Origin of the sequence: Streptomyces sp. MBT53, from assembly GCF_016654115.1 — a bacterium.
Lineage (GTDB): Bacteria > Actinomycetota > Actinomycetes > Streptomycetales > Streptomycetaceae > Streptomyces.
On record NZ_JAEQAZ010000029.1, the window covers coordinates 1 to 56,791 of the forward strand.

Below are 56,791 nucleotides of genomic sequence, written 5' to 3' on the forward strand. Positions count from 1 at the left end.
AGAGCTACCCGGCGAACTGCTGGAAGACCGGCCAGGTCGTCACCGACGAGGGCTACACCAGCGACAAGTGGATCGAACTGCCCCTGAACGCGGGCGGTGTCGGCTACGTCAGCGGCATCTACCTCAAGGGCGACGCGACCGGCGGCGTGACCCGCCAGTGCGGCACCTGAGCCGACCCGCCCCGGCCGTCACCCCGTAACGTGCCGGAGTCCCTTCAACGCCCTTGTGCGGCAGCGTCGTTGCCGCACACCGAGGCGAGGAGAGGACGAGAACCATGAGGTTGAGGCCGACGGGAAGAGCGGGCTGGGCGGCGGCGCTGCTGATGACGGCGGGACTGTGCGCGAGCGCACCGGCCGCGTCGGCGGCGCCCACCGCCCGCCCCGACTTCCGGCTGCCGTTCCCCTGCGGACAGACCTGGCAGCTGCAGACGTATCTGGGCCACGACCCCGACGACAAGAAACTCGACATGTACCACGTCGACGGCCCGACCCTGGGCGCCACCGTCACCGCGTCCGCCGCCGGCACGGTCACCGAGTTCTTCGAGCCCGGCGGCATCGAGATCAACCACGGCGGCGGCTGGTTCAGCGTCTACCTCCACATGGACCGCATCGACGTCCACCTCGGCCAGCAGGTCGCGTCGGGGGACCCGGTCGGACGGCTGGGACTGGTCGGCACGGAGGAGGCCCATCTGCACTACGAGCAGCTCTACGACACCAACGGCGACAACGACGGCGAGACGGACGAGATGGTCCACCCGGTGCTCCAGGGCACCGAGTACCGGCTCACGCCCGACGGCCCGTTCCCCCGCGTCACCAGCACCAACGCCTGCGACGGCGGGGGAGGGCAGCCGACCCGCTACTGGGTCGACACCCTCGCCGACGCCACCGGCTATCCCGACGTCGACTGCACGCACGACAGCACATCGCGCTGCACCGCCCAGGGCACCCTGCGCAGGGGCACCAACTACGTCCTGTGCAGGAAGTGGGGCGACGAGGTGCGGGTCGGCACGGCGTACAACCACTGGTGGCTGCTGACCGACCTCGACGAGGTGACACCGGGTGGCCGGGGACGGGCGTACGTCTCCGCCTACTACCTCGACCGATGGGGCAACGACGAGGCGAAGGACAACGACGGCCGGGACATCCCCGCGTGCGCCTGATCCGGCCGGATCAGGCGCACGGCCTCATCGGCAGGTGGGCAGGGCGGGCCGGTCCTTCGTGCGCACGGCGGGGAACCACGCGGTGGCGCCGGCCGCGCCGCCCGGCAACCGGACCTTGTACCACTCGGTGGAACGGGTACCGAACTCGTCGGTCACCGGCAGCCCTTGGGGCAACCGGCACTGCGCCGTGAGGACGTCCCCGTGCCACACACGGGTGGCCACCACATTGGCGACGGTGTACGGCTTCAGCGGATCGATCGCCAGACCGAGGCTGCACTGCTGATCACGGTCGGCGGCATGGGCCCGGCAGGTCGGCTCCACGTTGTACACCGTGATGGGGGCGGGGCCGGCGGTGTCGGAGACGTTCTCGGCATGGACGGGGTCGTTCCGCGTCGCACTGTTGTCGTCGGCGACGTAGACCCATCCGGCGACCGTCGCCGCGCACAGGGCGGTGGCCGCCGCGGCGCCGAGGACGACCCGTCGTCGGCGCCGATGCCCGTTGGCACGTGCTGCACCTGTGCCGCCGCCTTGGGGTTCTGCACCGATGCGGGCCAGCAGGGCTCCCGCGGTGCACGCGGCGCGTGCCTCATGGGTGGGGGCGAGGCAGTCGGTGGCCAGATCGCGCCAGAACGGCGGTACGGCGGGATCGAGCCGCAGGGGCGCCCGTCCACCGGCGTACTCCTGCGCCGCGGCTCCCCGTGCGGCCGGGGTCGCGCCGGGGAAGGGAGAGATGCCGCCGGTGAACATCTGGTGGACCATGATGCCGAGCGCCCAGATGTCGGCGCTCGGCCGCGCCTGCACGCCGCGTTCGCCCAGCGGGGCCTTCCAGCGCTCGGGCGGCAGATAGTCGGGCGTGCCCAGAGGTGGCATCCACGCATGCGTGCCGTGGGTGCCGTCGAGTTCCGAGGCCAGCCCGAAATCCGACAGGCGAACCGATCCGTCCGCCATCAGGAGAACGTTGTCGGGCTTGAGATCGCCGTGCACCCAGCCCAGGTCGTGCAGATGGGCCAGGCCCTCGCAGATCTGCGTCAGAATCCGCTCGGCCTGCCCGTCCGCCAACCCCGCCTCGCCACCGAGGAGTTGACGCAGACTGCGCTCGGCACGCTCCATCACCAGCACGATGGCGCCGTCGAGTTCGGGATGGTCCGGCTCGTTCAGCACGAGTGAGTCGAGCACCCGGATCAGCCGGGGATGCCGTGCCCGGCGCCCGAACTCGCGCTCACGGTGGGCACATTCCAGCAGCCCGCGCGCCTGTTGAGGGGCGAGTCCGGACGTGGGCAGGAACTTCAACGCGACGACGGCCGGGTGGTCGTCCGACCCACGCACGCTCCGACCCTCGTAGACCCATCCCCAGCCCCCGTCCGCGATCGGCGCCCCCACCTCCCAGTCCCCGACCCGGTAACCGGCCGGAACGCGCTCGGCCTCGGCCCCACGGTTCACCGGCCCACCGCCTGGGCTTGGGCGCCGCCGGAGGCCGCCGAACGGGACGGAAGGAGCCCGAGATGGGACTCGCCGACCACCCCGAACCGCAGGGCGATGCCGACCAGTGCCTCACGCTTGCCGTTGCGGCGGGCACCCCGGCCCGCGTCACGCGACTCCGGCAGGACGATGCGGAGCTTCTCCTCGGCGAGGTAGTCGATGTGCGCACTCACCCCGCGAGCGGTCAGGCGCGCGCACTGCGGCAACTGCCGCAGACGTTCGACGATCTCGGGCGTGGTCGGAACGGCCAGCGCGGACTCGTCGCGCAGTCGCGGCTCGCACAGGGCGACCAGGACCAGGAAGTACGTCGCGGTCTCGTCCAGCGAGTACGCGGTCAGGGTCTGCGTGCCCAGCCGGCCGCCGACCGCCCCCTGCGGGTCCAGGTACACATGGTCGGGGGCGAACACCTGGAAACTCACCACCCGGTCCCGGGTGGGCAGGACCACGCGCGCGAACTCGAAGGGAATGGGCGCCCCGAGACGGCGCGGCGGCACCCGCAGATACTCGCCCGCGCCCTCCGGGTTCTCCACCAGATAGCTCTGGGTGGCGCTGAGGTTGCTCAGCAGCCAGTGGTCCTCGCTCACCCGGATCTCCCCGGCCAGCCGCGACACCGCCGGATCGTCGAGCCGCAACTCCACGGCGACCGTGTCCGAGCCGCGCCCGAAGCGGGCGACCTCACCCGCGCCGAGCCGTAGCGTCAGCGGCGGTTCCTGTGGCACATGGATCAGTACGCCGCTCATCGTCCCCCGATTCCGGCAGAGTGTGCCTTTCGGGTTGTTTCTCTTCCGCTTGTTTCTCTTCCGCACAAGGCAGGCACACGAGCGCTGGTCAACGCGCACACCCCGTTTTACCTCGATTCCTTCCGCTCTTTCGCACGCAGGCCGAAGGAGCACACGAGCCCCGTTCGTCAACACCGCTGACGGGGCGCGGCGGTTGCATGCGCGAGGACTCTTGCACAAAGCACTTCGAGCTGAGTGTCGGAGGCTAGGGCTTTGGCCGATATCCGCCACTGCCTCGCCTGGTTCCAGCACTGGCTGTGCGGGTACGGTGCCCCACTCGCCGCCTGGAGCCGGCGGGATGTCGACACCTGGCCGATCGCAGGAACCGTGCTGCGGTTCAAGGTCCGAGGCTTCGTCCGGTGGCCAGTTCGCGACACCTGCATCCGACGCCGGTCGCGCCCTCGGCCCGCGCCCGGTTGCCGTACCCCCGCCGCTGGACGTCAAAGTCGATGGCGGCTCGAGAGTCACCTGGGTAAGTTGGCGATCTTCGGACGGCGGCGGCTTCCGGAGTCCCTGAAGGCGAACGCCATGATGAACCCCGACCAGCCCTCCGCACGACCTGGCCTCACCGCCGCGCTCGACGGCCTGGCCGCCGTCTTCGGCGGGATGACGGCCCACCCCGACGAGCACAACTGCGAGTGCCACTGGGGCAGCGCCGAAGAACTCGCACAGCTCAAGGTTCCCGACACGGAGCTGGACCTCGACCTCCTGGACCGCACCTGGCGGGCCCCCGACTGGAGCGACCACGCGTCCGTACTACGCCGGATCCTGCCCCAGTTGGCCACGGCCCTCGTCAAAGGCTCCATCGAGACGCACTTCGGTTCGGCGGAGGTCGGCCGCTCGTTTGCCCGCGGTCATTGGCAGCAGTGGCCCACCGCGCAGGCCGAAGCCGTCAGGGCCTTCCTCCACGCATGGTGGGCCGACACGCTCACCGATCCCGATCCCGCGGTACCCGCGTACGAGGTTCTGGCACTGATCACCGAGGCATCTGCCACGCTCACCCCGTGGCTCACCACATGGGAAACGCTGACCGGCCGTCCGGCCGACGACCACCTGGCCGAGGCGGCGACAAAGTGGGAGTACGACCTGCTCGGCGACCAACTCCCCTGGGACTCTTGGGAGAACGAGGAAGAGACACGCGCTGAGCTGACCACCTGGCTGGTCCGCACTGCCCCTGCCCGACTCCGGACCCACGGCGCATCAGAGGAACTGCTCCACCGAATACGGCTGCTGGGCCTCACCGGCGACGACCGTTGGGAGGAGTTGAACGGGACGCCTGTCTCGTGAGTGGCACCTTCCGCCCGACTACCCGCGCTGGAACACCGTGTACTACTCAGTCGTCCGTGTGTGTGTCGGACCCGGTGTATTCGTAGATCCAGCCGACGGAAGCGTCGGGGGCTCGGACGGCTGTGTAGGTATGGCGGGCGCCAGGGTTCCAAGGGCCTTGTCCCCGGCCACCGCGAGCGCGGAGGCGCGGGGGTGGAAGTCCCTCTTGACCGAGCTGGACGATTTTCGTCTGTCCGTTGAACGGTCCGCCGGTCAGCTTGATGCCGACGGTGTTGTTGACCACCTCGCCGGCGAGCCAGCGGTGGATGAGAAGCATGTGTTCGGATTCCTCGGCCGCCATCTCCGAAGCTGATCACGCGTCTGTCCGGAGGACAAGGAGGTCTCAAGTCGCTGAGGTGGGCCGGGACTTGTAGAAGGTTCCGTCGCGGAGCATCGCGAAGAGGATGCCGATGTCGCCGGTGTCGATCACGTGCGGGGCGAACACATCGTCGTGGTCGCCCCGCACTCACTCGCCAGCGGTGGGGCTCCGTGGTCAGCTGCCGACGAGCATCTGCCAGGTCTGCGGTCCTACTTGGCCGTCCACGCCGAGGCTGTGCGCGGACTGGAACGCCCGGGCGGCGCTGTTGGTGCCGGAGCCGAAGTCGCCGTCGACAGTGAGGCCGTAGCCGAACTTGTTCAGTTCCACCTGGGCGGCTCGGACGGCGTCGCCGGTGGAGCCCTGCTGGACCTGGACGATCAGTGCGGACCAGGTCTGGGGGCCGATCTGGCCGTCCACGCTCAGGCCGTGCGCGGACTGGAAGCTCTTGGTCGCGGCGAGGGTGGCGGGCCCGAACTGGCCGTCGGCGGTGATCGACGCACCGTGGTAGAGCAGCAGGTACTGCGCGGCCAGGACATTGTTCCCGGTGTCGCCGTCGATGACATTCGGCCAGGGCGGTGCGACGGTGCCACCGCCCGTGGCGCCGGTCCCGGTCCCCACGAGCATCTGCCAGGTCTGCGGTCCCACCTGGCCGTCCACACCCAAGCTGTGCGCGGACTGGAACGCCCGGGCGGCGCTGACGGTGCCGGAGCCGAAGCTGCCGTCCACGGTGAGGCCGTAGCCGAAGCGGTTCAGTTCCACCTGGGCGGCTCGGACGGCGTCGCCGGTGGAGCCGTCCTGGACCTGGACGATCAGTGCGGACCAGGTCTGGGGGCCGATCTGGCCGTCCACGCTCAGGCCGTGCGCGGACTGGAAGCTCTTGGTCGCGGCGAGCGTGCCCGCCCCGAACTGGCCGTCGGCCGTGATCGAAGCACCGTGATAGCGCAGCAGATACTGCGCCGCCTGCACGCTGGGCCCCGTCATGCCGTCGGTGATGTTCGGCCAGGACGGCAGGATGACGCCGGTACCGCCGCCGCCCGAGCCGCCCCACTGCCCGTAGTCGGCGGCCATCGCCTGGTCGAGGTCCGCGTCGTGCCCGGCGACCGAGATGCCGTTCTGGACCTGCCGCAGCTGCGCGCGGCTGTCCCAGTTCCCGCTGGACCACGCGTACGTCTGCCAACCCCAGGTTATTTTCCCGTTGTCGAAGAGTTCCTTGATCACGTGGTAGCCGCCGTACGCACCGGTCCGGGACCGGCCGATCACCGAGGCGACGCCGTCGAAGTAGGAGTTGAGCGCGGAGTACATCGAGGACTGGAGGTCGAAGTCGACGCTGAAATAGATCGGCCGTGACGACGGCATCCCGTTGGCCAGCGCCTGCCGCTGCGCCTCGGTGGCGTGCCCCGCCCCCTGGGAGTAGGGGTCGGAGGGGACGCCGCTCTGCCAGTCCTGCAGCCCGTCGGACTCCCAGTTGGAGACGATGCCCAGATCCGCGGCGGTCAGAGCCTGAGCCTCGGACAGGGTGAGGACCTTCGAGTTCGGCAGCCAACTCAGGTAACGGCACACGAAGCCGTAGCCCGCCGCGGCGACCGAACCGGCGGTGAGCGACGCGTCGGAGTAGTCGATCCCGTAGCCGGTCGCCGCGGACGCCGACTGGGCGAATCCGATGCCGGTCGCGGTGGCCACCGCGGCGCCGCCGGCGAGGGTCAGCAGCCTGCGGCGGGACAATACACGGCTGGAGTCAAACAGGTTCATGACATGTTCCAATCCTTGTGTCTGGTTGCGGTGAGCAACGCGGGAGCCGCTGGGCGACGCGGTATTCGAGTCCTGCCGGAGCCAACTGTCCAGCGCCTGGGCGGTGTCAGTCGGAAGCAGCGCTGCAGGTGATCTTTGGGCTCCGGCCCGGCCCGCGTCCACAGCGAGTCGGGATCTGGTGGGATCGCGGGACGACACCCGCGCTGACCTGCGGGGATCCGCAGCGGCGTGACGGTTGAGCGGGACAGCCGTAAGACGTCCGGCCGCCGAACAGGGCGGCTGGGCGAGGATGAAGGGCTCGACGGTGCCCGGCCCCGCGATCTGCCGTACGGCGAGAGCGAGTTGGCGTTGCGCCCGCACAAGTGCCGCTGGTGGTGCGGTGATCCGCTGTCGCTGATCGTCGGGGTGGCTTCCGCGTCCATGTCGACGGACGGACACAACGCGTCGACGGGAAAGGCCCCGTAGCCTCCAACCTGCTGTTATTCGGCGCGGTGCCGCAGTGGCGCAGGTCGCCGCGACACAGTCGTGCCGCTTGGAGGCGGGCACGGGCGAGCCGCTAGCATCGGGCCGAGGCACCGCACCCGGGGGGCGTGCCGGGAGGAAAGAACGGGGGTAGGACATGGGGCGCTGGAAGGCGCTGCCTTCAGGGCTCGACCCCACGGTCGTGGAGTTCGTGGCGCAGTTACGCCGGTTCAAGGACGCGAGCGGGTTGAACCTGCGGGAGCTGGCCGCCCGTACCGGCTACAGCGCCTCGTCGTGGAATCGCTACCTCGGCGGCCGGTCGCTGCCTCCGCGCGAAGCGGTCGAAGCACTGGCCGCGACGGTGGGGGCCGACCCGACACGATTGCTGGCACGGTACGAGACGGCGCAGGGGGCCTGGGGCTTCGAACAGGCTGTCGGTGCAGCCGTTTTGGCCGAGGAGGACAGCCCGTCGGGTGAGGTGGAACGGGACGGTGCGCCAGGCGTGCCGGAGACCAAGGGTGGTCGGCCTGCCGATGGAGGGTTCTCGATATTCGGCTCGGTGCGTGCCGCACGTCTCAGGTCACGCCTTCGACTGCTCCTCACTGTCGGAGTCTCGGCCGCGGCGGGTGCGGCGATCACTTTGCTGGCCGTCGAGTTGGAACATCCCCAACCCTCCGGAACGGCCACACGTCCAGCGGCGGTCGCCCGTCCCGTCGCGTACACCTGCGACTACGTCCGCAAGGGCGGTCAGTGGTACGCCGGTAACAGCACCACGCGCAAGGATCACCTCGAAGTCGACATGTCGGGACCAGAAGTGGCCGAGCTGCAGTGCCTGCTGCAGCGTGCGGGGATCTCGCCGGGCGGTGTCGACGGCAATTTCGGACCGCTCACCGAGTCTGCCGTGATCAAGGCGCAGAGGACGTACCGCCTCGGCATCGACGGCCAGGTCGGACCGCAGACCTGGACGGCACTGCGACGGTGACCGAGATACCACGGGAGTGCGTCCGCCTCGCCGCCGAACTGCGCACGCTCCGCGACCGGCACAGGCTGACCCTGTCCGTGCTCGCTGCCGAGACGACGTACAGCAAGTCGTCCTGGCAGCGCTATCTCACGGGTCGTTCACTGGCGCCATGGCCGGCTGTCCGCACGCTGTGTCGGCTTGCGAACGAGCCGGAACCGCGCCTGCGTGCCCTGTGGGAACTCGCCGAATCCTCCTGGAACCGGCGTGGCGCGGTCGCGCCGGCCCCTCCCCGAGCGCCGCTGCCCGCACCCGTCGAGGCGCGCTCTCCACGTGCAGGGACGTCGGACGGTCAGGCCGTCACCCCACCCGACGCTGCAACGACCGAACCGGCCCAGCGCCGCCGCACGAGGTGGCGGACCGGAGCAGCGGTGAGCGCGGCCGCGACATTGCTCATGGTGCTGATCACGCTCGCGGCCGATGGATAGGGGTCGTCCGGCCGGACCGCAGCGAGCATGGCCTCCTCAACTCGCGGGTTCCATGTCGGCTGTTCGGGAGTCACGTGCGATGGGCGCGACCCGGGACAAGAGCTGTGCGGGGTGGAGCCACAGACGCTTCTGCATGTCCAGACCCCGGCCGGGGTGGGTTTGGAGATCCGTTACAACCCGTTGTGCCACGCAGCCTGGGCCAGGGTGTGGAACGCCGCCGACGGCGACAGGCTCACGCTGGCGACGCCCGGCCACCCGACCCAGAGCGTCACCGTCCCCGACCTTGGCAAGCGCGACCCGTTCATCTACACGGACCTGATTGCCGCGAACGGCAGGGCAACGCGGTTGCACGCCTGCTTGACGAGCCCCGGGCCGGACGATCCGGCCCAGTGCTATTCAGTGCCGCCTCCCTGACGTACGCACGTACGTGATTGCGGCCGTGGTGGCGTCTGCCCGGGCTGTCACAGGGGGAACCTCTCGGGGCGGAAGTCCGCAAGCAACTCGTCTCTCTTTCCGCCGAGGATCTCTGAAGCCAGCAGGCGGCCGATCACCGGCCCGAGCGTGATCCCGCTGTGAGAAACGGCCTCGTAGTAACCCGGCACGGACGGCACCGCTCCCACCGAAGGGAATCCATCGGCGGGGATGGGCCGCTCGACCACCCGTGTCTGTGTGATCCGGGCGTCGCCGAGTTCGGGGACGGCGTGGCGCGCCAATTCGTGGAGCAGGCGCGCGAGTTGGCCTGGGGCTTCGCCGGTGTCGATGAGCGCGTCGACCTCGCGGCTGTGGAGAACCACAGACCCGCCTCCGTCAGGGCGGATCTCGATGTGAGGCGCGTGCATGACCCGGTGAACGGGGACCCGGGCACAGTCGACGCGGGTGATGACGCCGGGTTCGCGGCGCATCGGCAGGCGCCGTGCGACAAGCCCTGCGACGTGGGATGCGTTGGGGCCCGCCGCGTTCACGACGATGTCGACGTCGATACGGCTTCCGTCGGACAGAGCGACTGTCCGGATGGTGCCGTCGGCGCCGGTCCCGATGGCGTGCACCGCGTTGCCGGATCGGATCTCGGCGCCCGACGCGACGGCCTGGTCGACCAGGCGGCGTACGAGGTGACGTCCGTGCACCCAGGCTTCGTCGGGATAGAACACGACTGGAGTCTCGTCGGGCATCGTGAGGGAGGGTTCGAGGCGGCTGCGGACCTCGGCGCCCGTGTACGTCTCGACCCGATAGTCCCAGGCGGCCAGCAGTTCGGCCGTTTCCAGGAACTTCGCCTGTGCTGCGGGGGTGTCCGCCCAGCGCAGGTGGCCGCTCGGATACCACCACGAGTCCGGCCCGATGATCCCGGCAAGTTCACGGTGGGCAGCCATGCCCGCGACGTTCAGGTCGAAGTAGGACCTGCGCACGGTCTTGTTGCTGGCGTTGACCCACGAGAAGGACCAGTTGGTGACGCCTTCGCCCGGCTGTCCCGCGTCGATGAAGACCACCTCGGCGCCGTGCCGGGACAGGTTCCATCCCACACTCGCTCCGACGATGCCCACTCCGATGACGGCAATACGTGCCGGCCGCTGCACGGACTCGCTCCTCACGAACGCCCCCTTTTGCAGATCACGGGCGGACTCCCGTCCTTTCCGGACGCGCCTCGGCTATACCCCCGCGAGGTCCACGGAATCGTGCCCCTCGCCGTAGGGAGCGGTCGACTCGGCGATGCCCGGGCCGCGCAGGACAGCGGAGTCCGAAGACCGGTTGATCAGTGTGGGCGGAGTCCGTCGAGGATGAGCGCGAGCATGTGGGGTGCCCGGTCCTCGGGGGTGGACGCGGCGCGCCACAGGGCGCCGGTGAGCTGGAGGAAGTCTCCCGGGTCGGCGTCCGGGCGGATGGTTCCGTCCTTCTTGCCGGCGTCGAGGAGTTGTGTGATCGCGGCGATGACCGGCCCGTAGCTCTGCTCGCTGATCGCCTGGTGTGCGCCGGGGCCCAGGGCGTCGCCGAGGCCGTGCTTTCTGCGCATGCCCTCGACGAGGTCGATCGTCCAGCGGCGGAGCGCTTCCAGTGGAGGCATGCGGGCCAGCAGGTCCGGCACGGTGTCGACGATGCGTGCCACCTCGTCCTGGTAGACGGCCAGGACCAGCGACTCGCGGGTGGGGAAGTTGCGGTACAGGGTGCCCGCGCCGACTCCCGCGCGCTGGGAGATCTGGTTCATCGACGTACTGCCGTCCTCCGCGAGCGCTTCGCGTGCGACGGCGAGGATGCGTGCCCTGTTCTCACGGGCGTCCGAGCGGACCACGAGACCTCACCTTGATAAGCGGAGAGTTCTCCACTACGTTATGCGGAGACCTCTCCACATACTTTAAGGAGCGTCATGCATTACATCAAGCTCGGCACGACCGGCCTCGACGTGTCCCCGATCGCGATCGGCGCGATGACCTACGGCGAACCCGACCGCGGGCACCCCGTCTGGTCGAAGGGCGAACAGGACGCGCGACCGCTCATCAAGCACGCGCTGGAGTCGGGGATCAACTTCTTCGACACCGCGAACATGTACTCCAACGGCTCCAGCGAGGAGATCCTCGGCCGCGCGCTCAAGGACTTCGCCGACCGCGACGCCGTTGTCATCGCCACCAAGCTGCGCCATCCCATGCGGCTGGGACCCAACGGACGGGGCCTGTCACGCAAGGCGATCATGACCGAGGTCGACCACTCGCTGCGCCGCCTCGGCACCGACCACATCGACCTCTACCAGATCCACCGCAACGACCACTCCACCCCCTGGGAGGAAACCCTCGAAGCACTCGGTGACCTCGTGAAGGCCGGCAAGGTCCGCTACCTGGGTGCCTCGTCCATGCACGCGTGGGAGTTCGCCAAGGCGCTGCGCCTGCAGAAGGAGAACGGCTGGGCGCGGTTCGTGTCCATGCAGGACCACTACAACCTCCTCGCCCGTGAGGAGGAGCGCGAGATGATCCCGCTGTGCCTGGACGAGGGCGTGGGCACGATCATCTGGTCACCGCTCGCCCGAGGCCGCCTCACCCGCGCATGGGACGACGCCCGCTCGACGGTGCGCTCCGAGACGGACGGCGCCTACGCGGACACGCTCTACGCGCCCGCGGAGGAGGCGTCCAACCGCGCGATCATCGACGCGGTCGGACAGGTCGCGGACGCCCACGGCGTCAGCCGCGCACAGATCGCGCTCGCCTGGCTGCGAGGCCGTCCGGTCGTCACCGCGCCACTGGTCGGCGCCGGTTCTATCCGGCAGATCGACGAGGCGGTGGCATCCCTCGACATCGAGCTCACCGACAACCAAGTGCGCGCCCTGGAGGCCCCGTACACCCCCAGGTACGACTGGCAGGGCGTCTCGGACGAGGCCGAGTTGGAAGCCATCCGCAAGCGCGTCCCCGGCATGGCCCTTGCGTGAAACCCATCCTTCGCACCCGCCGGCCCCCGTCACCGCACGGGTCCAGAACTGAGGAGAGAGACAGATGACACGCGTACTGGTCACCGGAGGAACAGGATTCATCGGGAGCTGGTGCATCCAGGCCCTGCTCGACGCCGGGTACACCGTCCGCACCACCGTCCGCGACCTGCGGCGCGAACCGGCACTGCGGGCCTGGCTGCACACGGCCACACCGTTCGACGACGACCGTCTCACGGTCGTACGCGCCGACCTCGCACAGCCCGACGGCTGGGACGCCGCGGTCGCCGACTGCGACTTCGTCCTCCACGTCGCCTCGCCGACCCTGCGTCATACGCCCGCGAACGACGACGACCTGGTGGTCCCGGCACGCGAGGGCGTCCTACGGGTGCTGCGCGCGGCCCGCGACGCCCGCGTGCGCCGGGTCGTCCTGACAAGTGCCTTCGGCGCCATCGGGATCGGGCACTCGCCGCGCTCGACCCCGTTCACCGAGGAGGACTGGACGGACGTCGACAGCGACATCCCGCCCTATCAGCGCTCCAAGACCCTCGCCGAACGTGCCGCCTGGCAGTTCGTCCAGGACGAAGGCGGCGGGCTGGAACTGGCGGCGGTCCATCCCGTGGGGGTCCTCGGACCCCTGCTCGGCCCGGACGACCCGCCGTCCCTGCGGCTGGTCCGCAGAATGCTCGAAGGACGGGTTCCCGCGTGCCCTCCCTTCGGGATGGGCTTCGTCGATGTACGCGACGTCGCGGACCTGCACCTGCGTGCGATGACCGATCCGGCGGCGGCCGGCGAACGCTTCCTGGCGGTCGCCGGGCACAGCCTGCGTGTCCTCGACATCGCACGCATTCTGCGCGACCGCCTGGGCGACCGGGCCGCGAGGGCCCCCACCCGTGAACTGCCCGTGTGGCTCGCACGCGCCCTGGGCACCGTGAACCCGGAACTGTGCCTGCTCAGGCACCAGCTCGGCCGGGATCTCGACGCCACGAGCGCAAAGGCGGAGAAGGTTCTCGGGTGGCGAGCGCGTCCCATCGAGGACACCGTCGCGGAGACCGCCGAGAGCCTCCTCGCCCACGGCATCGGGACGAAGGCCGGCTCGTAACCGACCGACCCGGAGTTGAAGGGCAAGTCCGTCCGCCACCACCTGCGGCCCCCGCCAGAGACGGGAATCAGGCCGCGACCAGCTCCTGCTCACGCTCCGGCGTCTTGACCTGGGTCTTCTTGTTCGGCAGGGAGAGCCGGAAGACCTTGTGCCACGCCGAGAACACCTGCTTGGGCAGCGGCCCGGTGACGTACTCCAGCTCGTACTTCTCGAACAGCGCGCGCACCTTCACCGCGACCTCGGCGTACCGGTTGCTCGGCAGGTCCGGGAACAGGTGGTGCTCGATCTGGTGGGAGAGGTTGCCGCTCATGAAGTGCATGGCCTTGCTGCCGCTGATGTTCGCCGAGCCCATCATCTGGCGCAGGTACCACTGGCCGCGCGTCTCACCCTTGATCGACCGGCGTTCGAAGACCTGCACGCCCTCGGGGAAGTGCCCGCACATGATCACCGAGTGGGTCCAGAGGTTGCGGACCAGGTTCGCGGTGAACGTGGCGGCGAGCGTGGGGAGGAACGACGGGCCCGAGAGCAGCGGGTGGATCACGTAGTCCTTGAGCACCTGCTTGCGGATCTTGCGGCCCACGGCCCTGGCGCGCTCGCGGAACTCCGGGTTCTTGCGGCGGCGCTTCTGCAGGTTCTTGCCGAGCTCCAGGTCGTACGCCGCGATGCCGTACTCGAAGAAGCAGGCGTTGAGGAAGTTCCACAGCGGCTGCCCGAGATGGAAGGGGTGCCACTTCTGGTCCTCGTCGACGCGCATGATGCCGTAGCCGAGGTCGTTGTCCTTGCCGATCACGTTGGTGTACGTGTGGTGCAGCTCGTTGTGCGAGTGCTTCCACTGCTCGGACGGCGAGACGTGATCCCACTCCCACGTGGTGGAGTGGATCTTCGGGTCGCGCATCCAGTCCCACTGGCCGTGCAGGATGTTGTGCCCGATCTCCATGTTGTCCATGATCTTCGCCACGGAGAGACCGGCGGTGCCGATCACCCACGCGGGCGGGAAGAGCGAGAACAACAGCACGCCCCTGCTGGCCAGTTCGAGCTTGCGCTGCGCCGAGATGACCTTGCGGATGTAGGCGGCGTCCTTCTCTCCGCGACTCGCGATCACCTCGTCACGGATCGCGTCCAGCTCGCGGCCGAGCTCCTCGATCTGCTCCGCGGTCAGGTGGGCGGTGGGGTCGATGGCGGTCAAGGTGCTCCTACCGTTCGATGTCGCAGGGGCCCGCCGCGGCGGACACACAGGTCTGGATGAGGACGCCCGGCTCGGCCTCGGTGATCTCGCCGGTGCGCAGGTCGCGGACGGCGCCCGCCTTGAGCGGTGTGACACAGCCGAAGCAGATGCCCATACGGCAACCGGAGGGCATCAGCACACCGGCCTCCTCGCCGACGTCCAGCAACGGCGTGCCGCCGTCCGCGTCGACGGTCCTGCCGGTGGCGCTGAACGTGACCTCGCCGCCGTCGCCGGTGACGACGACGCCGGGGCGGAAGCGTTCGGTGTGCAGGCGCTCCTGGACGCCGTGCTCGGCCCAGTGCTCCTCGGCGGCGTCGAGCAGGCCCGCGGGCCCGCAGGCCCAGGTCTCGCGCTCGGCCCAGTCGGGCACGAGTTCGCCGAGACGGGCGACGTCGAGCTTGCCGTCCGTGTCGGTGTGCACCTCGGTGAGCCGCAGCTTCTTCTCCGCGACCAGGTCGTGCAGTTCGTCGCGGAAGATCACGTCCTGCGGCCGCGGCGCGCAGTGGACCATGACGACGTCGTCGAACCCGGTGTCGCGCAGCATGCCCATCACGGGCGTGATGCCGCTGCCGGCCGTCAGGTAGAGCACCTTGGCGGGCCTGGCCCGCGGCAGCACGAAGTCACCGGTCGCCTGGTCGAGTTGGATCAGCGTGCCCGGTTTCGCCCTGCGGACCAGGTGGTTGCTGACCTTGCCGTCCGGGATCGCCTTCACGGTGATCGTGACGCGGCCGTCCCGGCGGTCGGTCGGCGAGGTGAGGGAGTAGGCACGCCACAGGCGCACCCCGTCGACGTCGACCCCGATCCGCACGTACTGACCGGCCGTGTGCCCGCGCCAGCCCCGTCCCGGTCTGATCACGACGGTCGCGGCGTCACCCGTCTCGGGGTGCACGGCCTCGATGCGCCCCCGCAGGTCGGCGCCCGCACGCAGCGGGCTGACCAGGTCGAGGTAGTCCGACGGCAGCAGCGGCGTCGTGACCATCTCCAGCAGTTTCCACGCCCTGCTGCGAAGGGCTGTACTCGTCATGGCTCCAGCCTGCTGCGCCCGAAGGCGTAAAGTCCTGTCCGTAGGGCGTGAATCTGATCGGCAGAATTGTTCGCAGGGAACAAAAACGTGAGCCATGCAATCCAGAGGGCCGGTGAACTGGCCCTGGACGAGACGACGGTCACAGTGCTTCGGGCCGCGCTGACGAGCACCGCCGACGAGGTCGTCCAGGCGATCATCGACGAGGTGCCTCCCTACGCCAACGCCCTTTCGGGCCCGATGGGCGGCACGATCCGACGGGCCGTCCGCACCGCCCTGGGGCACTATCTGGACCTCGCGAGCGGCAACGCGACGGGCGGCGACGGCGGTGACGCGGCCTACGACCTGGGCCGCGGCGAGGTCCGCGACGGCCGGTCGATGGACGCCCTGCTCAGCGCCTACCGCGTCGGCGCCCGCGTGGCCTGGCGATGCCTGGCGGCGGGTGCCGTACCGGCAGGCCTGCCCGCCGCCGAGGTCGCCAAGTTCGCCGAGCTGACCTTCGCCTACATCGACGAGCTCTCCGCCGCGAGCGCCGCGGGCCACGCCGACGAACTGGCCGCCCGGGGCCGGGCCCACGAGCGCCACCTGGAACACCTGGCCCGCGACCTCCTCGCCGGCGCCAGCCCGGACGTACTGCTCGCCTCCGCTCAACGGGCCGGGTGGCAGCCGCCGGTCTCCCTGACCGCGGTCCTGCTGCCCGCCGCCCAGGCCCGGCCCGCCTACCGCACGCTCGACCCGAGCACCCTCGTCCTCGACGATCTGCCGGACGCCACCGGTGTGTTGCTCGTCCCCGACGCCGACCGACCGCATCTCCTGCGGCAGTTGACCGACCGCACCGCCGTGGTCGGTCCGGCCCGGCCATGGATCCGGGCGTCGGCGTCGTACGCACGAGCCGTACGCGCGCGCTCCCTCTCCTCCGACATCCGTGACACCGAGGAGCACCTGCCCGAACTGGTGCTGAGCGCCGACTCGGACGCGTTCGCGGACCTGCGGGCCCGAGCCCTCGCACCGCTGCGGACCCTGCCCGCCGCGACCGCACAGCGGCTGGAGGAGACCTTGCGGGAATGGCTGCTGCACCAGGGCAGACGGGACGAGGTGGCGGCGGCGTTGTTCGTCCATCCCCAGACGGTCCGGTACCGGATGGCGCAGCTGCGGGAGCTGTTCCCGGATCTCGCATCGCCACAGCGGGTCCTCGAACTGACGCTGGCGGTCGGTCTGCGGGCCGACTGAGAAGCGGGACCGTGCAGGCCTGCCACAACGCGCGCGGGATGATGGGGACGGTATGACGGAACGTGAGGTCAGGAGCTTCCATGGCGCAGAGGGTTCACCGACCCCGTGAGGACGCGGAGTTCGATTTCATCCTCGGGATGAGCGGAGTCCCCGTCCTCGCGTACTTCACCGGGACATGGCCCAAGGCGATCGAACCCTGCCGGGTGATGGACCTCGTCGTGGGTGGCATCGCCGACGACTACGCAGGCCGCCTGACGGCCGTCCGCGCCGACATCACACGGTGTCCGGCCGCGACCGAGCGATACGGGATCACCGGAGCCCCGTCCTGCGTCCTGCTGAAGGAGGGAGAGGCGGTCGCGCACGGCACGGGGCCCATGACCACCGCCGAGGTACGGAAGCTCCTGGAAGGCCACTTCTGAGTGCCCGGGGTCGGTGGGACCCGGCCTGTAGTCTTGATCCACTCTGCGACGCATGTCGTCGAGGCTCGGTCGATCACCGACGGGGCCATGACCGGGAAGCGACATTGAACAAGACCGGAACGACGCGCGAGACCGAGCGCCACGGACCCGGCACGGGTCTCGGTTCGGCGCGAGCCCTGGCCCGCCTCGCCCTGCTGTGCGTCGCGGGAGCGGTGGCGGCAGTGGTGGCCGGCACCAGCCATGTGTTCATCCTGCTGCTGGGTCTGGCGGGCCTCGGACTGGCCGGCGCGGGCCTGTGGTGGGCGCTGGCGCACCGCGGATTCGCCCGGCTCCTCGGTGCCCTGCTGGCGATCGCCGCACCCGTCGGCGTCCTGGTGCTGTACGCCGTGTCGGGCCTGTGGTTGGTCGCGGTGGTCGCCCTCGCGGCATGGACGGCCGCGCTCGGCTGCGCGCGCGGCGCCCTGCGCCGGCTGCGCAAGCCGCACGGCATGCACACCCGCACGGTGCGCCCGCCCCGCCGGGCCGTGCTGATCATGAATCCGAAGTCCGGTGGCGGGAAGGTCGGGCGGTACGGACTCGTGGAGCGGGCCGAGGCCCTGGGCGCGCGGGTGATCCTGCTCGACCTCGACACCGATCCGGATCCCGTGGCACTGGCCCGGCAGGCCGTCGCCGAGGGAGCGGACCTGCTCGGTGTGGCCGGCGGCGACGGCACCCAGGCCCTTGTGGCGGGAGTGGCCGCCGAACACGGTCTGCCGTTCATGGTCGTCACGGCCGGCACCCGCAACCACTTCGCCATGGACCTCGGCCTGGACCGGGACGATCCGGTGAGCAGCCTGGAGGCGCTCTCGGACGGTGTGGAACTCCGCGTCGACCTCGGGGACATCTCCGGCCGGCCGTTCGTCAACACCGCCTCGTTCGGTACGTACGCGCACATCGTGCAGAACCCCGACTACCGCGACGCCAAGGCGGTCACCGCGCTCGACCAGCTGCCGGACCTGCTGGCCGGCGAGGCGGGCGCCGCACTCAGTGCCCGGACCGACGAGGAGCGGTTGGAGGCTCCACAGGCGGTGCTGGTCAGCAACAACCCCTACGCACGGGCCGACCCCTTGGCCGGTGGCCGCAGGGAACGGCTCGACACGGGCACGTTCGGCGTGATCGCGGTCCGGGTGGAGGGCGCGGTACAAGCCGCCGAACTGGCGCTGCTGGGGGAGCGGGCCAGCGGCATCACGACCCTGACGTCCCGCAGCGTCGTCGTGGAGTCCGACGAGGAGACCATCCCGGTGGCCGTGGACGGCGAGGCGCTCGTCCTGCCCCCGCCCGTCGTGTGCACGATACGGCCAGGCGCCCTGCGGGTGCGCGTGCCACGGGAACGTCCCGGGGCGCCGTACGTCGCACCGACCGTCGACTGGTACCGCATCCTGCGCCTCGCCTTCGACCGGTCGCCCCACGAACCCGAGAGCCACGACCCCGCAGCCCCCTCACGCGACAAGAACCAGGAGCAGAGCGATGATTGAGCGTCGCCCTCGGCAACAGCGAGTACCGCAGGGTCTGTTGCGCGATCTCGCCCGCCTCGACCAGGCGCTCTACGAAGCGGTGACGGTCACCAGCACACCGGCCCTGGACTCGGCGCTGCGCCGACTGTCCGCGGCGGCCGACCACTCCAAGATCTCTCTCCTGATCGCCGCCGCCCTGGCTCTGCGCCCAGGCCGCTCCCGGCGCGCCGCGGTGCTCGGCGTAGCGGCGATCGGCGTCGCCTCCACCACGGCCAACCTGCTCGGCAAGCGTCTTGTACGGCGGCCACGCCCGCACCGCGCCGAGGACTCGCCGTTCCCCGGTCGGCACGTCCCCATGCCGGCCTCCGCCTCGTTCCCCTCCGGCCACACCGCCTCCGCCGTGGCCTTCGCGGCGGCGGTCGGACCCGCGTTCCCGGCCGTCACGGTCCCTCTCGGCCTGCTGGCCTCAGCCGTGGGCTACTCGCGCGTCCACACCGGAGTGCACTATCCGGGCGACGTCGTCGCCGGCGCCGTACTCGGAACGGGTGCGGCGGCCGCCGTCCTCGCGGCGGCCGCACACTGGGACGGCTCCGGCGGCGGCAGCGTCGGGCGGCCGACCTGCGGCCACTAGACGTGGTGTCCGGGGTGCTGTTGAACGCGATGGCCGCAGTGGGCGCGTGCCGCCGAATCAGGTACCCGATGCGGATCAAGCCCGATGACGAGGACGCGCGGTGCAGCAGTGATGTCCATGTTCGGGCTGTACGCGTCGGTCGTCACGGACATGCTTGCCGTCCTGCCGCCCGGGAATGCACAGCGGGGCAATGTGGTTGGAAGGATCGTGGGAGTGGAGGGCACAGTGTCCCCGGGCCTCACCTATTGCCTGCGGGGACGATCGTCCGGCTGAAGCCCCGCAGAGCGTATCGCCGCGTAGGCGACCGCCCTCCATTCCCGCAACGCGCAGAGCGGCCCCGAGTGCTTCGATCGCCTCGGGGCCGCGGTATGTCCTCTCCTGCGCTCTCCTCTTCCGCTTCCGCGACGGACTGACCTCTCCAACTGACCGTCGGTGCAAGGGCGTTGCATCCACCAGTTGGTGTCACAGGGGTTGACGGGCGCATTGGTCTAGGCCTTAATGGCTTCAGCCTGTTCACATGAACGGAAAGTGTTCATGCACATGAACAGGTGGTGGTTTCCTCTACCCCCCACCAGCGCACCGGGTGCGCTGCGTCTTGGAGGACTCATGCGTCGAAACAGCAGCTACACACTGGCCGTTGCCGTGACCGCCGGTGCGGCGGTGGCAGCCGTCGTCGCCCCCTCGGCATCCGCCGCCCCGACCGCGGCGAACCCCGGGCCCGGCTTCCCCGCCCGGTACTCGGCACCGTACGCCGAGACCTGGAACTCCCCGTCCGCCCTCGCCAACGCACGCAACGCCACCGGCCAGAAGTACTTCACCCTCGCCTTCGTCATCGCCGGAAGCGGCTGCAACGCGACCTTCAACGGCGACACGTCCATCACCGACTCCTCCTGGACCGCCGCCATCAACTCCACGAGGGCGGCCGGCGGCGACGTCATCGCCTCCTTCGGCGGCGCCTCCGGCACCGAACTGGGCGTCGCCTGTACCTCGGTGTCGTCCCTCAAGGCCCAGTACAAGCGGGTCATCGACAGCCTCAACCTCACCCGCGTCGACCTCGACATCGAGGGCTCGACCCTCAACAACACGGCTGCCAACGACCGGCGCAACAAGGCCCTGGCGCAGTTGCAGAGCGAGTACGCGACCGCGGGGCGCCGACTCGACGTCCAGTACACCCTCCCGGTCAACCCGACCGGCCTGGAACAGAACTCCATCAACCTGCTGAACAACGCCAAGAGCAACGCCCTGACGGTCAACCTGGTCAACATCATGACCATGGACTACGGCCCGGCCATGGACATGGGCAAGGCGGCCACCGGCGCGGCGACCGCCCTGCACGACCAACTGGGCCGGATCTGGACGACCAAGAGTTCCGCACAGCTGTGGGCCATGGAGGGGAACACGCCCATGATCGGCGTGAACGACTCCACAGCCGAGGTGTTCAGCACCGCCAACGCCACCACGCTCGCCAACTTCGCCGCGAGCAAGGGCATCCAGGAACTGTCCTTCTGGTCGCTGGGCCGCGACAAGGCCTGCGCGACCAATGGTCAGCTGTCCGACACCTGCAGCGGCACGTCGCAGAGCGCGTACCAGTTCACCCGCACGCTCCGCTGACCCGGCTCGGGCGATCCCCGGGGCCAGCGGAGTGCGGCGCACATGGTCGTGCGACGCGGAGTTCCCTCGCGGGGTCAGCCCGTGTAGGTCGCGAACAGTTTGGAGAACTGGTACGGGGTCTGCGGGATGTTCGTGCACTTGCTCAAGGCACCGGTGCAGGCGTTCCCGTCGCGGGTGACGTCCCAGAAGCCCAGCTCGCCCAGGTGGTTCTGCTTGGCGAAGGTGAGCACCTGTTGTGCGTCGGCGGCGGTGAACACCTCGCTGGCGGTGTCGTTCTGGCCGAGCATCGGGGTGAGTCCCACCATCGCCCAGGTCTGGGCGGTGGTGAGGTTCGGCCACACCGAGGCGATCTGGGCGCGGGTCGAGGTCGCGGCCTGGATGGCGTAACTGCCCATCTTCCCGGCCGGGCTGGGCGCGGCGCTGTCGCCGTAGTCCATGGCCATCAGGTTGACGGTGTCGACGTTCAGGTTGTGCGACTTGGCGGAGTCGAGGATGTAGACGCCGTCGGCGGTGAGGCCGCTGGGCAGGACCGGGAGTGTGAGGGTGACCTTGAGGTCGCGGCCCTTGGCGCGCTGCGCGGCCTGGACGGCGGCCACGGCCGTCGAGCGCCGGTCGATCGAGGCGTGGTCGACCGCCGCGGCGCCTTCGATGTCGAAGTCCACGCGGTCCAGGGCGTAGGAGTCCACGACCTTCTGGTACTGCGCCTGGAGCGCGGTCGTGCTGGTGCAGGCGAGGGCCAGTTCGGTGCCCGACGCGCCGCCGAAGGACGGCCGTACGTCACCGCCCATCGCGCGCAGGGAGTCGAAATCCGCCCGGTCCCAAGCCGTGCCCGGGTCATAGGAGTTGAACCAGCTGGCCGAGCAGCCGGTCGACCCGGCGGTGATGAAGCCGAGCGAGAACTGCCGCAGCCCGGTGTTCGTGGCGATCTGCGTGAGGTTCGGCGTCGGGTAGGCGCCGAGGTCGACAAAGGGGGCCGCCACGCCGGGAGTTGTGCCGCTGCCCGCGGTCGCGGTGAGTGTCGCGGAGTGCGCCGACTGGTTGTTGGAGTCGTCGAGCGCGGTCACCGAGAAGCTGTGACTGCTGCCGGCGAGCAGGCCGATCACCGTGAACGTGGTGCCGGTGCCGGAGGTGGTGGCGATGACGTCGCTGCCCTCGTAGACCCGGTAGCCGACCACCCCGACGTTGTCGGTCGAGGCGTTCCAGCCCAGCGTGACGCTGCCGGGGCCGGTGGCCCGGACGGCGAGCCCGCTGGGGGTCGAGGGTGCGGAGGTGTCGGCGGGGACGCCGGCGCAGGGGCCGTTGTTGATCAGGCAGGCGCTGGGCTGGACGACCGCGCCGGTGTAGCTGAAGTCCATGCCGACGACGGGCGCGGAGTCACCGGGCGCGAGCGGGGCCTCCCAGGAGGGGGAGGTGATCGTGTACTGCGTCCCGCTGTGGGTGACCGTGCCGTTCCATGAACTGGTGACGGCCTCGGTGGCGGGCAATGTGAAGGTGATGGTCCATGAACTGACCGTGTGGGTGGACCTGTTGGTGACCGTGTAGCCGCCCTCGAATCCGGCACCCCAGGTGGAGGTGATGCCGAAGGAGGCGATCAGACCGGTGTTGTCGGCCGCGTGGGCGGCCGGGGCGGCGGTCGTGGCCAGGCCGCCGGCCATCAGGGCGGCGGTCAATGCGGCGCGCAGCGACGCACGTCTCATGCGGTTGCTCCTCCGTGGGGCGAGGCCGCGCACGGCGTCGCGCCGATACGCGGATTGCGGTGCCCTGCAGGCCCGTCGCACGGTGCGGAGGTGTGGGTGGGGAGGAGCCGTGCGACGTGATCAGGGCGGGGTGAGGCAGGGGAAATCCGTCGAACGGCGAGTCGTGAAGTTAATCGGAAACTTTCCTTACATCTGCCTGCGGTACGAAGCGTGGCCGTCCGCGTCGGCCTGCGTCAAGAGATCTGGGAAAGATTCGGCTAGACCAATTCCGGTCTCGGGGGCGCGAGTTGCCGCGGGTTGTCACCGCAGTCCGCCGTAGGCAGCCATGATCATCTCCATGCCGCGGCTGTCCTCCTGCTGCTCCCGGTCGAGCATCTGGTTCATCACGTAGGCCACCGTCATCCGAGCGTCGGGGTCGCTCGCGACGAGCGAGCCGCCCCATCCGCCCCAACCGAACATCGTGCCGAACTTGCCGAAGCCCACCGTCCAGGACATCGGGGTCCGCAGCACCCGGTCCTCGCCGCGGAACACCTCCTGCCACGCGGGCTCGCAGCCCTGGGGCGACAGCAGCCGCACGCCACCGACGGCACCCCGGTTCGCCAGCACCGACTGGACGAGGGCGACGGACCGGGCGTTGCCGAAGCCGTTCACCGCGGGGATCTGCGCGCGGCGCCAGGCAACGGAGTTGGCATCCCTGACCCGGACCGCGACACCGTCGTGCTCCCGACGTGTGCCGTCCGGCCCGGTCGGTGCGGCGGCGGTGTACTCGTCGGTCAGCGACGGCGGCGGGACGAGCGGTGCGACGCGGCGGTCGTCGGCGGCGGAGAGCCCGATGTGGAAGTCCGCGCCCAGCGGCTTGGCCACTTCCTCCGCGAAGAAATCGCCGAGGGAGCGGCCGGTGACGCGGCGGACGATCTCACCGATCAGGTACCCGAAGGTGAGCCCGTGGTACCCGGCGGCGGTTCCCGGCTCCCACTCGGGGGCCTGCGCGGCCAGCCCCGCCGTCACGCTCTGCCAGTCGTAGAGATCCTCGACCGCCGTCGGCCCGGACAGGTCCGGCAGCCCCGCGGTATGGGACAGCACATGGCGGACCAGCAGACGCTCCTTGCCCGCTACGGCGAACTCGGGCCAGTAGGTGGCGACCGGCGCGGACAGATCGAGCCGGCCCCGGTCGGCCAGGACCAGCGCGCACAAGGCGGTCATGTTCTTGGTCGTCGAGTTCACGCCCGTGAGGGTGTCGCGCTCCCAGCCCACGGTGCGGTCCGCGTCGGCGTACCCGCCCCACAGGTCGACCACCGGTTCGCCGTCGAGGTAGACGGCGACCGAGGCGCCCACATCGTCCTTGTCGAGCGAGGCCGCGAGGGCCGCCTCGACTGCGGCGAACCGCGGTTCGCACAGCCCTTTAACATCAGTCATGTGCGCCAGCCTCAGGCAACGCCGAGGCCACCCGCCCGACAGTTCCCGCACGGCTTCTGTCGGGCGGGGCGCGAAGAAGTCGCCTACACCTGAAGACGGCCCGGTCGTATCGGCAGGAAGGGTACGGACACACGTGCTGGAGCGGCTGAATCAGGCGCTGGACCACCTGGAGGCCCGCCTCGACCGGGAGGTCGACGTGGCCGAGGCGGCCCGGATCGCCGCGGTGTCGGAGTACCACTTCCGGCGGTTGTTCTCCGCCCTCGCCGGGATGCCGCTCCCGGTCTACGTGCGGCGCCGCAGGATGACTCTTGCCGCGGCCGAGGTGCTGGCCGGGGAACGCACGCTGCTCGATGTCGCGGTGCGGTACGGCTACGGCTCGGGCGAGGCGTTCGCCCGGGCGTTCCGGTCGGTGCACGGCATCGGTCCCGGCGAGGCCCGGCGCACGGGCGCACTGCTCACGGCGCAGCCGCGCATGTCCTTCCGCGTCGTCGTCGAAGGGAGTACGGCGATGCGCTACCGGATCGTGGAGAAGGAGGCGTTCCGGATCGTCGGCAGGAAGGCGCGGGTCCCGCTGGTGCACGAGGGGCTCAACGCGGTCGCCGTGGCGCACCTGGAGAGCCTGGACGAGCGGACGATCATACGGATGAAGGAGCTGGCCGACCGGGAACCGGAGGGGATCCTGTCGGCAGCGGTGTATCTGACCGACAGCCGGGAGGAGGGGGCCGAGGCGGACTACTGGATCGGGGTGGCCACCGGCCCGGAGTCGGACATCGAGGAACTCGACGCCCTCGACGTACCGGCCGGGACCTGGGCGGTGTTCGACGACGACGGGCCCTATCCGAGCGCGCTCCAGGCACTGTGGCGGGACGTGTTCACACAGTGGTTCCCCTCCAACCCGTACACGAGCCGGCCAGGTCCGGAACTCCTGCGGACGCGACCCGTGGAGATCGACGCGGAGACCCACTCCCAACTGTGGATCCCGATCGAACGGTCCTGACCTGACCTCACGGCTGGGCGAGCGGCGCCCGGAGCCCTCGTAGACTCTTCCTGCCCCCCAGGGGCGCATCGGGCAACGGCGACCGAGGCGACAGGTTACAGAAACAGGGCGAACCGGACGCATCACGGTCCTGCCCTCTTCCCCCCGCATCCGCACGCAGACCGCAGCCCGTGAAAGGTACTCGCGCCCCATGCCACTGGCCCTGCTGGCCCTCGCCCTCGTCGCGTTCGGTATCGGAACGACCGAGTTCGCCACCATGGGGCTGCTGCCCCAGATCGCCGACGGCGTCGGAGTGTCCGTGCCGCACGCCGGCAACCTCGTCTCCGCCTACGCGCTCGGTGTCGTCGTCGGGGCGCCCGTCCTGACCGGCATCGGCGCACGCATCGCCCACAAACGGCTCCTGCTCCTGCTGTCCGCGATGTTCGTGATCGGCAACGTCGCCTCCGCTCTCGCCCCGAACTTCGGCCTGCTGTTCGCCGCACGGTTCCTGGCGGGCCTGCCCCATGGCGCGCTGTTCGGTGTGGGCGCCGTCGTGGCCTCCCGGCTGGTCGCCCCCGAACGAGCCGGGCGGGCCGTGTCGAGGATGTTCCTCGGGCTCACCATCGCCAACATCGTCGGCGTCCCGGCCGGCACCGCCCTCGGCCAGCACCTCGGCTGGCGGTACGCCTACTGCGGCGTCGCCGTCATCGGCCTGCTCGCGCTGGCAGCGCTGGCCGCCTTCGTCCCCCATCAGCCCCGCGGCAACCAGTCCGGCATCCGGCACGAACTGAAGGCGATGGGCAACCGGCAGGTCGCCCTCGGCCTGGCCACCGCCGTCGTGGGATTCGGCGGATTCTTCGCCGTCTACAGCTATCTGGTGCCGATCCTGACCCATGTGACCGGCCTCGCCGACTCCTCCACCACCTGGGTCCTCGCCCTCTACGGCATCGGCATGACGCTGGGCACACTGATCGCGGGTCCGCTCAGCGACCGGGCCCTGCGCCCGACGTTGTACGGGGGTCTCCTCCTGCTCGGTTCGACGCTGGTGGCGTTCTACTTCACCGTGCACAGCACCGTCCCCGCTCTGGTGACCCTCGTGTTCATGGGCGCGATGGGCGCGCTGGTCACCACGCCCGTGCAGATGCTGCTCATGGCCAAGGCGAAGAATGCCCCGACGATGGCCGCGGCCTCCAACCACTCCGCCTTCAACCTGGCCAACGCGGGTGGCGCCTGGCTCGGCGGCCTGGCCATCTCCGCAGGCTGGGGCTGGGCATCACCGGCCCTGGTCGGAGCGACGCTCGCCGCAGCCGGCCTTGCTCTCGCCCTCCTCGCGGGTCTCACGGACCGTGACACCGGCAGCTCCACACTGATCACCGCCTCCCCGACCCCGGACCCGACCCCGGCAGAGCCCGTGTCGTCGACGTCTCGGACGCGGACCGCCGGCGACGCCTGAGACACACCCCCCTCACCGGCCCGAGCGGAGGCAGGAGGCGGTGGGACCGGCAGGCGGGGGGCGACATCGCTCCCGTTGCTCGGGGCCCCGAACACCGTTCCCGCGGTTCATGGCTTCAGCGCGATCCGGCCGAACACCGTGCCCGCGTCCAACGTGTGGTGGGCCCCTGCTGCCTGGTCCAGCGACAGCCGCAGGGGCCCGGCAACGCCCGAGAGGGCGCCGTGGCGGCAGGTTACGCGGGTGGGGGTGCGAACAGATCCAGAAGCGCCTCCGTGCCGCCTTCGGCGAGCGCGGCACGCTGCCTTGCGGCTCCCGTGCCCTGCTCGAGCAGCCGCTGCACGCCGGCGGACACCCGGTCGACGTCCCCGAGTTCCTTGAGCGCGGGTGTGAGGCGATCGAGCATGGCGCCCACCACCGCGGCTGCCGGGGAGGACGTGCCGGTACGGGGGTCGACCAGATCCCCGCTCAAGCCGTAGCGTGCCGCGTGCCATCCGGAGGCCTGCAGGATTTCGGACGAGGGATCCAGAACCGGCAGATCGCGACGGTCCTCGCTCAGCGCGGTCACCACCAGTGCGCGGGTGAGCCCGGCGAGGGTGACCGCACTGTCGACCTCCAACTGGACATCCGGTGCGCGTACCTCCAGCGTCGGGTAATTGTCGGACAGCCGGGCATGCCAGTACAACTGGCCACGGTCGGATACGACGCCGGTGGCCAGCAGAGCGGTCACCTGCTCCTCGTAGTGCGCGGCGCCGGTGAAGAAGGGCGGCGAGCCGCTGATCGGCCAGCGGCCGAAGACCACGGTGCGCCAGCTCGCGAAACCGGTGTCCCGCCCTTCCCAGAACGGGGAGTTGGCGCCCAGGGCCACCAGTGTCGGCAGCCAGGGTCTCAGCCGGCCCAGCGCGGCGGCACCGGCCTGGCGGTCCGGCACGGCGACATGGACGTGCATGCCGCAGATCAGCTGCTCGTCGACCAGCCGCGCGGCCTCGGCCCGCATGGCCTGGTAGCGCTGCTGCGCGGTGACAGGCACCGTCGAGGCACCGGCCAGCGGCGCGCCGCCGGTCGCCGCGAGCCGGCAGTTCGCGCTGCGAGCGGCGCCGCCCACCGCGCGCCGGAACCGGGTGAGGTGCGCGGCGACCTCCGCGAGGTCGGAACACACCGGCGTGGCGACCTCCACCTGCGCCTGGAGCAGTTCGGTGTCGATGTCCTCCCTCCGCACCCCGGGCTCGCGCCCCGCTGCGGCACGGACATCGCCGACGCGCGGCGCGGGCAGCCCCGTCTCACGATCGAGCAGCAGGAACTCTTCTTCGACGCCGAGCGTCACACCTGTCGTCATAGTGGTGGAGTGCCCCCGATCTGCGCTTCCACGACAGAATCGTGTTTCTGGTGGCCCTGGCGCCGCCGGCCGGCCCGCCGGTCGGTGCGCATCGGCATCGCGAAAACATCTCCACAGCTCTGGCGGGAACTGCCGGTGCGCTTCGTCTGACATCGTTGTCGCATGTCATCCGCGCGATGACAGGCAAGTGGTCATCTGAACGATGACCCTCGGGGAGTCGAAGTTGCAGGCGACCTGATTCGAGTGCGGGGCCGACGCGCCACACCGGCCCCTCCGGGGAGCCGCGGTCAGCGCCGCCCGCCCAGGATGATCTTCCAGACGCGTGTTGCCACCTGCAGATTGAGCCGGGTGTCCACATCCGCCAGGTCGCGGTCGCTGATCTCACGGATGCGCTGCAGCCGGTAGCGCAGGGTGCTGCGGTGGACCGTCAGGGCGGCGGCCGCGTCGTCGTAGTTGCCTCCGCAGTCGAAGTAGCGCGAGAGCGTCTCCACCAACTCCGTGTCGTGTCCCGCGTCGTAGTCGATCAGCCGGCCGAGCCACTCCCGCACGAAGCCTTCGAGCTCCCGGAGAGAGTTGCCGGGCCCCAGGATCCGGTACAGCCCGAGCTCGTCGAAGAATGTCGTCCCGCTGCGCTGACGGGAGTTCTGCCGTACCTCCAGAGCCCGCAGTGCCTCCTGATGGCAGCGGGGAACGGCGCTCGGGGAGTCGCAGGGGGTGCTCACCCCGATCGCCCCGTCGGGCGTCCCCAGCTCCTGGGCCAGGGCCGCGTGCACGGCACTGTCGTCGGGCCTCGCTTCGGTCAGCAGGATCACGCGGTCGCCGCGACGGGTGATCAGCGGGCGGGTCGCCGGGGCGGCCGTGTTCTGCTCGACGGCACGGGTGAAGGAGTCGTCCGGGGCATCGCCCGGCCACTGCACCACGACCACGTAATGGGTACGGTGCAGGTCGTGGCCGACGGCTTCGGCCCGGGCGTAGGCACTCTTCTCGTCAGTGCCCTCCAACAGGTCGTCGATCAGCCGGCGGCGAAGCCGTTGTCCGACCTCGGTGAGTTCGCGTGTATGCATGAGCTCCTGGGCGAGCAACTGCTGGGCGTGATCCAGGGCGAACACGGTGTGCTCGTCGGCCGTCGCCCCGGGGTCCTCGAGGGCGAGTACGCCGAGGAGTTCGCCGCGCGGCCGCGCCAGGGCGATCAGCCGGCCCTTGACCTTGACGGGACCCGCCTCGTGCGCGATCTGCCGCAGCATCTCGTCCTGGTGGCTCGAGGAGCGCACCGGATAGGGGTCGGGCCGGTCGGGACCGGCCCAGGACCTCAGGTTGCCGAACCGGTCCTCGATGAGTGCCGACAGCCCGGTGAGTTCGTACAGCGCTTCGGTGATGGCGTCCTCGCCGCCACCTCGGGCAGCGACACGGGCGAGCGTCTCGTGCACGGTCTCGTGCAGGTGCAGCTCGGAGCGCATCGTGTCCAACTGCCTCAGCGCGGTGTCCCGTTCCGCGCGGAGCCGACTCGGTTCGCCGTCGTTGTCATGGTGCGCGGGGCGCGTGGCCGCCATCGACAGTGCCGCCGAGGTGAGACCCGCGAGGGTCGAGAGGAGGAAGTGCCCCTGCTCGTCGGGCTCCGAGGCGGAGGAGACCACGAGGTAGCCGAGCAGACCGCCGGCCCCGCGCAGGCCGAACGCCCAGTTCCAGGACCGCTCCGGAAGGGATACGGAGCCGTCGGCCGCGCCCAGCTCCTGCATCCGTGCGTCGTCGACCGTCGACGCTCCCGCGTCGGGGCCGGGGACGCGCGACAGACCGTCGCCCGTCGCGAGGTATCCGGCCTCGGCGTGGTAGGGACCAAGGGCACTGACGTGCCGCATCGCCGACCGCACGATCTCACCCTGCTCCGCGCAGGAGAACAGGGCGTGGGACAGCACCAGCAGCCCGTGCGGATCCAGCGCCGCGAGTGGACGGGGGTCGTGGCGTCCGGTGCCCGCGGTGTCGCTCGGGTGGTGGGTCACTTCCTGGGCGGAGGAGTGGGAGGACAGCCTTCGTGCCGGGTGGCGGTCCATTGATCACTCCGTTCTCCTCCGGCAGTCGGAGGCGATCGAGTAAATCGTGGAATCCGTACATGGGCGAGGCCCGAGTACCCAGCTCGGGCAAGGACACCGGACTCCTCCGAATTCGGTCTTGTTCTCGTGGACCGATCGACCGCGTCGAATTCCGACCTGCCGGGGTCAGGCGGGGCGGGCTCCTCACTTGCCACTGTGGGCTTGTCAGGGATCGTCGGGCGCACTGGTGGCTGCGGCACAGAGGGCCGGCTGATGAACGAACGGGCCCGAAGGAGCACCGTCCGGGACCGGTCGAGCAGGTGACCGGCCGCATGAGACGTGGCAGGGCCACGCTGAACGGCGGGACCGGCACCGGCACACACAGCGCGGCTTTCAACAGCAGCCGCCCGCGGAGCGGTCGCGCGGCCACCTGGGCCAGTGCGGAAGATCAGGCGCTGCTCCGAGGGCCGAGGGGGCCGCCCGTCGCGGAAGGAGTTCCTCATGGCCAAGGCAGTAGGCATCGACCTGGGCACCACGAACTCGGTGATCGCCGTCTGGGAGGGCGGCGAGCCGACGGTCGTCCCCAACAGCGAGGGCAACCGCACGACGCCGTCCGTGGTGGCCTTCACCGACACCGGCGAGCGCCTGGTGGGCCAGCTGGCCCGCCGGCAGGCGATCCTCAACCCCAAGGGCACCATCTACTCGGCCAAGCGGTTCATCGGCCGGCACTTCGACGAGATCTCCGAAGAGGCCAAGGCCGTCACGTACGACGTGGTCGAGGGGGACGGCGGCGCCGCCCGCTTCAAAGTGCGCGACAAGCTCTACGCTCCCGAGGAGATCAGCGCGCAGGTGCTGCGCAAGCTCGCCGACGACGCCTCCAAGCAACTGGGCGAGCGGGTCACGGAGGCGGTCATCACCGTGCCCGCCTACTTCAACGACGCCCAGCGCACCGCCACCAAGGACGCCGGACGGATCGCCGGCCTGGAAGTGCTGCGGATCATCAACGAGCCGACCGCGGCCGCTCTCGCCTACGGCATGGAGAAGAAGGAGCACGAGACCGTGCTCGTCTTCGACCTGGGCGGCGGCACCTTCGACGTCAGCGTCCTCGACGTCGGCGACGGCGTGGTGGAGGTGCGGTCCACAGCCGGCGACACCCATCTGGGCGGCGACGACTTCGACCGCCGGCTGGTCGACCAGCTCGCCGACGGCTTCCAGAAGGAGAACGGCATCGACCTGCGCAAGGACCCGCAGGCGCTGCAACGGCTGTTCGAGGCCTCCGAGAAGGCCAAGACGGAGCTCAGCTCGGTGACCCAGACGCAGGTCAGCCTGCCGTTCATCACCGCCGACGCCTCCGGGCCCAAGCACCTGACCACGACGATCATGCGGTCCACGTTCGAGCAGATCACCGGCGACCTGGTGGAGCGCTGCCTGGGTCCGGTGCGGCAGGCCATGGACGACGCCAAGGTCAGTGACAACGACATCGACGAGGTCATCCTCGTCGGCGGCTCCACCCGCATTCCCGCGGTCCAGGCGCTGGTGCGGAGGCTGACCGGCGGCAAGGACCCCAACATGAGCGTCAACCCCGACGAGGTCGTGGCGATGGGCGCCGCGATCCAGGCCGGGGTCCTCAAGGGCGAGGTCAAGGACGTCCTGCTGCTCGATGTCACCCCGTTGTCGCTGGGCGTGGAGACACGCGGTGGTGTGATGACGAAGATCATCGAGCGGAACACCACCATCCCGGTGCGCCGCACCGAGACCTTCTCCACCGCCGAGGACAACCAGCCCGCCGTCGATGTCGTCGTCCTGCAGGGGGAACGGGAGAGGGCCGCCGACAACCGCGTCCTGGGCCGCTTCCAGCTCACCGACATCCGCCCCGCGCCGCGCGGCGAGGCACAGGTCGAGGTCACCTTCGACGTCGACGCCAACGGCATCCTCAACGTCACCGCGCGCGACAAGGACACCGGCAAGGAGCAGGGCATCACCATCAGCGAGAGCTCCAACCTCGACCGCGGCGAGGTCGAGCGGATGGTCCAGGAGGCCGACCGCAACCGCGACCAGGACCAGGCCCTGCGCGAGGCGGTCGACGCCCGCAACGAACTGGACGCCGTCGCCTACCAGGTCGAAAAGCGCCTCGGCGAGCTCGGCGACACCGCGCCCGCCCATGAGAAGGCCCGCGCCGAGATGCTGGTGACCGAGGCCCGCGAGGCGGTCAAGGACGAGGCCGGGGTGGACAAGGTCCGGCCGCTGACATCCGAACTCCAGCAGGTCTTCGCGGGGCTCGCGGCCCACCAGGCGGGATCTGCCGAGGGCGGTCCGGCAGGCTCCGGCGCACCGGACGGATCCGGTGCCGGCGGCTCCGCGCCGGGCGGTGCCGGGGGCGACGACGACGTGATCGACGCCGAGTTCGACAAGGGCTGAGGTGTCCGCCATGCCCATCCCACCCCGGGGCCCAGCGCCCGACCCGCCGCCGGAAGGCGCCGTACAGCCGCCGCGCGGGGACCTTGAGCAGCCTGGACCGCCGACCGAGGAGGCCGAGCCAGGGCCCGACGACGCAACCGGCGCCGCCGCACCCGACGACGCGTACGCGGCCGCATTGCGAGAGGCCGAGGACCGCTGGCGCCGCGCCCTGGCCGACCTCGACAATCTGCGCAAACGCCACGTCAGGGAACTGGCGCGGGAGGGCGCCGCCGAACGCGCCCGTACGGCTGCGGCCTTCCTGCCCGTCATCGACAACCTGGAACTCGCCCTGAGCCACGCGACCGCCGACCCCGGTGCCATCGTCGAAGGCGTCCGCGCCGTACGCGACCAGGCCGTGAACGTCCTGGAGCGGCTGGGCTACCCGCGCCACGCGGAGATCGGCGCGCCGTTCGACCCGGCCCGGCACGAGGTGGTCGGCGTGGTCCAGGATCCCGACGCGGATCCGAACACCGTGGTCCAGGTGCTGCGACCCGGCTACGGGGAGGCCGAGCGGCAGCTGCGGCCGGCCGCCGTGACCGTAGCCAAGCGGGAGTGAGCGGCCATGGCACGCGACTTCTACGAGGTGCTCGGTGTCTCGCGCACCGCCGACCGCGACGAGATCCAGCGGGCCTATCGCACCCTGGCCCGCAAGTACCACCCCGACGTCAACAAGGACCCCCAGGCGGAGGAGCGGTTCAAGGAGATCAACGAGGCCTTCAGCGTCCTGTCCGATCCGGAGCAGCGAGCCCGGTACGACCGTTTCGGTGAGGACTTCCGGCAGGTGCCGGAGGACTGGGAGGAGCGGGTCGCCGCCGGCGCCGGAGCCGGAAACGGCTCCCGTCGGCCCACCGGCGGCGGTCCGCGGGTGCGGTACTCGACGGCGGGCTTCGGGGGCGAGGGGGTCGACGTCGAGGATCTGTTCGGCTCGCTGTTCGGCGGTGCGGGGCGCATGCGCGTGCCCGGCGCCGACCAGGAGGCCGAACTGCCGCTCACCGTCGAGGAGGCCTATCGGGGCGGACGCCGTACGGTCACCCTCGCCGGGCCGGACGGGCAGCGGCGCTACCAGGTCGACGTACCGCCCGGCACCATCGACGGGCAGCGCATCCGGCTTGCTGGGGAGGGCGGACGCGGGAGCGCCGGCGACGCTCCCGCCGGGGACCTGTACCTGCGGGTGCGGATCCAGCCGCACCCCGAGTTCCGCCTCGACGGCCGGGACGTCCACGTGCGGCTTCCGGTCACCCCGTGGGAGGCGGCGCTGGGCGCGACCGTGCCGGTGCGCACGCCGGGCGGTGACACGGCGAAGGTGACCGTGCCCGCCGGGTCCTCCAGCGGACGGCGCCTGCGGCTGCGCGGCGAGGGCATGCCGGGCCCGCGCGGCGCGGACGGAGACCTGTACGCGGAGCTGCGGATCATGGTGCCGCCCCGGCTGAGCGACCGGGAGCGCGAGCTGCTGGAGGAACTTGCCGCCGTCTCGTCGTTCGACCCCAGGAGGACCTGATGACCGACCGACCGGCCGAGGCCCGCCCGTCCCGCGCACACACGCACGAAGTGGGCGCGCGGTACGCGATCGTGCCCGTGCCCCTGCTCTCCCTGGAGACCGCGGCCCGTCGCTCGGGCCTCCATCCCGACCTGATCCGTCGGTTCGTCGCCCTCGGACTGGTGGACGCCGGCCGTGACGCCTCCGGACGGCTGGTGTTCACCCCCGCGGCCCCGGCCGCCCTGGCCCGTGTCCAACGCCTGCGCACCGGGCTGTGCCTGAACTACGCATCCCTCGGTCTGGTGCTCGATCTGCTCGACCGCATCAGCCTGCTCGAAGCCGCGCTGCGGCGTGCGGGCATGAGGAGTGATCTACCACCATGGACATGAACCGCCTGACCCAGAAGTCACAGGAAGCCCTGCAGGAGGCCCAGAGCGCCGCCGGCAGCCTCGGCCATACCGAGGTCGACGGTGAACACCTGCTGCTCGCCCTCCTCGACCAGGAGGAGGGCCTGATCCCGCGACTGCTGCAGCAGGCGGGCACCGAGCCCGAGGAGCTGCGCGCGGCCGTACGCGAGGAACTCTCCCGCCGGCCCAAGGTGACCGGCCCCGGCGCGGCGCCGGGCCAGGTCTTCGTCACCCAGCGCCTGGCCCGGCTGCTGGACGCGGCGGAGCGGGAGGCCAAACGCCTCAAGGACGAGTACGTGTCCGTGGAACACCTGCTGCTGGCGCTGACCGCGGAAGGCTCGGCGACCGCCGCCGGGCGCCTGCTGAAGAAGCACGGCGTGACCCAGGACTCCTTCCTCGCCGCGCTCACCCAGGTCCGCGGCAACCAGCGCGTGACCTCCGCCAATCCCGAGGTGGCCTACGAGGCCCTGGAGAAGTACGGCCGCGACCTGGTCCTCGAAGCCCGGTCCGGGCGGCTGGACCCGGTCATCGGCCGGGACGCCGAGATCCGCCGTGTCACCCAGATCCTCAGCCGAAAGACCAAGAACAACCCGGTCCTGATCGGCGACCCCGGCGTCGGCAAGACCGCCATCGTCGAGGGCCTCGCCCAGCGCATCGTCCGCGGCGACGTGCCCGAAGGACTCCGCGACAAGATCGTGTTCGCCCTCGACATGGGCTCCCTGGTCGCCGGCGCCAAGTACCGCGGCGAGTTCGAGGAACGCCTCAAGGCCGTACTGTCCGAGGTGAAGGCCGCCCAGGGGAGCATCCTGCTCTTCGTCGACGAACTGCACACCGTCGTCGGCGCGGGCGCCGCCGAAGGGGCGATGGACGCGGGCAACATGCTCAAGCCCATGCTCGCCCGCGGCGAACTCCACATGATCGGCGCCACCACCCTCGACGAGTACCGCAAGCACATCGAGAAGGACGCCGCCCTCGAACGCCGCTTCCAGCAGGTCGTGGTCGACGAACCCAGCGTGGAGGACACCGTCTCCATCCTGCGCGGACTGCGCGAACGCCTTGAGGTCTTCCACGGTGTCAAGATCCAGGACACCTCGCTGGTGGCGGCGGCGACGCTCTCCCACCGCTACATCACCGACCGTTTCCTGCCCGACAAGGCCATCGACCTCGTCGACGAGGCCTGCGCCCGGCTGCGTACGGAGATCGACTCCATGCCCGCCGAACTCGACGAGATCACCCGCCGGGTGACCCGCCTGGAGATCGAGGACGCGGCCCTGTCCAAGGAGACCGACCCCGCCAGCAGAACCCGCCTGGAGGAACTGCGCAGGGAGTTGGCGGACCTGCGCGGCGAGGCCGACGCCAAACACGCCCAGTGGGAGGCCGAACGGCAGGCGATCCGCCGCGTGCAGGAGCTGCGCCAGGAACTGGAGCAGGTCCGCCACGAGGCGGAGGAGGCCGAACGCGCCTACGACCTCAACCGCGCGGCCGAACTCCGCTACGGCCGTCTCCAGGACCTGGAGCGCCGACTCGCCGCGGAGGAGGAGCAACTGGCGGCCAAACAGGGGCAGAACCGGCTGCTGCGCGAGGTCGTCACCGAGGAGGAGATCGCCGAGATCGTTGCCGCCTGGACCGGCATCCCCGTCTCCCGCCTCCAGGAGGGCGAACGCGAGAAACTGCTGCGCCTCGACGACATCCTGCGCGAGCGTGTCATCGGTCAGGACGAGGCCGTCAAACTCGTCACCGACGCCATCATCCGCGCCCGCTCCGGCATCCGCGACCCGCGCCGTCCCATCGGCTCGTTCATCTTCCTCGGCCCCACCGGCGTCGGGAAGACCGAGCTGGCCAAGACCCTCGCACGGACCCTGTTCGACTCCGAGGAGAACATGGTCCGCCTCGACATGAGCGAGTACCAGGAGCGGCACACCGTCAGCCGGCTGATGGGCGCACCCCCCGGATACGTCGGCTACGAGGAAGGCGGCCAGCTCACCGAGGCCGTACGCCGCAAGCCGTACTCGGTCGTGCTGTTCGACGAGGTGGAGAAGGCGCACACCGATGTGTTCAACACCCTGCTGCAGATCCTCGACGACGGCCGAATCACCGACTCCCAGGGCCGCACCGTCGACTTCCGCAACACCGTGATCATCATGACGTCCAACATCGGTTCCGAGCACCTCCTCGACGGCGCCACCGCCGAGGGCGACATCAAGCCCGACGCCCGCGCCCTGGTGATGGGGGAGCTGCGCGGGCACTTCCGCCCGGAGTTCCTCAACCGCGTCGACGACATCGTGCTGTTCAAGCCGCTCGGCGAGCGGCAGATCGAGCGGATCGTGGAACTGCAGTTCGACGAGCTGCGGCAGCGGCTCGCCGAGCGCCGCATCACCGTCGAACTCACCGATGCCGCTAGGGAGTTGATCGCCCACCAGGGCTACGACCCGGTGTACGGGGCCCGGCCGCTGCGGCGCTACATCTCCCACGAGGTCGAGACACTGGTGGGACGAGCCCTGCTGCGCGGCGACGTCCAGGACGGCGCGACGGTGCGCGTCGACGCCGAGCACGGCGAACTGGTGGTCACCTACGAGCAGCCCGAGGACGTGAAGGGAGCGCGGGCGGCATGAGTACCGTGCACGCCACCAACGTGACCTGCCCGCACTGCGGGCGTACCAACCGGATACCGGTGGCCGCCGAGGGCCGCCCCAGGTGCGGCAACTGCAAGCAGCCGCTGCCGTGGATGGCCGACGCGGGCGACGACGACTTCACCGAGGTCGTCGAGCAGGCCACCGTACCCGTTGTCGTCGACCTGTGGGCCACCTGGTGCGGCCCCTGCCGCATGGTGAGCCCCGCCCTGGAGAAGGTCGCCGCCGAACTCGCGGGAACGATCAAGCTGGTCAAGGTCGACATCGACAAGAACCCGCTGCTGGCGCGGCGGTTCGAGGTGCAGGCGGTACCCACACTGCTCGTCCTGGACAAAGGGAGGACCATCGCCCGCCAGGCGGGAGCGGCGCCCGCCCCCGCTCTGCGCCGGTGGGTGGAACAGTCGATCACGGCCCGGAAAGAGTGATCCGGATGACCCTGCACGCAGACCCCCACCTCGCGCTCGTCCGACCGGTCCGGCCGCTGACCCCGGAAGGGTGCCAGGAGTGCCTGGTACTCGGATCCTCGTGGGTCCACCTCAGGCTCTGCCTGACCTGCGGCCACGTCGGCTGCTGCGATTCCTCGCCGAACCGGCACGCTCGCGGTCACGCCGCCGCCCACGGCCATCCGATCGTGGCGTCGCTGGAACCCGGCGAGGACTGGCGGTGGTGCTACGCCCACGAGGCGTTCGTGTGATGCCCGGCGACGAGACGCGGACGGGCGAAACGCGCGTGCCACAGGAGACGGAGGAGCGCGTCCCCTTCGAGACCCCCGACATCTACGGCGCCTATCCCCGCCTGCCGGACGACACGATGACCCGTCTGGCCCAGCACGGCCGCCGGCGCCCGGCCGACGCCGGTGACGTGCTGATCCGGGAGGGCGAGCGGTGCGAGACGTTCTATGTCGTCCTCAGCGGCTCGGTCGCCATCGTCGAGGGCTACGGCACGCCCGGTGAACGCCTGCTGCGTGTGCACGGCCCTGGCCGCTTCATCGGCGAACTCGGCCTCCTGACCGGGCAGGTGGCCTTCTACACCGCCGTGGTCAGGGACCCCGGCGAGATCCTCGCCCTGTCCATGGACCAGCTGCGTGACCTGGTGACCCGGGACTCCCTCCTCGGTGACGTGGTGCTGCGCGCCTGCCTGGGCCGCCGTGCCCAACTCGTCGGGCAGGGCGCCGGTTTCCGCATCATCGGCTCGCGCTATTCGCCCGACACCCGGCGGCTGCGCGAATTCGCCGCCCGCAACCGGCTGCCGCACCGCTGGATCGATCTGGAGACGGACGAGGAGGCCGAGGCGCTGCTGCGCCGCTTCGCGGTCGGTCCGGAGCAGACGCCGCTGGTGATCTGGCGGGACACGACCCTGCTGCGCAATCCGAGCAACGCCGAACTGGCCCGGTTCATCGGCCTGCCGCCCCTGCCGTCGGGCGACGGCCGCGGCGATCTCCTGATCGTCGGCTCCGGTCCGGCCGGTCTCTCCGCCGCGGTGAACGCTGCCTCGGAGGGCCTCGGCACGACCGTGGCCGAGGCGATGGCCACCGGCGGCCAGGCCGGTACGTCCTCCCGCATCGAGAACTGCTTCGGCTTCCCCTCCGGCATCTCCGGCGCCGAACTCACCGAGCGCGGGGTGCTCCAGGCGGAGAAGTTCGGTGCCCGGATCAGTGTCCCGGCGGAGGCGGCCCGGCTCGAACGGCGGGACGGCCACTACGCCGTCGGGTTCGCCGACGGCAGCGAGCTCACCGCCCGTACCGTCGTCCTGGCCACCGGCGCCCGCTACCGCCGCCTCCATGCGCCCGGCATCGAGCCGTTGGAGGGCACGAGCGTCCACTACTCGGCGACCGTCTACGAGGCCCGGCAGTGCCGTGCCGACCCGGTGGCGGTGGTCGGCGGCGGCAACTCCGCGGGCCAGGCCGTGCTCTTCCTGGCCGCGTACGCACCGCGGGTGTATCTGCTCGTCCGCGGGCCGAGCCTCGAGGCGCACATGTCCCGCTACCTGATCGATCAGATCGAACGCCACCCGCGGGTGCGCGTCCTGCTCCACACCGAGGTGACGGAAGCACTCGGTGACAAGGTGCTGGAGGCGGTCACCGTGGTCGACCACCGTACGGGCGAACACCGGCACCTCGCGGTGCTGGGCCTGTTCGTCTTCACCGGCGCGGACCCTCACACCGATTGGCTGTCCGGCGCGCTCGCCCTGGACGCACGTGGCTATGTGCTCACCGGCGCGCAGGCGCAGGCCTGCTCCGATCCCGGAGTGTGGCAGAGCCAGGGCCGCGACTGCCTGACGTTGGAGACCAGCCTGCCCGGCGTCTTCGCCGCCGGCGACGTCCGCAGCGGCTCGGTGAAGCGCGTGGCCTCCGCGGTCGGGGAAGGCGCGATGACCGTCCACTTCGTGCACCGCTACCTGGGTCTGGGCTACACGGCCGCGCCCGGGGGCACCGACAGCTCCCCGCACACTCGTCCGAAGGAGTCCGCCTGGCTCGCGTGACACCGAGCGGGCGACGCGATCACGAGGAGAAGAGGGATCCAGAGGGATCAGGAACACGAGGAGGAGAGGGATCCAGAGGGATCACGAGGAGGGTCGACGGCGCGGCAGCCTCTTGACGCGGGTCGACCAACCTGGGGTGCCGGCGCTTGCCGTTGCGGATCTGCTCCAGCAGCCGGGGCACGGTCGCCACTCACAGCAGGAGGTCGAAGACGGCCCGGGCCTCGTCCCAGTGCCGGGTCTGCGGGTTCTTCAGGTCGGGGTGGAGGATCTTGAAGCACTGAGCAAGGGCCAGGCTGAGTCCGCCGATGATGTCCGGATAGGCCGCCTCGGTCTCCTCGTCGGGCGTGCGGTCCAGAGTGGGATGGGCGGCGAGCTGTTCCAGGATCGGCTTGAGTTCTATTTCCTGGTCGATCTTCCGGAAGCGGTGAATGCTCTCCTGCAGGCCTTTCGTGATCGGTAGGTCGCATGTCTGGACGATGTCGCGCCCGTTGGCCTTGGCAGTGGCCTGGGCGACGGTCAGCAGATCGTAGAGTTTGGCGTCGACGAAGTCGCTGTGGCGCTTGAGATCGTTCTTGTCGACGTCCAGCCCTGCGGCCGCGCGGAAGAACCTCTCGAACCTGGCGATGGACATCACGGTCATGACGGCAACCTCCGGCTGTGGGCGGCTGGGTGGTTCCGGCCCCTGCGGTTCGCAGTCAGCCTGGCCGACGGGGCGCGCGGACGCATGCGCATGTCGGGCCCAATTGGCCGCTCTGTATTGCCCTGCCGGGCCCAGGCGACCGACTGCCCGGCCAGTCGGTCGGACGTGCGGATCGACAGCAGAGGAGGTGGAGCCGGATCTGCCCCGGCAGATCCTCGACCGCTGTGTCGGTGACGGTGGACGGCACGGCGGTGAGATTCCAGGTCGCGGTCTGCTCGGTGGCGCCCTCGACCCAGCGTCGCGCGGACGCACCGCTGGCGGCTCGGTGCCCTGCAGCGGGTTGAGCGGGATCAGGGCGAAGCCCTCCGGCCGGCGGCCCACGAGTTGGGCGCGGCCCCCCACTCCCGTGTCTTCGGCTACTTCACCGCGGACCCGGACGGGGCACGGCTCGCGCATCAGGATCTCCACGGCCGTCCCTTTGATCATCCAAGACGTCGATCCTGCCAAGAGGACCGTCGGTCGCGGACGGCACGGTCAAGGTCCGGGCCGGCACCGACCCCGGTCCGGACCTTGACCGGTCGAACAGCGGACCGTGGCGGAGTTCACGCCGCGTGTGCGCTGCCGACCCGCCCGCGGCTGTTGGGGGGCGCCGACGGGCGGCGACCGGCCCGAAGGGATGGGGACGGGCCGGCCGATGTCCGCGCGGCGGACTGATGAAGCGGACGCGCGGACTCCAGGAATCTAGCCCGTGGCAGCCGCCGCGCACGATCCACTGAGCGCGGCTGTTGTCCGCAGAGCGCGGGGCGATGGCGTGGGCGCGGTCACCTTGAACGCAGTGTCTGCGAGGGCAACTCGCCGAAGCGCGCCCGGTAGCGGGACGCGAAGCGGCCCAGGTGGTCGAAGCTCCAACGATGCGCGACCTCGCTCACGTTCACCTCGCCCGGTGTGCCGCGGCGCAGTTCGTCGTGGGCGCGGGTGAGGCGGACGTCGGTGAGGTAGGCCAATGGGGTCATTCCGACGTACTGCTGGAAGGCTTCTTGGAGGCGCCGCACGCTCACGTCGGCCAGCACGGCCAACTCTCCTACCGTGAACGGGTGTTGCGGCATGCTGTGGATGGCCTCGACGGCACGCTTGACGGGGCCCGGGCGCAGGGCGGAGTCCGGTCGGTCGAGTTCGTCCCGGTAGCGGTGGCCGGTGGCGAGGAGGAGCCCGGTCAGCAGGGCCTCCTGGAGCGGGCGGGCGACCATCGGCCGGGTGAGCAGGCCGCCGGCCCGAATCTCGTTGAACAGCCCGCGGATCATCCGTGCCCAGGTCAGGCCCGCGCCGTGCGCGACGTCGAGTTCGGGCGCGAGGACGACGGGGGTGCGCAGCGGCCGGCCGAGCAGGCGTTCGAGTTGGTCGTTGAGGGCCTTGGGGTCGATCTTCACGGCCAGCATGGAGCAGTCGGTGCTCACTCGGTCCAGGGCCGTGTCGCCGTGCGGCTGGAAGACGGCGGCGTTCGCGGTGGTCGCCACGGCATTGGTGTGCGTTCCTTGACGCCAGGTCAGGTGGCCGCCCAGGGGGATGTCCACGTGGTAGGAGCCGAGTTCTCCGAACCGTATGCGTACCTCCGCGCCGAAGGAGAGCCGTCCGAGAGTGAGCGGACCGAGTGCGGCGATGTCGAACCGGGCCGTGAACCGGGAGCGACCTTCGGGCACGTCGATGAAGTTGGCGTAGAAGCGTTCTTGGATGACCTGCCGGGCCTCGTCCACATCCGTCGTCCGGAACCTCAGCACATCCTGGCCCTGGGCGCGCGGGTGGTGCATGCCGCAACCTCCTGCGCCTTCGGACCGTACGAGAGATGGTGCCCTCCTATCGTCCCCCATTGCCTGCTGCCGTACCCCTGTCTTTCCATTTCACGGCGGAGCCGGCGTGCCGGCTTCGTCGGCGGTGCCCGGAGCGGACGGCGAGCACGTGGCGGAGCGACTGTCGGGGAGGTGCATTCCGGTCGGGCCGCTCTATCAGCTAACATAGAATAATTAGCTAGATGAATAGCCTAGTGTGGGCGAGGAGTGGCCGTGGACTTCGGGCTGACCGACGAGCAGGACCTGTTGCGCGCGACGGCACGGCAGTTCGTCGCCGATGTGTGCCCGGCCGAGAAGGCGAAGAGGTGGGACGAGGAGGGTGTCGTGCCGCCCGAGTTGTTCCGCGGCATGGCGGATCTGGGGTGGTTCTCCCTCCCGTTCAGTGAGGAGGAGGGTGGCGACGGCGGCGGCCCGCTCGAACTCATCCTGATCGCCGAGGAGTTGGGGCGGGCCAGTTTCGACGTCGCCATGTGCTACATCGGCGTACTCATCCCGGGGATCACCGTGTTCCGGTGGGGGAGCGAGGCGCAGCGCGATTTCATCCGCGAGCAGGTCATGACGGGCCGGCACCGGCTCGCCGTCGGCCTCAGCGAGCCGGACAGCGGATCCGACGCGGCGGCCCTGCGCACCACCGCCGAGGACCACGGCGACCAGTTCCTCGTCCGCGGGCAGAAGGCGTGGTGCACGGGCGGCGGTCTGCCCGACACGACCATCGCGACCTACGTGCGCACCGGACCCCGCGAACCCAAGCACGGCGGGATCAGCCTGCTGCTCGTCGACCCGGCGACCGACGGCGTCGAGGTGCGCCGGACGCCGACGCTGGCCCGGCACATCCTCGGCACCAACGAGGTCTTCTTCAACGACGCGCTGGTCCCGAAGGAGAACCTCGTCGGACCGCGCGACGAGGGCTGGAAGGTCATGCTCTCCAACATCGAACTGGAGAAGGTGATCATCACCGGGGGATATCTCGGCGCCGCGCAGGCCACGTTGGACGAGATGCTGGAGTACGCCCGTACGCGGCACGCCTTCGGCCGTCCGATCGGGAACTTCCAGGCCCTCGCCCACGACATGGCCGACCTGCAGACCGAGATCGACTCCGCCCGGCTGCTCGCGTACCGCGCCGCCTGGCTGCTGGCCCAGGGCAAGCCGTGCACCCGGGAGGGTTCGATGGCCAAGCTGAAGGGTTCGGAGACCTACGTGGCCGCCGCCCGGCTCGGGATGCAGGTCTGTGCCGGGCACGGTTTCTCGACCGAGAGTGTGATGAGCTTCCGCTACCGGGAGTCGATCGTGGCCACGATCTCCGGGGGAACCAGCCAGATCCAGCGCAACGGCATCGCCCGGAGCATGGGGCTGCGGTCCTACTGACCCGCGTCTTCGCCCTTGGCCTCCTGGGCGGCCAGCCACTCCTCGTGCCGCGCGAAGTGGCCCTGGTCGCGGGTCACCCAGATCCCGGAGACCCGGGCCAGCACGGCCCGGGTCGGCAGCAGCACCATCTCGCCCGCGATGTACCAGCGCCGGCCCTCCCGGCGTTCGACCCAGGCCCGGACCTCCAGTGGCCGTTCCACCGGCACCGGCTTCACGAAGCTCACGCTCAACTCCGCCGTGACGCTCAACACCCGGTGCAGCAGCGGGAGATGACCGAGACAGTCGTCCAGTACGGCCGCCGTCCAGCCGCCGTGCGCGACATTCGGGCCGCCCTCCTGGTCGCGGGGACAGGTGAGCTCGAAGACCGCCACGCCGTCCTCGTCGAGCCGTTCGCCCTGTACACCCAGACGGCAGGAGCCGGCCGCACGGCACGCGCCGCACAGCGCCACGCCGCCGGGGGTGCGGGGCGGCTCCTGGAAGTCCGCGCCGGCCCAGGGTCCTGTCGACGTCGCGGCCCCGTCGGTCGTACTCGTCACGCTGCTTCTCCTCGGATCAGACATGTGGCTCAGACATGTGGCTCAGGCATGTGGCTCAGGCATGTGGCTCTGATATTCGGCTCAGACATCGGCAAGCAGCGGGCGCAACTTACCGGCGATCAGCTGGACTTGGCGTGCCACCATCTCCTCGGGCATCCCCGCCAGCGAGGCCCACAGGAGCACCCCTTCCACGGGCAGCCCCGCCACGTACGCCCTGACGGCGTCGGCGACGTCCTGCGGGGTTCCGTACAGGAACTGGCCGACACCGGTCGCCCGCAGCCCCGTCGCCCGCCACTTCTCGGGGTCGATGGGGCGGGGGGCCGGCTGGTCGGTCCCCTCGACCATGTACCGGCGATAGCTGTCCCACTGGTACGCCAGATGCTTGCGCACCACCGGCCAGTCGCCGTCGGGGTCCTCGGTGACGAACGTGGTGAACGAACCCTGCATCCGCGCCGCCGACACGTCGTAGCCGCTCTCGGCCAGCCCGTCCCGGTACGGCGCCAGCAGGGCCGGATTGAGGGACAGCAGCCCGGTGCCCAGCCGCCCGGCCCGGCGTGCGCCCTGCGGTCCCTGGTAGCCGAGCCAGATCGGCAGCGGGTCCTGGACCGGGCCGGGGGTGACCAGGGACTCGGCCCACAGGCCGCGGATCTCCCGCACCCGCTGGTCCGTCGTGGAGTAGCGCCGGGCGAGATCGGCGCCGTAGAGCCGGTACTCGGGTACGCGGTAGCCGGTGCCGAGTCCGAGGTCCAGGCGGCCGTCGCTGATGATGTCGACGAGCGCGGCCTGTTCGGCGAGCTCGGGCGCCGCGTGCAGGGGCGCGGGGATGACGGCCGTGCCCAGCCGGATCCCGCTCGTGCGGGCGGCGACCGCGGCGGCCATGGTGAGGGGCTGTGGGAGGTATCCGTCCTCGAAACCGTGGTGTTCGGAGAACCAGACCGAGTCGAGGCCTAGCCGGTCCGCCTCCTCGCACATCTCCAGGGCGAATCCGTAGACGCGTGACCAACTCTGTTGCCAGGGCGGGGGGTTGCGCATGTCGAAGTAGATGCCGACCTTCATGAGGGGCCGCCTCTCCTGGTGTCGTCGGTGAGTTCGATCGTCGCGTGGGCGACGGCGACGCCGTCACCGGGCGGCAGCAGCCGTACCGGACGCAGTTCCATCGACTCGATCTCGGGCAGGTCCTCGACCATCGCGGAGATCCGCAGGACGGTTTCTTCGAGGGCCGTCAGGTCCACACCCGGGCCGCCCACCCGGCCGTCCAGCAGCGGGGCGGCCCGCAGCGAGCGGATCATCTCGCGGGCGTCGCAGTCGCTGAGCGGGGTGATCCGGTGGGCGACATCGGCCATGAGGTCGGCGTAGTCCCCGGTGAGACCGAACGCGATCACCGGGCCGAAGACCGGGTCCGCGCGCACGGAGAGGAACGCGTCGGGGCCTGGGGAGTCCGTGTCCCGGACCGAGATGCCGTACGCGTTCAGCAACTCGGCGGCGAGCTGCGGCGGTACGGCTCCGGGAGCGCACCCGGCGACCAGCGAGCGGGCCCGGTCCGTGTCGACCTTAGGGAGGTCCGGTACGACTCCCGCGGGGGTGCTGCGCCAGGTCTGGTACGCCGCCGCGTGGCCGAGCGAGGTCGCCGCGGACTCGGGGAACGCGTAGGTGGGTACGACGAGTTGGCCCCGGTGCAGGACATCGGCGACGCCCGCGCCGCCGAGGAAGCTCGCGACCACCGGCTTCTCGGGCGCGGACTCGGCCGCGTCGAGGATCGCCGCCGCGACCTCGTCCGGCTTGTCCGCCAGCGGGGGCATGAAGAGGACCACGGCGGCGTCGATGCCGTCGTCGGCCAGGACTGCGTCGAGTGCCTGCCGGTAGTGCGCGGCCGTGGCCATAGGGGTGAGGTCGATCGGGTTGGTGACCTCAGCGCGGGGCGAGAGCGCCGCACGGAGGGAGTGTCGTAGGCGCTCATCCAGTGTCGGCACCCGCAGGCCGCTCGCCTCGCACGCGCCGACGGTCAGCGCGGCGGGGCCGCCCGCGTTGGTGATCACGGCGACCCGGTTGCCCGGCGGGGGCGGCTGGTGCGCCAACAGGAGCGCTACGTCGAAGAGTTCCTGGAGGCTGCGGGCGCGGATGACGCCGGATTGGGCGAAGAGCGAGTCGACCGCCGTGTCCGCGTGGCCGGGGTGGACCGCGACGATCGGCTTGCGCGGCGCGACCCGGCGCGCGATGCGGGCGAACCGGCGCGGATTGCCGAAGGTCTCGACGTGCAGCAGGACCACGGAGGTCTCGGGGTCCTCCTCCCACCACTGGAGGAGGTCGTTGGTGGAGACGTCGACGGCGTGGCCCACCGACACGAACCCGGAGAAGCCGAGCCGCAGCCGCCGGGCGAAGTCGAGCACCGCGAGCCCGAGCGGCCCGGACTGGCTGGACATCGCCACCCGGCCCGGTGTCGGCAGCGCGGGCGAGAAGGTCGCGGCGAGCCGGGCCGCAGGGGTCGTGTTGACCACGCCCATGCAGTTCGGGCCCACGAGCCGCATCCCGGCGGCGCGGGCGAAACGGGCCAGCTCCAGCTCGGTCGCCCGACCTTCGACTCCCGCCTCCCCGAAGCCGGTTGAGACGACGACCACTGCTTTGACGCCGACCTCCGCGCACTCTCGTACGACGTCGGGGACCGCCTCGGCCCGTACGGCGACCAGCGCCAGGTCGGGCACCTCGGGAAGCTCTCGGACGTTCGGATACGCCCGCGCCCCCGCGACCTGCTCGGCCTGGGGGTTGACCGGGAACACGGAGCCGCGGAAACCACCCCGCAGCAGGTTGGCCACGATCTCGTGGCCGATGGTCAGCGGACTGCGGTTCGCGCCGATCACGGCGACCGAGCGGGGTTCGAGCAGGGGGCGCAGAGAGCGCCGTACGGCCGTGTGCTCGCGGCGTTCGGCCCGGGCGACGGCCTGGGCCTGCGGGTCGACGGCGATCTCGAAGTGGACGATCTGACCGGGTGGCCCGGACTCGACCCGGAAGCCGGAGCCGAGGAACACGTTGATCATGCGGGTGTTGTCGGCGAGGACGTCGGCCTCCAGGACCCGGATGCCCCGGGTGCGTGCGGCGGCGGCGATGTGCTCCAGGAGCAGCCTGCCGAACCCCTCGCTCTGGTGGTCGTCGCGGATGGTGAAGGTGACCTCGGCGTGCTCCGGTTCCGCGGGGTCGCGGACGTAGCGCACCAGGCCCGCGATCTCGTCGCCGGCCAGGGCGACGAGCGCCAGTTCGTTGAGGTAGTCCACGTGGGCGCCGCGCCGGATGACGTCGTCGCGGGCGCGGACCACCGGGCCGAGCGAGCGATAGGCCAGGGTCGCCCGGGACAGCCCGCCGACGAACGCGACCAGGCGCTCGGCGTCCTCCGGCCGGACGGGCCGCACGAAGGTCGACCGGCCGGTGCGCACGAGGCCCGGCCGCTCCAGGTCCTCGGGATACGGCGGACTGCTCATCGGGGCGTCGCCGCTCAGACCGCCGCCTCCTGGGGAGTCTGCTCGGGCAGCCGGAACAGTTCGTCGAAGGTGCCGCGGGTGACGCGCTCGCGGATGTCGGCGGGCACGCCGTCGAACAGCTCGTGCAGGGTGGACTGGGTGTGGCCGTAGGTGCCTTCCAGGTGGGGGTAGTCGTCGCCCCACATCACGTTGCGGTAGCCCGTCGACTCGACGATCTCCACCGAGCTCTTGTCGTGCTGGAAGGAGGCGTACACCTGCTGCCTGATGATCTCGCTGGGCAGCCGGCTGAGCTTCGGCCGGACGAACATGCCGTGCTGCCGGTAGGCCTCGTCCATCCGGTCGCCGATGGCCGGCACCCAGCCCGCGCCGCCCTCCGCGATCAGGATCTTCAGGTCGGGGTGCCGGTCCAGGGCGCCGCCCGCGACCATGTGGGCCACGACCCGCATGCCCGGGTAGGTCGTCTCCATGTAGTTGACGACGGCGCCCCCGGGACCGCGGAAGACGACGTTCTCGCCGCCGGTGCCGATGTGGAAGCCCAGTACCAGTCCGGCCCGCTCGGCCGCCGTCCACAGCGGTTCCCAGCGGTCGAGGGCGTACTCCTCGCCGGGCCGTGTCTGGCACGGCAGGAACACCGACTGGAAGCCCATCTCCGCCACCCGCTCGACCTCGGCGACCGCGTCCTCGACGTCGGCGGTCGACACACAGGCAGGAGTGATGATGCGCTTCTGCTTCCCCAGGACCTCGGAGTGAGCCCAGTCGTTCCAGGCGCGTACGGTCTCCCGGGCAAGCTCCCGCTCGGTGATCGACACCAGCCAGAACCCCATGGAGGGGAAGGCCAGTTGGCCCCAGACGCCTTCCTGGTCCAGGTCCTTCAGCCGTACGTCGAGGTCCCGGGCGCCCGGCGGCCGCATGGCGTCCATGAAGTCGTTGAGCTGGCGGTCGATGCGTTCGCCGTCGATGTACAGCACCTCGTACTTGTCACCGCGCTCACTGCGCGGCGCCCGGTCGGCGAGGCGCGGCGGCAGCGCCTGTGTCCACAGGTCGTCGGGCTCCATCACATGGGAGTCCCCGGAGTTGACCCAGATCTTCGTCATGGCGCTCCTTCGGGTCAATAGATGTAATCAGTTAGCGATTTTAATCGTATCTGCCGCCGAGTGGAAGGCCGGGAGGCGCAGGAGATCAGCTCCGCCGCCGCTCGATCTCCTCCACCAGCTGCGGGAGCACCTGGAAGAGATCCCCTACGACGCCGTAGTCGGCGAGTTCGAAGATCGGGGCGTCCGGGTCCTTGTTCACGGCGACGATTGTCTTGGAGGTCTGCATGCCCGCGCGGTGCTGGATCGCGCCGGAGATGCCGGCGGCGAGGTAGAGCTGCGGGGAGACCTGTGTGCCGGTCTGGCCGACCTGGTGGCTGTGCGGGTACCAGCCCGCGTCGACGGCGGCCCGGGACGCTCCGACGGCCGCGCCCAGCGTGTCGGCGACGCGCTCGATGACTGCGAAGTTCTCGGCGCCGTTCACGCCCCGGCCGCCGGAGACGACGATGTCCGCCTCGCTCAGTTCGGGGCGGTCGCCGCGCTCGCGGGGTGTGCGGGACAGGATCTGCGCGGCGGCGGAGGCGGGGCCGAAGGCGATGTCTCGCTTCTCCAACTCTGGTGTGACGGGCTCCGGTTCGGGCGCGGTGGCGTTCGGCTTCACCGTGATCACCGGCGCGCCCCGGGTGACGTGCGCCGTCACCTGGTACGTCGCCGCGAACGCGGACTGCTCCGTGACGGGACGCCCGTCCGCGCCTGCCGTGATGTCGACGGCGTCCGTGATCAGCCCTGATCCGAGCCGGAGCGCGACCCGGGCGGCGGTCTCCTTTCCGTCCGGGCCCGACGGCAGCAGGATCGCCGCCGGGTCGGTGCTCTCGGCGATCTGGGTGAGGGCGTCGACGGCTGGAGTGACGAGGAGTTCCGCGACCTCGGGTGCGTCGACGACGTACACCTTGTGCGCGCCGTACCGGCCGAGGATCTCGGTCGCGGCGTCCGCGCCGGCGCCGAGGAAGACCGCCGAGGGTTCGCCCAACCGGCGTGCCAGGGTGAGGAGTTCGAGGGTCGGCTTGCGGACGACACCGTCCAGGTGATCGACGAGTACGAGGATCTCGGCCACGGTGAGGGGCTCCTTGGGTCGGTCGGCCGAACAGGCCAGTCGGGCGGACGTGTTGGTCAGGCGAACTTCTTGGCGGTGAGGAACGCGGCCAGCCCGATGCCGCCCGTCCCCTCGTCGGAGACGAGTTCTCCCTTGGTGCGCGGCGGACGTCTGGTCGCGGTGTCGACCGCCGACCACGCGGCCGTACGGCCGACCTGCCCGGCGTCGATTCCGAGGTCGGCGAGGCCGAGGGTCTCCAGGGGCTTCTTCTTCGCGGCCATGATCCCCTTGAAGGAGGGGTAGCGGGCGTCGCCGGAGCGGTCGGTCACCGACACGACGGCAGGCAGATCGCTCCGGACCCGCACGGTCGCGGTGTCGCCCTCGCGCCGGCCGGTCACCGTGCCGTCCTCGATGGTCAGTTCCTCGATGTGGGTGACCGCCGGGACGCCGAGCCGCTCCGCGAGCAGCGCCGGTACGACGCCCGCGCCGCCGTCCGTCGAGGCCATCCCGCACAGCACGAGATCGAAGCCGTGCCGTCTGATCGCCCCGGCCAGCACGAGCGAGGTGGCGAACACGTCGCTGCCCTCGATGTCCTCGTCGGCCACGTGGAGCGCCGAGTCCCCGCCCATGGCGAGTGCCTTGCGCAGGGCGTCCTCCGCGTCGTCCGGACCGATGGTGAGGTAGCAGATCTCGACGTCGGGGCCCGACTCCGCGATTCGCAGGGCCTGCTCGACCGCGTACTCGTCGAGTTCGGACAGCAGCGAGTCGACCGACGCGCGGTCGGTGGTGCCGTCCTCGGTGAAGGTGCGGTCCGCCGTGGCGTCGGGCACGTGCTTCACGCAGACAACGATCTTCACATCGCCCTCCCGGGGCTCTAATGAGTACTAATAGTTAACTATATGGATCGAGTGAGCGCGAGAGTTCCCCGAGATTCAGTCCAATTAGTTGACTGATTGCGCTGATAGCTGGAAGATCTGGGCAGCTGAGCCGCGAGGAGGCGTCATGGCCGGGGACAGGGACACCGCTGACAGGTACTTCGAGCCACAGGTGGAGACCATGGCCCGGGACCAGCTGCGGGCACGGCAGGAAGAACGGGTGGTGGAACTCGTCGAGTACGCCTACACCAACTCCGCCTTCTACCGCGCACTTTGGGACGAACACGGGGTGCACCCGCGCGACGTCCGCACCCTCGACGACTTCCGGGCACGCATCCCCTTCATCACCAAGGACATGGTGCGCGCCCACCGGGCCCGCACCGGCGACCCCTTCGGCGGGCTGCTCTGCGTCCCGACCGAGGAACTGACCTCGGTCTCCTCCAGCTCGGGCACCACCGGTGACCCGGAGTTCTTCGCCGAGATCTGGGAGGACGCCCCGCCCCTGGTCACCGCACAGGTGCGTGACCTGTGGGAACTCGGCCTCAGGCCCGGGGACCGGGTGCTGAGCCCGCCCGGCACCTTCCGCAACCTGATGGACCCCGGCTACCAGGCGCTCGGCGCTGTCGTCATCGAGGTGGACACCTGGCTCGGGAAGATGGACGAGGTCGTCGAGGCCCTGCGCACCTACCGCCCGGCCTACCTCCAGATGATGTATCCGCAGATGGTGGAGCTGGAGCACCTGGCCGGCCGGACGGACCTCAAGGAGGCGTTCTCCTCCCTGAAGGGCGCCTCCTGCGCTGGCCAGCCCCTCAGCCGGAAGATGCGCGAGCGGATCCGCGAGGACTGGGGCATCGACGTCTACGAGTACACCAGCGCCGCCGACACCGGCACCGCCTGGGAGTGCCGCGAACACGACGGCTTCCACCTCTGGGAGGACACCGTCTTCGCGGAGTGCGTCGAGGTCGACGAGCACGGCTGGCGCGACGCGGCCGAGGGTGACCTCGGCGAGCTGGTCGCCACCGACCTCGACAACCGGGCCGCGCCGCTCATCCGTTACCGCAGCGAGGACCTCGTCCGCCTCTCCCGGGACCGCTGCGGCTGCGGGCGCACCCACGCCCGGATGTGGGTGGCCGGCAGGCGCGGCGACGAGACCTTGGTCCAGGGGCGTTCCGTGGTCCTGCGCGACATCTGGCAGGCCGTCGAGGACCAGCCCGAGACCGTAGCCGGCGTCTTCCAGATCGTCCGGAGCGGACGCGAGGTCGACGAACTGCGCCTGCGCGTCGGCTACGACCCCCGTCTCACCGGCGACGTCGACGCCCTGGCCGGACGCCTGGGCGAAGCCGTGCGGGAGCGGACCGGCGTCAAGCCGGTGCTCGACATGCGCACCGAGGAGGACCTGTTGAAGACCATGACCAGCGTCGCCAAGTTCCCCCGGGTGGTGAAGAGCTGATGGCCCGCGCCGACACCCTCGCCCGGGCCCGTACCCTCACCCGGCCCGAACTCGCCTACCTCGTACGCTTCCCCACCCCCGACGGCATCCGGGACATGGAACTCACCTGGGCCGAACTCGCCCGCGACACCGACTGGGTGACCGCCAGGTTCCGGGACCACGGACTGGCCGCCGGACAGCGGGCGTTGCTGACCACCTCCGGCTTCGAGGGCTTCTGGGGCCACGCGGTGATCGGCGCCCTGCGCGCGCTGAAGGTGCCGTACGGCATCGCCGAGGCGATGGGCTGGGACCACCGCAGGACCGCGGTCTTCCACCGCGAACTCGACCCGCACGCGGTCATCGGCCTGTCGGCCGAGACCCTTGAGGGGCTGGCCGGTGCGACCGACGTCGGTTCGATGTTCCGGACGACGCCGGTCGTACTGGCCCGGCCCGCCGCCGTACCAATGCTGCGCGGGGTGGGTGTGTCAGCAGCAGTGATCGCGACCGTGGGACCGGCCCTCGCCCTGGAGTGCCCCGAACGCGGCGGCGCGCACGTCAACGCGGCCGAATGGCGGGTCGACGCGCGGGACGGACAGCTGTCCGTGGCGGCGGGGGAGGAGCGCACCTCGGAGCTTCCCGAGACCCAGCTCGGTATCGCCGGACGCGTTCTCACCGGCCGCTGCGCCTGCGGCAGCGAGGACCCACGGGTCCTCTTCGCCGAGGCCAACCAGTCACCGTCATCGAGGAGTTGAGGATGTCCGAAGGAGTGGTCGACGGCCGGGTCGTGGTCGTCACGGGCGCCGGCAACGGGATCGGCCGGGCACACGCCCTGGCGTTCGCCGCACACGGCGCGAGGGTCGTGGTCAACGACCTGGGAGGCGCGCGCGACGGCGGAGGCGCCTCGGCCGGGCCCGCCCAGACCGTGGTCGACGAGATCGTCGCGGCCGGCGGCGAGGCGGTGGCCAACACGGACGACATCTCCACCTGGGACGGTGCCGGCCGGCTCGTCCGACAGGCCGTCGACACCTACGGCGGCCTGGATGTCCTGGTCAACAACGCCGGCATCCTGCGGGACCGGATGATCGTGTCGATGACCGAGCGGGACTGGGACAGCGTGATCGCCGTCCACCTCAAGGGCAGCTTCGCCACCCTGCACCACGCCGCCGCGTACTGGCGCGAGCGCGCCAAGTCCGGCCACGACAACGACGCCCGGGTCATCAACACGACCTCCCCGTCCGGCATCTTCGGCAACCCCGGCCAGGCGAACTACGGCTCGGCCAAGGCCGGTGTCGCCAGCCTCACCGTCATCGCCGCGGCCGAACTCGCCCGCTACGGCGTGACGGTGAACGCCATCGCGCCCACCGCGCTCACCCGGCTCACCGAGGACATCGAGATGATGAGACAGGCCGCCGAGGCCCAGGACCTCACCCCCGAAGCCATCTCCCCGCTCGTCGTCTGGCTCGGCTCGGCCGCCTCCCGTGAGGTCACCGGCCGGGTCTTCGGCGTCGTCGGCAACCGCATCACGGTCCTGGAGGGCTGGGTCAACGGCCCCGGCGCGAGCGCGGAGTCGCGCTGGACACCGGAGGAACTGACTTCGGTCGTCCCGAACCTGGTGGCCAAGGCGGCTCCGAACGCCGACGCCCTGGGCAACCGGAACGGGGCATGAAGACATGACGACCACTCAAATACCCGTTGCCGAAGGCCTGTTCACCTGGCCACCGGACGACAGCACGCCCCTGCGGCTCATCGGCTCCGAGTGCACGGCCTGTGGACTGGTGAGCTTCCCCGCCGCCTCGGACTGCGTCCGGTGCGCGAGCACGGAGTCCAAGGAACGCCTACTGGCGGACCGCGGGACGCTCTGGACGTACACCACCCAGGACTTCCGTCCGCCGTCGCCGCCGTACGACGGCCCCGAGGCCTTCGAGCCGTACGCGGTCGGGTACATCGAACTCCCCGGCGAACTGCTGGTCGAGGCCCGACTCACCGAACCGGACCCGAAGAAGCTGCGGCTCGGGCAGGAGATGCGGCTGACGCTCGTGCCCTACACCGTCCGGGACGACGGCACCGAGATCGTGACGTTCGCGTTCGCCCCGGCCGAGGAGGAGACACCGTGACGGAGGCCGTCATCATCGGCGTGGGGCTGCACCCCTTCGGCCGGTTTCCCGGGAAGCCCGCACTGGACATGGGCGCGGACGCGGTACGCCTCGCGCTCGCCGACGCGGGCGTCAACTGGCCGCAGATCCAGGGCGGTTACATCGGCAGCTACGAGGTCGCCAACCCGGACGCGATCGTCGCCCGGCTCGGCCTGACCGGCGTACCCCTGCGCGGAGTGTTCAACGGCTGTGCCACGGCCGGTACCGCGGTGGCACTGGCCGCCCGCGCCATCGAGACCGGCGAGCACGACCTGACCATCGCGATCGGCCTGGACAAGCACCCGCGCGGCGCCTTCGCCGCCGACCCGTCCGTGGCCGGCATCCCCTCCTGGTACGGGCAGACCGGCCTCTTCCTCACCACGCACTTCTTCGGCATGAAGATCAACCGCTATATGCACGACCACGGCATCTCCCACGAGACGCTCGCGCGCGTGGCGGCCAAGAACTTCGGCAACGCGGCCCGGAACGAGAAGGCCTGGCGCCGAACTCCGCTGTCCGTGGAGGAGATCCTCGCCTCCCCAGTCCTCAACTACCCCCTCCGCCAGTTCATGTACTGCGGCCCGGACGAAGGCGCGGCGGCCCTCGTGCTGTGCCGGGCCGACCAGGCCCACAAGTACACCGGGAAGCCCGTGCGGATCCGGTCAACAGCCCTGCGCAGCCGCCGGCTCGGCGCCTTCGAGGTACAGAGCCCGTCCTTCCCTGTGGGGGAGGTCGTGGCCAGCCCGACGGTGGACGCCTCGCGGGAGGCCTACGAACGCGCGGGAATCGGCCCCGAGGACGTCGACGTCGCCCAACTCCAGGACACCGACGCCGGATCGGAGGTCATCCACATGGCCGAGAACGGCCTCTGCAAGGACGGCGAGCAGGAACGCCTCATCGCCGAGGGCGCCACCGAGATCGGCGGCAGACTCCCGGTCAACACCGACGGCGGACTTCTCGGCAACGGCGAACCGATCGGAGCGTCGGGACTGCGCCAGATCCACGAGATCGTCCTCCAACTGCGCGGTGCGGCGGGAGACCGACAGATCCCCGGCACTCCCCGCGTCGGCTACACCCACCTGTACGGCGCGCCGGGCGTCTCGGCGGTCACCATCCTGAGCACCTGAGGGCAGAGCGGACATGGCAGACGACATGCAGGACTTCGCAGCCGAGGCACGCGCCTTCCTCGACACTCACGCGCCGAAGGCCCCCGACCGCACCGCCCCCGTCTGGGGCGAGGGCGACGACTCGATGGCGTACTTCAGCAGCCTCCCGCCCGAGGCCGAACGGGAGCACGTCCAGCGGGCCCGCGACTGGCAGCGCGTCCGGCACGAGAACGGCTTCGGCTGGATCACCGGCCCGGTCGAGTACGGCGGCCGGGGCCTGACCCCCGTCCACGACCTGCTCTACGACGCAGTCGAGTCCGAGTACGACGTCGCCGACACCGGAGTCCTCAGCGTGATCGGCCTCGGCATGATCGGTCCGACGATCCTCGCCCACGCCCAACCGCACATCAAGGAACGCTGGTTGCCCGCGATGTACCGCGGGGACGCCGTCGCCTGCCAGTTGTTCAGCGAACCCGGCGCCGGATCCGACCTCGCGAGCGTGGCCACCAAGGCGGTGCGTGAGGGCGACCAATGGGTGTTGAACGGCCAGAAGGTGTGGACCTCGGTCGCCCAGCACAGCCAGATCGGCCTCGCGCTCGCCCGCACGAACCCGGACGCGCCCAAGCACCGGGGGATCACAGCCTTCCTCGTCCCCATGGACGCCCCCGGCGTCGAGGTCAGACCGCTGCGCCAGATGACCGGCGGCGCGGACTTCAACGAGGTCTTCCTCACCGACGTCCGCATCCCCGACGACCACCGGCTCGGCGAGGTCGACGGCGGCTGGAGCGTTGCCCTGACCACCCTCATGAACGAGCGAGCGACCGTCGGCAGTGAGGGCGTGGGCCCGGTCGCCGCCGCGCTGTCTTCCGACCATCTCTCGGCCCTGATGCGCGCCACCTGGACCTGGGACGACCGCGCCCTGCGCGCCCGACTGGCGGAACTCCTCGTGGATGTCATGGCGACCGGGCATCTCAACTCCCGTGCCCTGCGCGGTCTGCGGGGCGGGGGCACACCGGGTCCCGAGAGGTCCGTCTCGAAGCTGATGTACGCCCAGAACCTCACCCGCGCCGCCCACTTCGTCTCCGACGCGCTCGGACCCCGGATCATCGCCGACACCGGGCAGTGGGGAACGTACGCCTGGTCCGAACTCCTCCTCGCCACCCCGGCGTTGCGCATCCTCGGTGGCACTGAGGAGATCATGAAGAACATCCTCGCGGAACGTGTCCTCGGACTGCCCAAGGAGGTGCGGTCATGACCGCCGACGAGAGCGAACTGCGCGAACTGCGCTCCTCCGTAAGGGAGTTCCTCGAAGCCAAGTCACCCGAGGAAGCCGTGCGCAAGCTAATGGAGAGCGAGCCGCGCTACGACCCGGCGGTGTGGGCGCAGGCTGCCGACCAACTGCGGCTGCCGGGGCTGGTGATCCCGGAGGAGTACGGCGGTGACGGCTTCGGCCTCGTCGAACTCGGCGTCGTACTCGAAGAGATGGGCCGTGCCCTGCTGTGCGCCCCCTTCTTTGCGACGGTCGTGCTCGCGACCCAGGCACTGCTCGCCTCCGGCGACCGGGAGGCCTGCGCACGTCACCTTCCCGGCATCGCGGACGGCGGGACGACGGCCGCACTCGCGGTGGCCGAGGACAGCGGGTCCTGGGACCCTGCCCTGATCTCTGCGCGCGCTGTGCCCGACGGGGACGGCGGCTGGAAACTGACCGGCCGCAAGTCCTTCGTCATCGACGGCACCACCGCCGATCTGGTCCTGGTCGTCGCCCGCACCGTCGCCGGTCCCTCGCTCTTCGCGGTGGAGAGGGAAGCCCCGGGACTGGCAGCCGTACCGATGGAGACCCTGGACGCCACCCGGGCGATGGCCCGGCTGACGTTCGACGCGGTGCCCGCGACACTCGTCGGCGCGGACGGGGCGGCCGGGCGCACGATGGCCAAGGTGCTGGACGTCGCATCGGTCGGGCTCGCCGCCGAGCAGTCGGGCGGAGCGCGCAGGTGTCTGGAGGCGAGCGCCGAATACGCCCGCACACGGCACCAGTTCGGCCGGCCGATCGGCTCCTTCCAGG

At 70.5% G+C, this 56,791-nt stretch carries 52 protein-coding genes (1 of these 52 cut by a window edge); 32 read left to right on the plus strand and 20 right to left on the minus strand.

All coding sequences use genetic code 11. The annotated features are described in order from the left end of the window. Positions 1-274: 274 nt before the first annotated feature. Positions 275-1,159 (plus strand): M23 family metallopeptidase, encoded by an 885-nt coding sequence (locus JHN45_RS13265; RefSeq protein ID WP_200712462.1) that lies wholly within the window; start codon positions 275-277, stop codon positions 1,157-1,159. Between the two features lie 24 nt (positions 1,160-1,183). Here JHN45_RS13265 and JHN45_RS13270 read toward each other — a convergent pair whose 3' ends face one another. Further along, the gene (locus JHN45_RS13270) at positions 1,184-2,599 is read right to left on the minus strand and encodes a serine/threonine-protein kinase (protein ID WP_201049162.1); all 1,416 of its coding nucleotides are present in this window, start codon (positions 2,597-2,599) and stop codon (positions 1,184-1,186) included. Next, the gene (locus tag JHN45_RS13275; protein WP_200709549.1) at positions 2,596-3,378 is read right to left on the minus strand and encodes a serine/threonine protein kinase; all 783 of its coding nucleotides are present in this window, start codon (positions 3,376-3,378) and stop codon (positions 2,596-2,598) included. Before JHN45_RS13275 ends, JHN45_RS13270 begins: the two co-directional genes overlap by 4 nt. A 516-nt stretch (positions 3,379-3,894) precedes the next feature. On the opposite strand from JHN45_RS13275, the gene JHN45_RS13280 reads away from it, so the two are divergent. Both JHN45_RS13280 and JHN45_RS13285 read left to right on the plus strand, forming a co-directional pair. After that, positions 3,895-4,704 (plus strand): hypothetical protein, encoded by an 810-nt coding sequence (locus JHN45_RS13280; protein ID WP_236583646.1) that lies wholly within the window; start codon positions 3,895-3,897, stop codon positions 4,702-4,704. 205 nt (positions 4,705-4,909) lie between these two features. Next, positions 4,910-5,056 (plus strand): hypothetical protein, encoded by a 147-nt coding sequence (locus tag JHN45_RS13285; RefSeq protein WP_200709547.1) that lies wholly within the window; start codon positions 4,910-4,912, stop codon positions 5,054-5,056. A gap of 30 nt (positions 5,057-5,086) precedes the next feature. Here JHN45_RS13285 and JHN45_RS54005 read toward each other — a convergent pair whose 3' ends face one another. Together JHN45_RS54005 and JHN45_RS13290 are read right to left on the minus strand one after the other, a co-directional pair. Then, the gene (locus tag JHN45_RS54005) at positions 5,087-5,209 is read right to left on the minus strand and encodes a hypothetical protein (RefSeq protein WP_267929928.1); all 123 of its coding nucleotides are present in this window, start codon (positions 5,207-5,209) and stop codon (positions 5,087-5,089) included. Between the two features lie 27 nt (positions 5,210-5,236). Beyond that, entirely contained in the window at positions 5,237-6,811 is a 1,575-nt protein-coding gene (locus JHN45_RS13290) for a peptidoglycan-binding protein (protein WP_200709546.1), read from the minus strand. Between the two features lie 228 nt (positions 6,812-7,039). On the opposite strand from JHN45_RS13290, the gene JHN45_RS13295 reads away from it, so the two are divergent. The 4 genes from JHN45_RS13295 to JHN45_RS13310 all read left to right on the plus strand — a co-directional run bounded on the left by JHN45_RS13295 (position 7,040) and on the right by JHN45_RS13310 (position 9,133). Further along, complete coding sequence (locus JHN45_RS13295; RefSeq protein WP_200709545.1) at positions 7,040-7,276, plus strand: hypothetical protein; 237 nt, start codon at positions 7,040-7,042, stop codon at positions 7,274-7,276. A gap of 199 nt (positions 7,277-7,475) precedes the next feature. After that, positions 7,476-8,255, plus strand: coding sequence for a peptidoglycan-binding protein (locus JHN45_RS13300; protein ID WP_307783100.1), 780 nt, complete (start codon positions 7,476-7,478; stop codon positions 8,253-8,255). Beyond that, positions 8,252-8,719, plus strand: a complete 468-nt coding sequence (locus JHN45_RS13305) for a helix-turn-helix transcriptional regulator (RefSeq protein ID WP_307783101.1) — start codon at positions 8,252-8,254, stop codon at positions 8,717-8,719. Before JHN45_RS13300 ends, JHN45_RS13305 begins: the two co-directional genes overlap by 4 nt. A gap of 27 nt (positions 8,720-8,746) precedes the next feature. Further along, positions 8,747-9,133, plus strand: a complete 387-nt coding sequence (locus tag JHN45_RS13310; protein ID WP_234467675.1) for a DUF2690 domain-containing protein — start codon at positions 8,747-8,749, stop codon at positions 9,131-9,133. Positions 9,134-9,180: 47 nt separating this feature from the next. On the opposite strand, the gene JHN45_RS13315 is transcribed toward JHN45_RS13310, so the two are convergent. Together JHN45_RS13315 and JHN45_RS13320 are read right to left on the minus strand one after the other, a co-directional pair. Continuing rightward, positions 9,181-10,305 (minus strand): FAD-binding oxidoreductase, encoded by a 1,125-nt coding sequence (locus tag JHN45_RS13315; RefSeq protein WP_307783102.1) that lies wholly within the window; start codon positions 10,303-10,305, stop codon positions 9,181-9,183. 161 nt (positions 10,306-10,466) lie between these two features. Then, on the minus strand, positions 10,467-11,000 hold the full coding sequence (locus tag JHN45_RS13320) for a TetR/AcrR family transcriptional regulator (RefSeq protein ID WP_200709542.1): 534 nt from the start codon (positions 10,998-11,000) through the stop codon (positions 10,467-10,469). Between the two features lie 75 nt (positions 11,001-11,075). On the opposite strand from JHN45_RS13320, the gene JHN45_RS13325 reads away from it, so the two are divergent. After that, positions 11,076-12,125: an aldo/keto reductase gene (locus JHN45_RS13325; protein ID WP_200709541.1), complete on the plus strand. Its 1,050-nt coding sequence runs from the start codon at positions 11,076-11,078 to the stop codon at positions 12,123-12,125. A gap of 64 nt (positions 12,126-12,189) precedes the next feature. Beyond that, positions 12,190-13,224 carry an NAD-dependent epimerase/dehydratase family protein gene (locus tag JHN45_RS13330; protein WP_200709540.1) on the plus strand — a complete coding sequence of 345 codons (1,035 nt, stop codon included), beginning with the start codon at positions 12,190-12,192 and terminating at the stop codon, positions 13,222-13,224. A gap of 67 nt (positions 13,225-13,291) precedes the next feature. Here JHN45_RS13330 and JHN45_RS13335 read toward each other — a convergent pair whose 3' ends face one another. Continuing rightward, positions 13,292-14,410 carry an acyl-CoA desaturase gene (locus tag JHN45_RS13335; RefSeq protein ID WP_200709539.1) on the minus strand — a complete coding sequence of 373 codons (1,119 nt, stop codon included), beginning with the start codon at positions 14,408-14,410 and terminating at the stop codon, positions 13,292-13,294. 7 nt (positions 14,411-14,417) lie between these two features. Further along, the gene (locus JHN45_RS13340; RefSeq protein ID WP_200709538.1) at positions 14,418-15,473 is read right to left on the minus strand and encodes a ferredoxin reductase; all 1,056 of its coding nucleotides are present in this window, start codon (positions 15,471-15,473) and stop codon (positions 14,418-14,420) included. 87 nt (positions 15,474-15,560) lie between these two features. On the opposite strand from JHN45_RS13340, the gene JHN45_RS13345 reads away from it, so the two are divergent. From JHN45_RS13345 to JHN45_RS13365, 5 genes are all read left to right on the plus strand, one after another. Beyond that, the gene (locus tag JHN45_RS13345; RefSeq protein ID WP_200709537.1) at positions 15,561-16,700 is read left to right on the plus strand and encodes a CdaR family transcriptional regulator; all 1,140 of its coding nucleotides are present in this window, start codon (positions 15,561-15,563) and stop codon (positions 16,698-16,700) included. An 80-nt stretch (positions 16,701-16,780) separates the two neighbouring features. Continuing rightward, entirely contained in the window at positions 16,781-17,119 is a 339-nt protein-coding gene (locus JHN45_RS13350) for a co-chaperone YbbN (protein ID WP_200709536.1), read from the plus strand. A 104-nt stretch (positions 17,120-17,223) separates the two neighbouring features. Then, positions 17,224-18,633: a diacylglycerol kinase family protein gene (locus JHN45_RS13355; RefSeq protein WP_200709535.1), complete on the plus strand. Its 1,410-nt coding sequence runs from the start codon at positions 17,224-17,226 to the stop codon at positions 18,631-18,633. Then, on the plus strand, positions 18,626-19,243 hold the full coding sequence (locus tag JHN45_RS13360; RefSeq protein WP_200709534.1) for a phosphatase PAP2 family protein: 618 nt from the start codon (positions 18,626-18,628) through the stop codon (positions 19,241-19,243). Before JHN45_RS13355 ends, JHN45_RS13360 begins: the two co-directional genes overlap by 8 nt. Positions 19,244-19,849: 606 nt before the next feature. Then, positions 19,850-20,854, plus strand: a complete 1,005-nt coding sequence (locus JHN45_RS13365; RefSeq protein WP_200709533.1) for a chitinase — start codon at positions 19,850-19,852, stop codon at positions 20,852-20,854. Positions 20,855-20,928: 74 nt separating this feature from the next. Here JHN45_RS13365 and JHN45_RS13370 read toward each other — a convergent pair whose 3' ends face one another. Both JHN45_RS13370 and JHN45_RS13375 read right to left on the minus strand, forming a co-directional pair. Then, positions 20,929-22,551: a cellulose binding domain-containing protein gene (locus tag JHN45_RS13370; protein ID WP_200709532.1), complete on the minus strand. Its 1,623-nt coding sequence runs from the start codon at positions 22,549-22,551 to the stop codon at positions 20,929-20,931. 300 nt (positions 22,552-22,851) lie between these two features. Next, positions 22,852-23,967, minus strand: a complete 1,116-nt coding sequence (locus JHN45_RS13375; protein WP_200709531.1) for a serine hydrolase domain-containing protein — start codon at positions 23,965-23,967, stop codon at positions 22,852-22,854. A 133-nt stretch (positions 23,968-24,100) separates the two neighbouring features. Here JHN45_RS13375 and JHN45_RS13380 point away from each other — a divergent pair, with 133 nt between their 5' ends. Beyond that, on the plus strand, positions 24,101-24,964 hold the full coding sequence (locus tag JHN45_RS13380; protein ID WP_200709530.1) for an AraC family transcriptional regulator: 864 nt from the start codon (positions 24,101-24,103) through the stop codon (positions 24,962-24,964). Between the two features lie 190 nt (positions 24,965-25,154). Then, positions 25,155-26,396: an MFS transporter gene (locus tag JHN45_RS13385; protein WP_200709529.1), complete on the plus strand. Its 1,242-nt coding sequence runs from the start codon at positions 25,155-25,157 to the stop codon at positions 26,394-26,396. A gap of 232 nt (positions 26,397-26,628) precedes the next feature. Here JHN45_RS13385 and JHN45_RS13390 read toward each other — a convergent pair whose 3' ends face one another. Both JHN45_RS13390 and JHN45_RS13395 read right to left on the minus strand, forming a co-directional pair. After that, positions 26,629-27,729 (minus strand): glutamate--cysteine ligase, encoded by a 1,101-nt coding sequence (locus JHN45_RS13390; RefSeq protein ID WP_200709528.1) that lies wholly within the window; start codon positions 27,727-27,729, stop codon positions 26,629-26,631. A 287-nt stretch (positions 27,730-28,016) separates the two neighbouring features. Continuing rightward, the gene (locus JHN45_RS13395; RefSeq protein ID WP_234467673.1) at positions 28,017-29,777 is read right to left on the minus strand and encodes a CdaR family transcriptional regulator; all 1,761 of its coding nucleotides are present in this window, start codon (positions 29,775-29,777) and stop codon (positions 28,017-28,019) included. Between the two features lie 480 nt (positions 29,778-30,257). On the opposite strand from JHN45_RS13395, the gene dnaK reads away from it, so the two are divergent. From dnaK to JHN45_RS13435, 8 genes are read left to right on the plus strand one after another with little or no spacing between them, the layout of a single operon-like run. Continuing rightward, positions 30,258-32,174 carry a molecular chaperone DnaK gene (gene dnaK, locus JHN45_RS13400; RefSeq protein ID WP_200709527.1) on the plus strand — a complete coding sequence of 639 codons (1,917 nt, stop codon included), beginning with the start codon at positions 30,258-30,260 and terminating at the stop codon, positions 32,172-32,174. Between the two features lie 10 nt (positions 32,175-32,184). Continuing rightward, the gene (locus tag JHN45_RS13405) at positions 32,185-32,769 is read left to right on the plus strand and encodes a nucleotide exchange factor GrpE (protein ID WP_200709526.1); all 585 of its coding nucleotides are present in this window, start codon (positions 32,185-32,187) and stop codon (positions 32,767-32,769) included. 6 nt (positions 32,770-32,775) lie between these two features. Further along, entirely contained in the window at positions 32,776-33,711 is a 936-nt protein-coding gene (locus JHN45_RS13410) for a DnaJ C-terminal domain-containing protein (RefSeq protein WP_200709525.1), read from the plus strand. Next, positions 33,711-34,079 carry a chaperone modulator CbpM gene (locus JHN45_RS13415; protein WP_200709524.1) on the plus strand — a complete coding sequence of 123 codons (369 nt, stop codon included), beginning with the start codon at positions 33,711-33,713 and terminating at the stop codon, positions 34,077-34,079. The genes JHN45_RS13410 and JHN45_RS13415 overlap by 1 nt, the downstream gene beginning before the upstream one ends. Next, a complete protein-coding gene (gene clpB / locus JHN45_RS13420; protein ID WP_200709523.1) occupies positions 34,070-36,709 on the plus strand; it encodes an ATP-dependent chaperone ClpB in 2,640 nt (879 codons plus the stop codon). Before JHN45_RS13415 ends, clpB begins: the two co-directional genes overlap by 10 nt. Continuing rightward, positions 36,706-37,152, plus strand: coding sequence for a thioredoxin (gene trxA / locus JHN45_RS13425; RefSeq protein WP_200709522.1), 447 nt, complete (start codon positions 36,706-36,708; stop codon positions 37,150-37,152). Before clpB ends, trxA begins: the two co-directional genes overlap by 4 nt. 5 nt (positions 37,153-37,157) lie before the next feature. Further along, the gene (locus JHN45_RS13430; RefSeq protein ID WP_200709521.1) at positions 37,158-37,421 is read left to right on the plus strand and encodes a UBP-type zinc finger domain-containing protein; all 264 of its coding nucleotides are present in this window, start codon (positions 37,158-37,160) and stop codon (positions 37,419-37,421) included. Next, positions 37,421-39,208: an FAD-dependent oxidoreductase gene (locus tag JHN45_RS13435; protein WP_200709520.1), complete on the plus strand. Its 1,788-nt coding sequence runs from the start codon at positions 37,421-37,423 to the stop codon at positions 39,206-39,208. The genes JHN45_RS13430 and JHN45_RS13435 overlap by 1 nt, the downstream gene beginning before the upstream one ends. 190 nt (positions 39,209-39,398) lie before the next feature. Here the strand turns inward: JHN45_RS13435 and JHN45_RS13440 are convergent, their stop codons facing one another. Both JHN45_RS13440 and JHN45_RS13445 read right to left on the minus strand, forming a co-directional pair. Beyond that, positions 39,399-39,848: a DUF1931 family protein gene (locus JHN45_RS13440; protein ID WP_200709519.1), complete on the minus strand. Its 450-nt coding sequence runs from the start codon at positions 39,846-39,848 to the stop codon at positions 39,399-39,401. 821 nt (positions 39,849-40,669) lie between these two features. After that, entirely contained in the window at positions 40,670-41,653 is a 984-nt protein-coding gene (locus JHN45_RS13445) for an AraC family transcriptional regulator (protein ID WP_200709518.1), read from the minus strand. A gap of 252 nt (positions 41,654-41,905) precedes the next feature. On the opposite strand from JHN45_RS13445, the gene JHN45_RS13450 reads away from it, so the two are divergent. Next, complete coding sequence (locus tag JHN45_RS13450; RefSeq protein WP_200709517.1) at positions 41,906-43,057, plus strand: acyl-CoA dehydrogenase family protein; 1,152 nt, start codon at positions 41,906-41,908, stop codon at positions 43,055-43,057. Here JHN45_RS13450 and JHN45_RS13455 read toward each other — a convergent pair. From JHN45_RS13455 to JHN45_RS13480, 6 genes are all read right to left on the minus strand, one after another. Then, entirely contained in the window at positions 43,051-43,593 is a 543-nt protein-coding gene (locus JHN45_RS13455) for a PaaI family thioesterase (protein WP_307783103.1), read from the minus strand. The two genes, JHN45_RS13450 and JHN45_RS13455, sit on opposite strands and share 7 nt — an antisense overlap. An 81-nt stretch (positions 43,594-43,674) precedes the next feature. Beyond that, on the minus strand, positions 43,675-44,649 hold the full coding sequence (locus JHN45_RS13460) for an LLM class flavin-dependent oxidoreductase (RefSeq protein ID WP_200709516.1): 975 nt from the start codon (positions 44,647-44,649) through the stop codon (positions 43,675-43,677). Then, positions 44,646-47,063 (minus strand): GNAT family N-acetyltransferase, encoded by a 2,418-nt coding sequence (locus tag JHN45_RS13465; protein WP_201049163.1) that lies wholly within the window; start codon positions 47,061-47,063, stop codon positions 44,646-44,648. The genes JHN45_RS13460 and JHN45_RS13465 overlap by 4 nt, the downstream gene beginning before the upstream one ends. A gap of 14 nt (positions 47,064-47,077) precedes the next feature. Continuing rightward, on the minus strand, positions 47,078-48,157 hold the full coding sequence (locus JHN45_RS13470; RefSeq protein WP_200709514.1) for an amidohydrolase family protein: 1,080 nt from the start codon (positions 48,155-48,157) through the stop codon (positions 47,078-47,080). 85 nt (positions 48,158-48,242) lie between these two features. After that, positions 48,243-49,208 carry an electron transfer flavoprotein subunit alpha/FixB family protein gene (locus JHN45_RS13475; protein WP_200709513.1) on the minus strand — a complete coding sequence of 322 codons (966 nt, stop codon included), beginning with the start codon at positions 49,206-49,208 and terminating at the stop codon, positions 48,243-48,245. 56 nt (positions 49,209-49,264) lie between these two features. Beyond that, positions 49,265-50,026 carry an electron transfer flavoprotein subunit beta/FixA family protein gene (locus tag JHN45_RS13480; protein WP_201049164.1) on the minus strand — a complete coding sequence of 254 codons (762 nt, stop codon included), beginning with the start codon at positions 50,024-50,026 and terminating at the stop codon, positions 49,265-49,267. Between the two features lie 163 nt (positions 50,027-50,189). On the opposite strand from JHN45_RS13480, the gene JHN45_RS13485 reads away from it, so the two are divergent. The 7 genes in view from JHN45_RS13485 to JHN45_RS13515 are tightly spaced (at most 13 nt apart) and all read left to right on the plus strand, a layout consistent with a single transcriptional unit that may run on beyond the window. Continuing rightward, positions 50,190-51,512, plus strand: coding sequence for a phenylacetate--CoA ligase family protein (locus JHN45_RS13485; RefSeq protein WP_200709511.1), 1,323 nt, complete (start codon positions 50,190-50,192; stop codon positions 51,510-51,512). After that, a complete protein-coding gene (locus JHN45_RS13490; protein WP_200709510.1) occupies positions 51,512-52,243 on the plus strand; it encodes a hypothetical protein in 732 nt (243 codons plus the stop codon). Before JHN45_RS13485 ends, JHN45_RS13490 begins: the two co-directional genes overlap by 1 nt. Before the next feature lie 2 nt (positions 52,244-52,245). Beyond that, on the plus strand, positions 52,246-53,157 hold the full coding sequence (locus JHN45_RS13495; RefSeq protein WP_200709509.1) for an SDR family oxidoreductase: 912 nt from the start codon (positions 52,246-52,248) through the stop codon (positions 53,155-53,157). Positions 53,158-53,161: 4 nt separating this feature from the next. Further along, complete coding sequence (locus JHN45_RS13500) at positions 53,162-53,605, plus strand: Zn-ribbon domain-containing OB-fold protein (protein WP_200709508.1); 444 nt, start codon at positions 53,162-53,164, stop codon at positions 53,603-53,605. Then, positions 53,602-54,750 (plus strand): thiolase family protein, encoded by a 1,149-nt coding sequence (locus JHN45_RS54370; RefSeq protein WP_200709507.1) that lies wholly within the window; start codon positions 53,602-53,604, stop codon positions 54,748-54,750. The genes JHN45_RS13500 and JHN45_RS54370 overlap by 4 nt, the downstream gene beginning before the upstream one ends. 13 nt (positions 54,751-54,763) lie before the next feature. Beyond that, complete coding sequence (locus JHN45_RS13510; RefSeq protein WP_200709506.1) at positions 54,764-55,984, plus strand: acyl-CoA dehydrogenase family protein; 1,221 nt, start codon at positions 54,764-54,766, stop codon at positions 55,982-55,984. After that, on the plus strand, positions 55,981-56,791 hold the 5' portion of the coding sequence (locus JHN45_RS13515; RefSeq protein WP_200709505.1) for an acyl-CoA dehydrogenase family protein. It continues 305 nt past the right edge of the window; the window shows 811 of its 1,116 coding nt (coding positions 1-811); it begins with the start codon at positions 55,981-55,983; its stop codon lies off the right edge, out of view. Before JHN45_RS13510 ends, JHN45_RS13515 begins: the two co-directional genes overlap by 4 nt.

Bases quoted from the DNA above. Each gene is read 5' to 3' on its own strand.
- JHN45_RS13330 (WP_200709540.1), top strand. From the start codon at position 12,190: ATGACACGCGTACTGGTCACCGGAGGAACAGGATTCATCGGGAGCTGG.
- JHN45_RS13385 (WP_200709529.1), top strand. From the start codon at position 25,155: ATGCCACTGGCCCTGCTGGCCCTCGCCCTCGTCGCGTTCGGTATCGGA.
- JHN45_RS13370 (WP_200709532.1), bottom strand. From the start codon at position 22,551: ATGAGACGTGCGTCGCTGCGCGCCGCATTGACCGCCGCCCTGATGGCC.
- clpB (WP_200709523.1), top strand. From the start codon at position 34,070: ATGGACATGAACCGCCTGACCCAGAAGTCACAGGAAGCCCTGCAGGAG.
- JHN45_RS13415 (WP_200709524.1), top strand. From the start codon at position 33,711: ATGACCGACCGACCGGCCGAGGCCCGCCCGTCCCGCGCACACACGCAC.
- JHN45_RS13325 (WP_200709541.1), top strand. From the start codon at position 11,076: ATGCATTACATCAAGCTCGGCACGACCGGCCTCGACGTGTCCCCGATC.
- JHN45_RS13310 (WP_234467675.1), top strand. From the start codon at position 8,747: ATGGCCTCCTCAACTCGCGGGTTCCATGTCGGCTGTTCGGGAGTCACG.
- JHN45_RS13490 (WP_200709510.1), top strand. From the start codon at position 51,512: ATGGCCCGCGCCGACACCCTCGCCCGGGCCCGTACCCTCACCCGGCCC.
- JHN45_RS13495 (WP_200709509.1), top strand. From the start codon at position 52,246: ATGTCCGAAGGAGTGGTCGACGGCCGGGTCGTGGTCGTCACGGGCGCC.
- JHN45_RS13410 (WP_200709525.1), top strand. From the start codon at position 32,776: ATGGCACGCGACTTCTACGAGGTGCTCGGTGTCTCGCGCACCGCCGAC.
- JHN45_RS13445 (WP_200709518.1), bottom strand. From the start codon at position 41,653: ATGCACCACCCGCGCGCCCAGGGCCAGGATGTGCTGAGGTTCCGGACG.
- JHN45_RS13395 (WP_234467673.1), bottom strand. From the start codon at position 29,777: ATGGACCGCCACCCGGCACGAAGGCTGTCCTCCCACTCCTCCGCCCAG.
- JHN45_RS13375 (WP_200709531.1), bottom strand. From the start codon at position 23,967: ATGACTGATGTTAAAGGGCTGTGCGAACCGCGGTTCGCCGCAGTCGAG.
- dnaK (WP_200709527.1), top strand. From the start codon at position 30,258: ATGGCCAAGGCAGTAGGCATCGACCTGGGCACCACGAACTCGGTGATC.
- trxA (WP_200709522.1), top strand. From the start codon at position 36,706: ATGAGTACCGTGCACGCCACCAACGTGACCTGCCCGCACTGCGGGCGT.
- JHN45_RS13290 (WP_200709546.1), bottom strand. From the start codon at position 6,811: ATGAACCTGTTTGACTCCAGCCGTGTATTGTCCCGCCGCAGGCTGCTG.
- JHN45_RS13365 (WP_200709533.1), top strand. From the start codon at position 19,850: ATGCGTCGAAACAGCAGCTACACACTGGCCGTTGCCGTGACCGCCGGT.
- JHN45_RS13360 (WP_200709534.1), top strand. From the start codon at position 18,626: ATGATTGAGCGTCGCCCTCGGCAACAGCGAGTACCGCAGGGTCTGTTG.
- JHN45_RS13435 (WP_200709520.1), top strand. From the start codon at position 37,421: ATGCCCGGCGACGAGACGCGGACGGGCGAAACGCGCGTGCCACAGGAG.
- JHN45_RS13460 (WP_200709516.1), bottom strand. From the start codon at position 44,649: ATGAAGGTCGGCATCTACTTCGACATGCGCAACCCCCCGCCCTGGCAA.
- JHN45_RS13340 (WP_200709538.1), bottom strand. From the start codon at position 15,473: ATGACGAGTACAGCCCTTCGCAGCAGGGCGTGGAAACTGCTGGAGATG.
- JHN45_RS13485 (WP_200709511.1), top strand. From the start codon at position 50,190: ATGGCCGGGGACAGGGACACCGCTGACAGGTACTTCGAGCCACAGGTG.
- JHN45_RS13430 (WP_200709521.1), top strand. From the start codon at position 37,158: ATGACCCTGCACGCAGACCCCCACCTCGCGCTCGTCCGACCGGTCCGG.
- JHN45_RS13265 (WP_200712462.1), top strand. From the start codon at position 275: ATGAGGTTGAGGCCGACGGGAAGAGCGGGCTGGGCGGCGGCGCTGCTG.
- JHN45_RS13465 (WP_201049163.1), bottom strand. From the start codon at position 47,063: ATGAGCAGTCCGCCGTATCCCGAGGACCTGGAGCGGCCGGGCCTCGTG.
- JHN45_RS13350 (WP_200709536.1), top strand. From the start codon at position 16,781: ATGGCGCAGAGGGTTCACCGACCCCGTGAGGACGCGGAGTTCGATTTC.
- JHN45_RS13440 (WP_200709519.1), bottom strand. From the start codon at position 39,848: ATGACCGTGATGTCCATCGCCAGGTTCGAGAGGTTCTTCCGCGCGGCC.
- JHN45_RS13275 (WP_200709549.1), bottom strand. From the start codon at position 3,378: ATGAGCGGCGTACTGATCCATGTGCCACAGGAACCGCCGCTGACGCTA.
- JHN45_RS13500 (WP_200709508.1), top strand. From the start codon at position 53,162: ATGACGACCACTCAAATACCCGTTGCCGAAGGCCTGTTCACCTGGCCA.
- JHN45_RS13390 (WP_200709528.1), bottom strand. From the start codon at position 27,729: ATGACGACAGGTGTGACGCTCGGCGTCGAAGAAGAGTTCCTGCTGCTC.
- JHN45_RS13510 (WP_200709506.1), top strand. From the start codon at position 54,764: ATGGCAGACGACATGCAGGACTTCGCAGCCGAGGCACGCGCCTTCCTC.
- JHN45_RS13405 (WP_200709526.1), top strand. From the start codon at position 32,185: ATGCCCATCCCACCCCGGGGCCCAGCGCCCGACCCGCCGCCGGAAGGC.
- JHN45_RS13470 (WP_200709514.1), bottom strand. From the start codon at position 48,157: ATGACGAAGATCTGGGTCAACTCCGGGGACTCCCATGTGATGGAGCCC.